A 57,671-nucleotide genomic window follows, 5' to 3' on the forward strand; every position below is an offset into this window, starting at 1 on the left:
CCTGATCGTGCATCAGTCCCTTCCACTCGCTCGTCCACCGTCCGCTCGCCGCCCGACTCCCGGATCAGGCGCCCGATGCCGCCCACGCCGGGTCCGCTGCACGCACTGCGGCGAGCGCCGGCCCGGCCTCGGAGGCGACGTCGGCCCAGGTGCACTCGATCGAGACGTGCCCGCGGTATCCGCCGCCGCGCAGCGCCTCCAAGAACTCCGCGAGCGGCCACTCCCCCTGACCGGGCGGGGTGCGGCCCGAGTCGGCGATGTGGGCATGCGCGACGCGGTCGGCCCGAGCCCGGATCACCTCGAGGGGCTCCCCCTCCCGCATGATGTGGAAGAGGTCCGCGACGACCCTGAGCTCACCCATCCCGAACTCATCGAGGAAGTCGATCGCCTCGGTCACGGTGTTGATCAGGTCGGTCTCCCCACGATGCAGGGGCTCGAGGACGATCTCGAGGCCATGCTCCGCCCCGACGTCGCGGGCGACCTCGACCGAGCGGGCGAACTGCAGGCGGGCAGCGTCCGGGTCGACCCCCTCGGGCATGCGTCGTGCTGCTCCGCTGCCCAGCACCACGGTGGCTCCCGGGCGGGCCAGATCGGCGGCCGCGCCGAGCGCGGTGCGCAGGTAGTCGCGGGTCGAGGCGAGCGGAAAATCGGGATCGGACAGACGCATCGCCCCCGGCACCAGCACGGCGAACGACGGGGAGGCCGCGCGCGTCCGCAGTGCGGTGTTCACCCGCCACCCGCCGACACCGCCGCCGTCGTCGACACCGTCGCCGTCGGGCATGATCACGTTGCCGACGATCGTGGGCTCGATGTAGTCCGCGCCCGCGGCGAGGATCGCGTCGACGTCCTGGTCAGGAGCGATGACTCCGTACTGCGGTGATCGCCCGTGCTTCGGTGACTGTCCGTGATGCGGGGACTGCCCGTTCTGCGGTGACTGCATGGATCCTCCTCGATCCGGGTCGGTGCGACGGTCGCACCGGTCCTGCCCGTGCAGCGGTTCAGAGTCCGCGCACCAGGTCCCCCATCCGGTCCATGGAGTCGCGCGCCTCCGCCAGTCCCACCCGGTTCAGATGCCCGTGGCACACGCCGCGGCGCACGACATACTCGACGTCCACCCCGGCCTCGCGCAGCTGCTCGGCGTATCGACGCCCGCTGACCCGCAGGTCGTCGTACTCATCGGTCTCGATATAGGTGCGCGGGAGCGCCGCCAGCTGGCCGGGGTCGGCGAGCCCCGGGAAGTCGTAGGGCGTCGCCTCCTGGAAGGGGCGCCCGAGGTAGTTGCTCGACATGGCCTGCATCGTCTCGAGGGGGAAGCGCACCATCGGCGGCGTCGCCGCGAGCGCCTGCGCCTCCTCGGCGTCGGGCTCGGGCCGCACCGGATGGGCGACGAGATACATCAGCAGCGAGGCGGCCGGCAGAGTGCCCTCGTCGGTCAGGCGCAGGGACGCCGCCGCGGCGAGGTTGCCGCCCGCGCTGGCGCCGCCGATCGCGACCCGGGCCGGGTCGATGCCGAGGGTGTCCGCGCTGCTCCGCGTCCAGGCCACGGCCGCGCAGACGTCGTCCAGCGGGATCGGTGCGGTCACGTGCTCGGGCCCGCCGGGGAACTCGCGGGCGGGGCTCCCGTCGAACCCGTCGCACAGCCGGTAGTCGACCGAGACCACGACGGCATCGGCGCGTCCGGCGACGCCCCGCGCCACATGGTCGCCCTCGGGCATGTCGAGGTCGCCGTGCACGAAGCCACCGCCGTGCAGCCACACCAGGCAGGGTCGTGGCCCGTCGGCCGAGGCCCGCGGGGTGTAGACGCGCACGGGGACCGGGCCGTGCGGGCCGGGGATCTCCCGGTCCTCGGCATCGACCGCCCACGTCTCCGGCGGGCCATACGGAGCGTCCCAGGCTCGATGCGCCTGTGCGTCGACGTCCTCCCAGGTGGCGGCATCGCCGAGGGCGTGCATCCGACGTTCCATCTCGAGGGGGCCGGTGGGGGTGGCCATCGCCTCCTCGGCGGGGTCACGGGGCGCGGGCCGGAGATCGGGGGAAGTCTTCTCTGTCATCGCGGGTCCTTTTCGGTGGTGCGGAGGGTGCGGGCGGGCCGGTGCAGTGGGCGGGCCCTGCGGACGGGGCTCTGCGGACGGGGCTCCTCAGCGCGGAGTGCTGCGGAGCACGACCTCGCAGTCGTAGTCCTGGGAGGAGCGCATGGTTCCGCGGAACCAGAGCAGATGAGTCGTGGACGGGTCGCCCGGGGCGACGATCGGGCGGAGGTTGTCGACCCCCGGGTTCTCGGCGGCATCGGTGAGCGCGGTCCATGCCCAGCGTCGCCCCTCGTCGGCGGTGTGTCCACGGAAGATCTCATGGTGAGCGAGGCGGGAGCCGTCGCGCGGGTCGATCGGGGTGGAGAGGTAGACGGTGTCGACGTCGTACGGGTCGATCGCCGCCAGCCCGGAATAGTCCTGCTCGTGCGGCAGCAGGCCTGGCCCGGCCTTCGCGAGCGGAGAGAGGGTCCACCGGCCGTCGGCGCCGAGCCGGGCATAGACGAAGCGCAGGTCCGGGACCGGGACGTTGCGTCCCAGATCTGCGCCGTCCGGTGCCGCCTGATGGTCGGCGCGGGCGGTCATCACCGCGGCCACCTGACCGTCCGCCTCGCGGATGTCCGTGGTCCAGGCGTGCCCCAGCCGCGCTCCCCCGACCTCCGTGCCCGCGGCGAGCACGGTGGTCAGCTCCGCCTGGTCCGGCGCGGGATCGGTGAACGGTTCGGCCTCCAGGGCGCGGCCGGTGCTGTCGCGGAGGCGGCCGCGCGCGATCGTGCCGTGGTAGATCGAGTTGTCGTGGTCGCGCGGGTGATGGTCGGTGACCAGCACGTGCAGGCTCCCGGGGCCGTCGGCGTAGCGGGCGTAGCCGTTGACGTAGCCGATCTTGGGGCGGTCGAACAGCTTACCGGCGTAGGCCCAGGTGTCCCCGTGGTCGTCGGAGACCAGGGCGCAGGGATCGTCGTTGACGGCCCGGGCGATGCAGTACAGGCGGCCGTCGATCTCGTGGAGGTTGGAGTAGGTGACGCCGCGGCCGCCGGTGTGCGCGGTCCAGTCGTAGGTGCGCTCCTCGCCCCAGCGGGTGGGGTCGCCGGGTTCGCTGATCCGCCAGTGGGTGAGGTCGTCGCTCTTGTGCCGGGCGTAGACCGCGAGCCAGCGGCCGTCCGGCCGACGCCACAGTGCGGGCACATCGTGATCGTCGGCCTCGAACCCGGGGTGCAGGGTCACCACCTGGGCGGCGCCCGACGCGAGATCCACGACCGTGAGATCGAGGTCCCCGCGACGCGCAACATCCTCAGGGGCTCCCCCGGAGGCGATGGAGCCGACGACGAGCAGCCCGGCCTCGGGGTCGACCAGCGCGCGCTCGTCCTGGAACCAGCACCAGGCGCCATCGGGGTTGATGACCTGCGGGGAAGGCGCGGACTGCGGGCTGCTCGGCCTCATCGGACTCATCGGGCTCCTTCGCTCGGGGACTGCAGTGCCAGGGGATCAGTGGATCATGCGAGGTGGAAGTACTGCGGCAGCACCTGCTTCTCGCCGCCGCCGGGCGCGAAGTACTCGGCCATCGTCGCCTCCCAGCGCGGGGAGATCGCGGCGCGACCCATGGCCTCCTGCGCGGCGTCGACGTCATCGGCCTCGAAGTAGCCGACGACCATGCCATCCTCCGGGCGCAGGAACAGGGAGTAGTTGCGCCAGCCCGCGGTGGTCAGCGCCTCGCGCATCTCCTCCCACACGTCCTGGTGGGCGGCGACGTAGTCGACCAGCCTCTCGGGGCGCACGTGCAGCAGGAAGCAGCAGCGATGCGGGCTGCGGGCGGGGGTGGTGGCGAGCAGGTGGTCAAGGTCAGCGCTGGTCAACGGGGCTCCTGCGGGGATGGCGTGAAGTCCGAGGGTTTCGTGGATACCCGGCTCATGCGCGCGAGTCTCGGGACTGGCCTCGGCGTGCACCCGCTGCCGCCCATCCTGAGTTCATCGACCGGCAATGTCAACCGCTTTCCCGCGCCACCCGCGAGCGGAACGCGGCGCGCCCAGCGCGCCCCCTCGGGCGTCGCCAGTGCCGCCTGGCACTTCCACCCAATGGCGTGATAACGTGGGTTGAGTCGTTTCAACTAGTGCGTGACACCCGCTGCGGCATGACATCGCACCACCCCGCCCGTCACCGTCGACCGGGTTCCGGCTCCGACGGAATCCTCGAGGAGCACCCATGACCACTCCCACCACCCTTCCCGCCGACGTCGCCCGGGATCTCGAAGAGTTCTCGATCGAGGTCCCCAGCTGGGGCTACGGCAACTCCGGCACCCGCTTCAAGGTGTTCGGCACCCCCGGCACCCCGCGCGACCCCTTCGAGAAGATCGCCGACGCCGCGCAGACCCACGCCTTCACCGGCTCGGCGCCGCGCGTCTCCCTGCACTACCCCTGGGACAAGGTCGAGGACTTCGGTGCCCTGCGCGAGTTCGCCGAGGAGCAGGGCATGACGCTCGGGATGATCAACTCCAACACCTTCCAGGACGACGAGTACAAGTTCGGCTCGCTCACGCACGGCGACAAGACCGTGCGGCGCCGCGCGATCGACCATCACCTCGAGTGCCTGGACGTCATGCGCGCCACCGGCTCGCACGAGCTGAAGATCTGGCTGGCCGACGGCACGAACTACGCCGGGCAGGATTCGATCCGCGCCCGTCAGGACCATCTCGCGGAGTCCCTCGCGGAGATCTACCAGGGACTCGGCGAGGGCGAGCGGATCGTGCTCGAGTACAAGTTCTTCGAGCCGGCGTTCTACCACACGGACGTCCCGGACTGGGGCACCAGCCTGCTGCACTGCCTGGCCCTCGGCGAGCAGGCGCAGGTCGTGCTCGACACCGGTCACCACGCGCCCGGCACCAACATCGAGTTCATCGTCGCCCAGCTGCTGCGCCAGAACCGCCTCGGCGCCTTCGACTTCAACTCGCGCAACTACGCCGATGACGATCTGATCGTCGGGGCGGCGGACCCGTTCCAGCTGTTCCGGATCCTGTTCGAGATCGTCCAGCAGGACGCGCACCGCCCTGCCGCGGGTGTGAACTTCATGCTCGACCAGTGCCACAACCTGGAGTCCAAGATCCAGGGCCAGATCCGCTCGGTGCTGAACGTCCAGGAGACCCTCGCCAAGACGCTGCTGGTGGATCGCGAAGCCCTCGCCGATGCCCAGGAGCGCCACGACGTGCTCGAGGCGAACACGATCCTCATGGACGCGTTCTGGACCGACGTGCGCCCGGCCCTGGCCGCCTTCCGCGAGGAGCGGGGCCTCCCGGCCGATCCGTTCGAGGCGTTCCGGGCGAGCGGCTACGAGGACAAGGTCGCCGCGGAGCGCGTGGGCGGCAACCAGATGGGATGGGGAGCCTGAGCATGACGACGCATCGCACCACGAACGCACGCGAGACGATCGACGCCCTGCTCCGCCGCTCGCACGAGCTGGGCGACGATCCGAGGAACACCAACTACGCGGGCGGGAACACGTCCGCCAAGGGCACGGACACCGATCCGGTCACCGGCGAGGAGACCGAGCTGCTGTGGGTCAAGGGCTCCGGCGGAGACCTCGGCACGCTGCAGGAGAAGGGCCTGGCGGTGCTGCGCCTGGATCGTGTGCGCGCCCTGCAGGACGTGTACCCGGGCGTGGACCGGGAGGACGAGATGGTCGCGGCCTTCGACTACTGCCTGCACGGCAAGGGCGGCGCCGCGCCGTCGATCGACACTGCCATGCACGCGCTCGTCGATGCCGCCCACGTGGACCACCTGCACCCCGACGCCGGGATCGCGCTCGCGACCGCGGCCGACGGCGAGCGCCTGACGACGGAGTGCTTCGGCGACGCCGTGGTGTGGGTGCCGTGGCGCCGCCCGGGATTCCAGCTGGGCCTGGACATCGCGGCGATCAAGGCGGAGCACCCCGCTGCGATCGGCTGCATCCTCGGCGGGCACGGCATCACCGCCTGGGGCGAGACCTCCCAGGAGGCGCAGGAGAACTCCCTGCGGATCATCGCCGAGGCGACCGAGTTCCTCGAGCGCACCGGCTCCGCGGAGCCGTTCGGCGCGCACGACGCCGCCCGGGAAGCACTTCCGGAGGCCGAGCGCCATGCGAAGGCGTCGGCCCTGTTCCCGGTGATCCGCGGCCTCGCCTCGACCGATGCCCCGATGATCGGGCACTGGACGGACACCGAGATCGTGCACGAGTTCCTCGCCAGCGAGAAGCTCGCGCCCCTGGCCGAGCTCGGCACCTCCTGCCCCGACCATTTCCTGCGCACCAAGGTGAAGCCCCTGGTCCTGGACCTCCCGGCCGACGCGTCGGTCGAGGACTCCGTGGCCCGCCTGACGGAGCTGCACGAGGCGTACCGCGAGGACTACTCCGCCTACTACGAGCGCCATGCTGAGCCGGACTCCCCCGCCCTGCGCGGTGCGGACCCCGCGATCGTGCTGGTCCCGGGCGTGGGCATGTTCAGCTTCGGTGCCGATAAGCAGACCGCGCGCGTGGCCGGCGAGTTCTATGTCAACGCCATCCACGTCATGCGGGGCGCGGAGTCGATCTCGACCTATGCGCCGATCGAGGAGTCGGAGAAGTTCCGCATCGAATACTGGGCCCTCGAGGAGGCGAAGCTGCAGCGCAAGCCCGCGCCCAAGCCGCTCGCCACTCGAGTGGCGCTGGTGACCGGGGGCGGCTCCGGGATCGGCAAGGCCACCGCGGCCCGACTGGTCGCCGACGGGGCCTGCGTGGTCATCGCCGATCTGAACCTCGAGAACGCACAGGCCGTCGCCGAGGAGCTGGGCGGACCGGACAAGGCCGTGGCCCTGCGGGCCGACGTCTCCGATGAGGCCGCGGTCGTGGAGGCGGTCGCCGAGGCTGTGCTCGCCTTCGGCGGCCTCGACCTGATCGTCAACAATGCCGGGCTGTCGCTGTCCAAGCCGCTGCTGGAGACCACCGCGAAGGACTGGGACCTCCAGCACGACGTCATGGCGCGCGGCTCGTTCCTGGTCTCCCGGGAGACGGCGCGAGTGATGATCGACCAGGCCATGGGCGGGGACATCATCTACATCTCCTCGAAGAACTCCGTGTTCGCCGGGCCCAACAACATCGCCTACTCGGCGACCAAGGCCGATCAGGCCCATCAGGTGCGGCTGCTCGCGGCGGAGCTCGGCAGCCATCAGATCCGGGTCAACGGCATCAACCCCGACGGGGTGGTGCGCGGCTCCGGCATCTTCGCCGGCGGCTGGGGCGCCAGCCGCGCGAAGGTCTATGGCGTCCAGGAGGAGGACCTCGGCAAGTTCTACGCCCAGCGCACGCTGCTCGGACACGAGGTGCTGCCGGAGAACGTCGCGAACGCCGTGTTCGCCCTGACCTCCGGGGACCTCTCGCACACCACCGGCCTGCACGTCCCGGTCGACGCCGGGGTCGCGGCCGCGTTCCTGCGATGAGCGGCGCCGTCCCGGCCCCCGGCCCACGACCTGACTACGGCACCAGCACCAGCACCGGCACCAGCAGCCCGTTCGCAGTCGCGGCGATCGATCTCGGTGCCACCTCGGGCCGGGTCATGCTCGGCGTGGTCGACCACGGTCGCCTCGAGCTGGTCCCGGCGCACCGCTTCGAGAACCGTCTGGTCCGGCGCGGCGGTCACCTGTGCTGGGATCTCGATGCCCTGTGGGCCGAGATCAGGCAGGGGCTGGCCGACGCCCATGATCTCGCCGTCGTGCGTGGACTGGGCCGCCTGTCCTCCATCGGCGTCGACTCCTGGGCCGTGGACTACGGCCTGGTCGGGCCGGACGCGGTCGGGGCCGACGGCACCCCTGTGCCGGGCTCCGGCGAGCGCCTCGGCGAGGTGATCGCCTATCGGGATTCCCGCACCGACGGGGTCGCCGACGAGTTCGCGCGGAAGGTCTCCCGGGAGCGACAGTTCGCGCTCACCGGGATCGCCCAGCAGCCCTTCAACACGATCTACCAGCTGCTGGCCGACGACCGCCTCGCGGAGCTGCCCGCGGGCAGCGCGCTGCTGATGGTGCCCGACCTCATCGGCTACCTGCTCACCGGCGAGCGCCGCACGGAGCTCACCAACGCCTCGACCACCGGGATGCTGTCGGTGACCGCCCGGGAGTGGGTCCCCGAGCTCCTGGAGGCAGCCGGCGTGGACCGCGCGCTGTTGGCGCCCCTGATCGCACCGGGCGAGCAGCTGGGCACGGTCCGCCCGGAGCTCGCCTCCGTGCTCGGCATCGGTGAGGCCCCGGTGATCGCCGTCGGCTCCCATGACACCGCGTCGGCGGTGCTGGCGGCCCCGGCCTCGCCGGCGGCCGCCCTCGAGAACGCCCCCGTCGCCTACATCTCCTCGGGCACCTGGTCCCTCATCGGGCTCGAGCTGGCCGGCGCGGTCCCCTCGGGGCCGGCCCTCGCGGCCGGCTTCACGAATGAGCGCGGCATCGACGGCACATTCCGCGTCCTCAAGAACGTGGCCGGGATGTGGCTGGTCAGCGAATCGATCCGGCAATGGGAGGACGAGGGCGCGCAGGTCGACCTCGGTGATCTGCTGGAGGCCGCCGCGTCGGTCCCGGGCGGCCGCTTCCGGATCGACCCCACCGATCCGGCCTTCCTCCCGCCCGGCCAGATGGCGGATCGGGTCATGGCCGCCGCCCGCCCGGTCACCGGCGAGCAGCACGGGGACCACGAGGACGGACCGGAGCGGCGCAGCGCCCACCCTCGCTCCCCCGCCGAGCTGGTGCGCTGCATCCTCGAATCGCTCGCCGAGACCTACCGCGACGGGCTGCACACCGCCTGCCGACTCGCCGAACTCCCCCTGCCGTCGCGTCTGCACGTCGTCGGCGGAGGCAGCCGCAACGCCCTGCTGAACCAGCTCACCGCCGACGCCCTGGGCATCGAGGTGGTCGCCGGCCCCATGGAGGCGACCGCGCTGGGGAACATCGCGGTGCAGGCCCGAGCTCTCAGTGCCGTTCCGTCCCCCGACGGCGCGATCCGGGAGCTCATCCGCGCGAGCGTGGACCTGGAGACGTTCAGCCCGTCGTCGACTCGCGCTCCACGAGCGTCGGCGTGAAGCTCACGTGCCGGGGCGAGGCGTCGGGATCGGCGATCTCCTCCTCGAGCAGGGCGAGCGCGGTGCGGCCCATGAGGTCGGCCGGCTGCGCCACCGAGGTCAGCGGCACCACGGTCGAGCTCGCGAAGGCGATGTCGTCGTAGCCCACCAGCGCGATCTCCTCGGGCACCGAGATCTGGTGACGGAAGGCGAACGCCTGCAGGACGCCGACGGCGATCAGGTCGTTCACGCAGAACACGGCGTCGGGACGCTCGGCCGCAGGGCGTTCGACGATGCTCATGCCGGCGGCGCGGCCCGCGAGCACGGTGAGGTCCTCCGCGTCGAGCACCTCGAGCTCGATCCCGGCGTCGGCCGCGGCGCGGCGTGCCCCGTGCAGACGATCCGCGACCTGCCGCAGATCCTGCCGGGCGGCGACCACGCCGATCCGGCGCCGCCCCAGCTCGGCGAGGTGCCGCACGGCGATCTCGCCACCGGCGATGTCGTCCACGCTCACCGAGGACCCACCGGTGGCGTCCCGGCTGCTCTCGACCAGCACCACGGGCGTCCCGCGTCGGCGGATCCCGTCGATGAGCTCCTTGGTGCCGCCGGTCGAGGCGAGCAGGATGCCCCGCACACGCTGCTCCTCGAACAGCGAGAGGTACAGCCGCTCGCGCTGCTCCCGGTTGCCCGTGCTGCCGGCGATCACTGCGAGGGAGGAGGACTCCGCGGCGGATTCGATGCCGCCGACGATCTGGCCGTAGAACGGGTTCGCGGAGTCCAGCACGATCGCGCCGACGGTGCGGGAGTGGCCGAGCTTCAGCTGGCGAGCGGCATCGTTGCGCACGTAGCCGAGTTCGGCGATCGCCGCCTCGACCCGTTCGCGACGGTCCTGGGAGACGATGTCCGGCCGGTTCAGGACGTTGGAGACGGTACCGACGGAGACCTCCGCGCGGCGCGCGACATCCTTCATGCTCACCAGGCGGTTCCCGGCCACTCCCCCACGCTCCTCGGCTCGACCTGACCGGCCCCGGGGCCGTGGGCTCCGGGACCGTGATCCGGTGACTGTATCGCGATCGCCTCAGCCCAGCAGACCCGATGCTTCGTCGATCACGGCGGCGCTCGCCTCCGCGGGCTTCTCCCGCCCGAACAGCACGTCCTCGACGTGCCGGGCGAGGGCGTCGTCGACGGCTCCGCCGCCGGGCGGGGTGAGCGGCGGCGCCTCGCCGAGCTCGTCCGCGATCGCCTCGATGAAGTCGACCGCCTTGAGATCGGAGTCGGTGAGCTCGGGGACGATCGCCTCGCGCACCTCGAGGTTCGCGGGCACTCCGCGCTCGGCGAGCAGGATCTTCCCGGCGTCGACGCTGTTGAGCAGCCAGTCGACGAGGGCCACGGCGTCATCCTGCTTCTGGGAGGTCGCGGCGACCGAGAAGTACATCGACGCCTTGTACCAGAGCTGGGCGTCGGCCGCGCTGCCGGTCATCGAGGGCATCCGCAGGATCACGACCTTCCCGTCGAGCGCGGCATCCAAGGTGACGACCTGGTTCGACCACTGCGCCTGGATCGCGCACTTCCCGACGGCGAACAGCGCCTGGTCGACGGACTGGCCCGCCTCCTCGACGGCCACGGACGCAGGCGGCGCCGCACCGCTGTCCTGCAGCTCGAGTGCGAAGTCCATCCACTTCTCGAGCTGATCGGCGGTGTACCCGACGCCGTCCGGGCCGAACCGGTCGGCCCCGAGCTGACGCAGGAACACGCTCAGCGGCGGCCCGCCCGCCGCACCGAACTGCTGCACCCCGTAGGTGCCCTCCGGGGTGTTCTCCGAGATCTTCGTGGCGATCTCCAGGAGGTCCTCCCAGGTCCAGGTGGTGTCGTCCGGCATGTCGACGCCCGCCGCCTCGAACAGATCGGGGTTCGCCAGCAGCACCGGGGCGTTGATCCCGGCGTTGACGGCGAACAGCCCTTCGTCGACCATGCCGGCGTCCAGGGCATCGGGGTCGATGCCGTCGGTGTCGAAGTCCGTGGTGGACAGATCCAGCAGGATCTTCCGGCTCGAGTACTCGGCGAGGTAGCCCTCGTCCATCTGGATGATGTCCGGTGCGTCCCCGCCGGCGACCTGCGTGGCGAGCTTGTCCCAGTAGCCGCTCCAGTCACCCGGCTCGGCGGAGACCGTGAGGTCGGGCTCGATGTCCTGATAGGCCTCCAGGGCAGTGCGGGTGAGCTCGTCGCGCGTCGTGTTGCCCCACCACGCGAAGCGGAGATCCCCCGACTCGGCATCCCCGGAGTCGCCGCTGCCCGCAGCGTTAGGGCCGCAGGCGGACAGCGAGGCGACGGAGACGAGCGAGGTCAGAGCGAGGGGCGCAGCAAGGGCGGCACGACGGGTGGGCAGGCGGACGAGCAGGCGGGAGGACGTCATGTGATCTCCTTCGATCGGCGAGGGCAGGGAGACCCGACCGGAGATTCCGCTGCGGGACTCTCGGGACTCTGCAGCGGGAGGTCGTCGGGGTGCACGGCTCGGACCAGGTCGGGCGCGAGTGCATCGTGACCGGAGTGCAGACACGCCGCTTGAAACGTGTAAAGCCCTTTCCGACCCCATGAATGCGGACCTGGCGCCTCGCATCTGCCGTACGGGTTGTGGGCCGGTCGAGCCGTTGCTAGTCTCGCCGGACACGATGTTGAGTCGTTTCAACAGATTTGGGTATCGCCGCAGGCCATAGAGACAGGACCGAGAAGCTGCGGCTCACGCCCTGCACCCGTTCGAAGGAGAACACGAGTGCGACCAGACCATTCGAGCCCGTCGACCGCCCATCCCTGGTGGGTGGCCCTGATCTGCGGAATGGCGTCGTACATCGACTCCGCCGCCATCGTCAGCTCCGGCACCGCGCTGGTGCTCTACCAGCACTCCATCGGGATCACCGAGGGCCAGATCGGCGCCCTCTCCGCGACCCTCACCCTGAGCATCGCCGTCGGCGCACTCACCGGAGGGCGGCTCGGCGATCGCTACGGGCGCCGTCGAGTCTTCCTCACCACGATGGCGATGATCGTCATCGGCTCGGCCCTGCTGGTGCTCGCGCCCGGGTTCGCGATGCTGATGGTGGGCATGATGCTCGTCGGTCTCGGCTCCGGCGCCGATCTCCCGGTCTCCCTCGCCTCGATCTCCGAGGCGGCATCGGACCACAACCGCGGTCGGCTCGTCGGCTTCTCGCAGATCCTCTGGTTCGGTGGGATCATCGGCGCGAACGTCTTCGGCATCATCGCTGGCGGCCTGGGCCAGCTCGGCGGCCAGATCATGTTCTGCCACGTCGGGATCGTCGCCCTGATCGTCCTCGCCGCGCGACTGAGCATCCCCGAGTCGACCACCTGGGCTAACGCCGACCGCGAGCGCCTCGCCGGCTCGGACACGATCCGCGCCTCGAGCACAGGCCTCAAGGACGTGCTCAGCCAGAAGATCTTCCTCATGCCGTTCCTCGCCCTGATCGGCTTCTACACGCTCACGAACATCGGCGCGAACACCGGCGGTCAGTTCGGCACCTACATCGGCGTGAACGTCGTGGGGATCACCGTGCAGCAACAGTCGCTGCTGGGCATCGTGATGCTCGGCGTCGGCATGCTCGGCGCCATGGTGTTCATGCGGATCGTCGACACCCCGCTGCGGATGAAGGTCTACGCCGTCGGCGCCGTCCTCCTGGCCGGCTCCTACCTGATCCCCGTGGTCTTCGGCTTCAGCCTGATCCCTTGGGTCGCCCTGAGCTTCTTCAACGCCATCGGCGGCGCGTTCGCTTTCGAGGCGATCATGAAGGTCTGGTCCCAGGAGTCCTTCCCGACCCTGCTGCGCTCGACGGTGCAGGGCTCCGTGATCGGCATCGCCCGGGTTCTCGCCGCCGGGGTCGCCCTTATTACGCCGGCCCTCATGAACACGCCGACGATGGCCTACCTGCTGCTCACGATCATCGTGACGGTCGGCCTCGTCTGCGGGTGGGTCGGGTTCCGACGCACCGGGTTCGACGCCTTTGCCGAGGAGACCCTCGACGCCTCCACGCTATCCGCCCCCGCAGCCGCCTCCGTCGGCGACACGAACCCCGGCGCGCATTCCGGTGCCGGCACCAGGACACGCACCGACCGTCGACGCCCTCCCCGCCCCGCTGCGCCGCATGCCGTTCGGCACGCACAGCTCTCCCCCACCACCCCATACGCCCCGACCGAGAGGTGACCCATGACCACGACTGACAGCACTACCGCTGACGCCCCCGCCGCCGCACCGTTCGAGAGCGCCACGGCGATCACCGCCGATCCCACGGATGGCCGCGCCCCCGTACTGTCCACGCGCGCCGCGCTCCAGGGCCCTGCCTCGGCGATCGCCGGCGCGGAGCTCCTCGCCACCGCCCACGGCATCTACGAGGCATCGCTCAACGGCGCACGCGCCACCGACTCCGTGCTGAACCCGGGCTGGACCGTCTACGAGTCCCGCCTGCAGGTGCAGCGCTTCGACGTCACCGAGCAGGCACGCTCCGGCGGCGAGGAGATCGAGCTGTCGGTGCTCCTGGGCCGCGGCTGGTGGAACGGCGACTTCGGCTTCGGCGACGCCGCCTCCAACTACGGGGACGAGAACGCTCTCCTCGCCGCCCTGGTCATCACCTACGCGGACGGCTCCACCCAGACCGTCGCCACCGACGAGACCTGGACCGCGACCGATTCGCCGATCACCTTCGCGACGATCTACGACGGCCAGCACGAAGACCGCACGCTCGCTGCCGGCGACCCCCGCCCCGTGCGCGTCACCGAGATCGACCGGTCCACGCTGATCGAACAGGCCTCCCCGCTGATCACTCGGCACGAGACCCGTCGGCCCGAGAAGATCTGGACCTCTCCCTCCGGGAAGACGCTGCTCGACTTCGGGCAGAACCTCGTGGGCTGGCTGCGCTTCACAGTCACCGGCCCTGCGGGCACGGAGATCACCCTGCGCCACGCCGAGGTGCTCGAGCACGAGGAGCTCGGCACCCGGCCGCTGCGCGCCGCGAAGGCCACCGATCAGCTGGTGCTCTCCGGTGACGTCGACGGCGACTACTTCGAGCCGACGTTCACGTTCCACGGTTTCCGCTATGCGGAGGTGACCGGCTGGCCCGGGGAGCTCACCGCCGAGGACATCGAGGCGGTCGTCGTCCACTCCGACATTCCCCGGACCGGCTGGTTCGAGTCCTCCCATGAGGGCGTGAACCAGCTGATCAGCAACTCGATCTGGTCCCAGCGCGGCAACTTCCTCGCCGTGCCCACGGACTGCCCCCAGCGCGACGAGCGCCTGGGCTGGACGGGCGACATCGCCGCCTACGCCGCCACCGCCGCCTACCAGTTCGACGTCTCCGACTTCCTCCATAGCTGGCTCCTCGACGTACAGGCCGAGGCGAGCCTGCCGCCGCTGAGCTTCGTCCCCTTCGTCGTGCCGGACATCCTCAAGCTCCGCGTCGGCGGTGCCGACCCCTTCTCCGACGGTGACCCGAAGGAAATACCCACCGCGATCTGGGGCGATGCAGCCGTCTGGGTCGCCGAGGCCCTGTGGAACGCCTACGGGGACCTCGACCGGCTGCGCGCCGAGTACCCGGGGATGGTGCTCCACCTCGAGTCGGTCGAGCGCGCGCTGTCCCCCACGGGTCTCTGGGACCAGGGGTTCCAGTTCGCGGACTGGCTCGACCCCGACGCGCCGGCGGACTCACCCGCCGATGCGAAGGCGGACAAGGGCGTCGTGGCCACCGCCTGCCTGATCCGTTCGGCGCGTTTCGCCGCCGAGACGGCCCGTCTGCTCGGCGAGGAGGCCGACGCCACCCGCTGGCAGGACCTCGCCGATCGCACGCTCGCCGCCTTCACCGAGGCCTACGTGAGCGCCGACGGCCACATCGTCTCCGATTGCGCGACCGTGTACGCCCTCGCGATCGCCTTCGACCTGCTCGACGAGGGCACCCGACCGCGCTCCGCCGAGCGCCTCGCCGAACTCGTCCGCGAGGCGAACTACCAGGTCTCCACCGGCTTCGCCGGCACTCCCTTCGTGACCTGGGCCCTCTCCGAGACCGGCCACGTCGAGGACGCCTACCGGCTGCTCCTGGAGGACTCGAACCCCTCCTGGCTGTACCCGGTCTCGATGGGCGCCACCACTATCTGGGAGCGCTGGGACTCGATGCTGCCGGACGGCTCCATCAACCCCGGCGAGATGACAAGCTTCAACCACTACGCCCTCGGCGCCGTGGCCGACTGGATCTACCAGGTCATCCTCGGCATCCGCGCCGCCGAGCCCGGCTACCGCCGGATCCTGATCCAGCCCACCCCGGGCCCGGGCATCGACTGGGCCAAGGGCGCCTACGACTCGGTCGTCGGCCGCATCGAGGTGTCGTGGGAGTCGGCGGCCGACGGGAGCTTCGCCCTGACGGCCACGATCCCCGACGGCATCGAGGCCGACGTGGTGCTCCCCGACGGCGCCCGTCACACCGTCACTGGTGGTCGGCACAGCTTCTGAGAGGAGACGGCGGACCCTCGCCGACGGAGCCCACGGCCGCCTGCCCGACAGCACGGCACAGCAGCACGCCGCTGCACGGCAAGGCACGGCACAGCACGGCACGGCGCTCCACGGCACAGCACGCCCCGTCCCGCACCGCGGTAAGCGCTTGACCGTGGCAGTGCGTCGGGTCGAGACTGGCTCATGTCCGCCCCGGTCGGGCCCAGCCGGAAGAGCCTGAATTTCCCACGTGAGCAGAGAAGCTCTCCCCCTCGACCGTCACCGCAGTCCCACCGTCTCGCCGCCCCTGCACAGGAGATTCCGATGCTCTCTCGCCGTCACGCCCTCGCCCTCATGGCCGCCGCCGGCGCCGCTCCTGCCCTGGCCGCCTGCGGCCCGAACTCCGCCTCCAGCTCCGACAGCGGAAAGCTGCGGATCTACTGGTGGGGAGCAGATCTTCGGGCGGGGCTCACCCAAGAGGTGCTGGACATGTACTCCGAGGACCACGCGGACATCACGATCGAACCGGAGTACAGCGACTGGTCGGGATACTGGGACAAGCTCGCCACCCAGACCGCCGGCGGCAGCGCCCCGGACATCATCCAGATGGACGAGGCCTACATCGACTCCTACGGCAGCAAGGGGTCGCTGCTGGATCTGGAGAGCGTCTCGGACACGCTGGACCTCTCCGCGATGGACGACGCGATCCTCGAGACCGGACGCCTGGCCGACGGCACGCTCGTGGGAGCGCCGAACGGGTTCAACCTCTTCGCCACCGGCATGAACCCCACGCTGCTCGAGAAGGCCGACATCGCCCTGCCCGATGACACCACCTGGACCTGGGACGACTTCCTGGAGCTCTGCCAGGAGATCTCCGAGTGGGGGAAGTCCTCGGGCGAGAACCTGGTGGGAACCAGCGGGTTCGGTCTAGGTTCCGGCGATCTCGCCGCGTGGGCACGACAGTCCGACGACGAGCAGCTGTTCCCCCGCGAGGACGAGAAGATGGTCTCCAAGGACACGATCGTCTCGCTGCTGGAGTACAGCCTCAGCCTCGCCACCTCCGGCGCGGCGCTCGAGCCCGGGGCGCAGATCGAGAACAACTCGGCGAGCCTGGAGCAGGGACTGTTCGCGACGGCGGGCTGCGCCTTCCAACAGGTGCCGAGCTCGCAGATCCTTACCTTCCAGGACTCCACCGGCGACCCGCTGCAGCTGCTGCGCACCCCCGCCCGCACCAGCGGCAAGGCGAAGATGGTGAACAAGGCGTCCATGTACTGGTCCCTCAGCGCGAAGTCGGCGGTTTCCGCCGCCGCCGCAGAGCTCACGAACTTCCTGCTGAACGACAAGGGCGCCGCCGAGGTGCTGAAGATCGAGCGCGGCATCCCCGCCTTCCCCGAGCTGCAGGAGGCGGTGCGCCCGCTACTCACCGAGAACGAGCTGGTCTCCCTCGACTTCGCGCAGACCATGCAGGAGGAGGTCGTGAAGCCACCTGCGGTGACGCCCGCCAGCGGAGTCGGCTTCGGGGACGAGTACACCCGTCTGGCCGAAGAGTCGCTGTTCGGCAAGCGCACCCCTTCGGACGTGGCCGACGAGATCCTCGAGATCCTCACCGACATGCAGCCCGAGAGCCGATCCGTTCTCTTCCCTGGGCCCCGCCCTTAGGCAGGGTCACGCCTGGCCTGGCCAGGTCAGGTCAGGTCGGGCCACGCCACGCCCACGCCCACGCCCACGCCCACGCCCACGCCCACGCCCACGCCCAAGCCCAAGCCCAAGCCCTACCGGACAGTTATGAGCGTCTCACTTCCATCAGTGGAAGTGAGACGCTCATAACCGGGCAGTAGCGGCTCGCCGGGCGGTAGCGGCTACCTGGGCAGTGGTGGCTACCTGGGCAGTGGCAGCTACCCGGGCAGTAGCGGCCACCCGGGCAGTAGCGGCTCACTGGGCAGTAGCGGCCACCTGGGCAGTAGCGGCTACCTGGGCAGTGGCGGCCGGCCGGGGGGACCGACCCGGGATCGGCCCGTCCGCGATCAGCCCTCGACCGGGGTGATCTCACCGCGGAACATCTTCAGCACGACGAAGTTGTCCGCATACGGGGCGTTCTCCAGGATCGGATCGTCCTCCGCCGGGAAGCCCTGCACCCGCACGCCCTCGAGCGCGGGATTGTTCCCGTAGCGCTCGAAGATCGGGATGATCGGGAGCAGCTCGTTGAAGGCCAGCGCCGCGACGGAGACGTTCTTCTTCTGGTCCTCCACGTCCAGGCCCTCGCCCGACTTCGTCACGACCTCCTCGAGATCCACCGTCCCGGCGGAGGTCTCCACGTCCTGCAGCGGGAAGGCGTAGCCCTTGCCGCCCTGGTTCTTCGCGATCGGGATGTTGTGCACGAAGAGGTCCTGCACGAAGGAGAAGTACGGGTGGGGGTGGGCCGACGAGCCCCATGCCTCGATCGCCATCTCGAAGTCGCCCTTGTCGAGGTCGATCGGAGCCTGCTTGTCGTCCAGACCACGGGCGGTGACCGAGATGCCGAAGGCCGCGAACTCCTCGGCGACCTCCTTGCCCGCCGCCGACCAGTCGGCATAGGTCTGCGGGAACTGGATCTCGTAGGAGGCGGACTTCCCCTCCGGGGTCTTCCAGGCGTCGCCGTCCTTGGTCCAGCCCGCCTCCTCGAGCAGCGAGGTCGCCTTGTCGACGTCCTGCTCGTACTTGTCGATCTTGCCCTTGACGTCATCGGTCAGCCACTCATCGACGAAGTTGTCGGAGAAGCCGACCATGTTGGTCACGGCCACGCCGGATTCCGCCAGCGAGACCTGGCCGATGGTCGCGCGGTCGAGCAGGTGCGCGAACGCCTTGCGGGTGCGCACGTCGGCGAACTCCGGGAACCGTTCCTGATTGAGGTACAGGGCCGGCCCCGAGTACACCGGCGGGCGGAGGATGGTGTAGCCGGCCGCTTCGAAAGGCTTTTCCGAGGCCGGCGCGAAGCCGTGGGTCGCGTAGTCGATGTCCGCGGACTGCACCAGCGAGGTGATCTCGGTGGTCTCGCCGTTGTAGATGACCACGTTGTCGAAGGTGACCTTGTCGGCCCCGTAGCCGGTCTTGTTCCGCACCAGGGTGAGCTGGGTGTTGGTGATCGTGTCGTAGTCGAAGTCGTACGGACCGGAGACCACGACTTTCTCGGGCTTGAACGTCTGGAAGTCGGTGCCGAGCGCCTCGCCGTCGCCCTCGTCCATCGACCCGCCGGCATCCACGATCGCCTTGGCCCGATCCGCCCACTCGCCGTACTGGGCGGTGGGGACGATGTTGCTCTTGAGGATGAAGCGCTCGAGCACCGCGGGCGGGTCCTCGAAGCTCACCACCACGGTGGTGTCGTCCGGTGCCTCGAGCCCCGTGATGAAGTCCCAGGCCGGGGAGCGCTGGATGAACTGCACGTAGAACGTGGTCAGGTAGTCCTGGGAGGTGAGGGCCGAGCCGTCGCTCCAGGTCAGGTCCGGCTTGAGGGTCACGGTGAGCGTGCCCGCATCGGCGTCGAGCTCATGGGACTCCGCGATGAGGTACTCCCACTCCTTGTCCGCCCACAGCCACAGGGCCGACGGCGGGAGCAGCAGGTCGCGGTACGGGCCGTCGCCGAGGATGACTGTCGGCACACCGGCGTAGGGCAGGGCGGCGAAGTTGAAGTGGCCCTCCGGGGAGGGCATGTACGGCCAGGCGCCGTGGAAGTCTCCGCCGCTCCCCTCGCCGCCGCTGCCGCCGCCGCCCTCGGGCTCGGCCGGGGCGCAGGCCGCCACACCCGCTCCGGCGACGGTGGTCAGTCCCACTGCCTTGAGGACGTCTCGTCGGGTCCAGTTGCTGATCATGGGTTCTCCTTGGTCGTGACGATCGGGTCGTCGATGAGATCCGCCATCGCGTCGTTGCGCTGGCGTCGTCGGGAGCTGAGGAGTCGCGCGGCCACCGAGCCGGCGACGATGCCGATGCCGAGCACGAGCGCCAGGATGCTGACGACCCGCTCCCCGGTGCCGGCCTGGGTGAAGGGGATCATGAGCGCGGCGCCCACCCCCACGAAGCAGCCCAGGGAGAGCAGGGCCCGGGTGGCCATGTCGATCACGGGGGTCCACCTCCTCCGGGTGCGGTTCCGGCCGACGCCGCAGGCTGCGGATCGGTGACGACCATGCAGGCGACCTCCTGCGCGGAGGCCTCGGGCGCTGTGCGCAGCACGGGGATGATCTCGCGGCAGCGGTCCTCCGCGAGCGGACAGCGGGGATGGAAGGTGCAGCCGCTGGGCAGGTCGGAGAGGCTCGGGATCTCGGCGCTGAGCAGTCCGCCCGCAGCCTTCTTCTGCGCGGCCAGCTCCGGATCGGGTTCGGGGACGGCCTCCAGCAGGGCTCTGGTGTAGGGGTGCTGAGGGGAGTTGATCACCTGCGGGGTGGGCCCCACCTCGACGATCTTGCCGAGGTACATGACCGCCGTGCGCCCCTCCCAGGCGAAGTACTTCGCGAGCGCGAGGTCGTGGGTGATGTAGATGAAGCCGACGCCCTCCTCCGTGCGCAGCCTGGTGAGCATGTTCAGCAGGCTCACCCGGATCGAGACGTCGAGCATCGAGGTGGATTCGTCGGCGATCAGCAGGCGCGGGGAGAGCGTGAGACCACGGGCGACGGCCACGCGCTGGCGCTGGCCGCCGGACATCTGGTGCGGGAATTTTGCGCTGTAGCTCTCCGGCGGCGTGAGGTCCACCGTGGTGAGCAGCTCGTCGACCCGTCGGTCCACGTCGGCCGCGGTGCGAGCGAGCCCATGGCGCTTCAGCGGGATCGCGAGCGTGCTGCGCACCGAGCGGATCGGATTCAGCGAGGCGTAGGGGTCCTGGTGGATGTACTGCACGGCGCGCCGGTACTCGCGGCGCTCCGCCCGGGTCATCTCCGAGAGGTCCTTGCCCTCGAAGCGCACGGCACCGGAGGTCGGGGCGGCGAGACCCGCCGCGAGGCGCGCCGTCGTGGTCTTCCCGCTGCCGGATTCGCCCACCAGGCACAGCACCTCGCCCTCGCCGACGCTCAGGGAGACGTCCGAGACGGCGGGCAGGTCCTTGCCCTTGACGTGGAAGACCTGCGAGGCGCCGTCCAGCTCGATGAGCGGGGCCGGTGCCGGCACGGAGCCCGGTGCCGGGCGGGATGCCGAGGGCTCAGCGGGCTCAGCGGACCCAGCGGACCCAGCGGGCTCAGCGGTGGATTCACGCACGCGCGATCACCTTCCGTTCGTGATGGACCTGGTCGTGATGGATGCAGGCCGCAGCGTGCGTCATGTCCGCCGGGCGCTGCGCGAGGGTGATCAGCTCGGGCTCGCTCTGCACGCACTCCTCGGTCGCGAGCTCGCAGCGCGGGGCGAAGGCGCAGCCGGGTGGGAGGGTCGCGAGCGACGGCGGAGCGCCGGGGATCGAGGCCAGCTCCGGCAGATCGCCCGTCACCGGGGGCACGGCGTTGATGAGCTTCGAGGTGTACGGGTGCTTGGGCGCGGTGAAGATGTCCTGCGTCGATCCGGTCTCGATGACCTTGCCCGCGTACATCGTGATCACCCGATCGGCGAGCTCCGCGGCGAGCGCGAGGTCGTGCGAGATGAAGATCATCGCGAAGCCGTACTCGGCCCGCAGCTCTGCGAGCAGGTCGATCACGGTGCGCTGCGTGAGGATGTCCAGCGCCGTGGTCGGCTCGTCGAGCACCAGCAGTCGGGGGTGCAGGAGCAGGCCGGTGGCGATGAGGGCACGCTGCTTCATGCCGCCGGAGAGCTCGTGCGGGTAGCTGCCCAGCACGCGCCGCGGCTCGAGCCGCACCGAGCGCAGCGCCTCGGCCGAGCGCTCGAGGATCTCCCGTCGGCCGATCCCTCCGCGCGCGTGGTCCTTGAGGGTCTCCGCCATCTGCTGGCCGATGGTGAGCACCGGGTTGAACGCATTCTGGGCGCCCTGGAACACCATCGCGGCCTCCGACCAGCGCCACCTGCGCAGCTGCGAGGCGCTCATCGCGGTCACGTCCCGGGAGCGGCCGTCGCCGCCGGTGTAGGTCACCTCGCCGCCGGTGATCTCGCCGAGGGTGGGCAGCAGTCGCAGCAGTGCGAGGCCGAGGGTGGTCTTGCCGCAGCCGGACTCCCCGACCAGGGCGAGGGAGCTCTCCGGGTACAGGTCGAAGCTGACCCCGCGCAGGGCCCGCACGCGGGACTGCTTGCCGGTGCGGTAGGCGACCTCGAGGTCCCTCACCGAGAGGACGGGAGCCTCCTGCGGGCCGGTGTCGTCATGGCCGGGGCCGTCGGGGCCGAGGCTCTCGTGACCGAGGCCCTGCGGACCGGTCGGAGTGGACAGCGGGGGCGTGGAATCGTTCATCAGCGGTCCCTCAGTCGGGGGTTGAGGATCTCTTCGAGGGTGCGGGTCAGGAGGATCAGGCCCAGCTGGAGCAGCACGATCATCGTGACCGGGGCGATGATGTACGCCATCGCATCAGGGTTGAACATCGCCCCCTTGGTCCACGCGTCGTTGATCATGATTCCCCAGTTGCTGCCCTTCTGAGGGGCCAGGCCCAGCAGGTAGAGGCCCACCATCGCGTAGATGGCGTTGGTGACCGCGATGATGAAGTTGATGAGGATGTAGCTGGCCATGTTGGGGACGATCTCCCCGAACACGATGCGCACCCAGCCCACGTCGAGCAGCTGGGCCGCTTCGACGAACTCGCGCTCCTTGAGCGAGAGCACCTGGGCGCGGATGGAGCGCATGAGCACCGGCCAGCTGAGGATCCCGATGATCACGCCGAGCAGCATCGGGGAGTCCAGCTTGTAGAAAGCACCCACCACGGCCAGCAGCACGATCTGCGGGACGGTCATGACCACGTCGGTCAGCTGCAGCATGAGGGCGTCGAAGCGGCCGCCGAAGTAGCCGGCCAGCGACCCGATCGCCACCGCGATCACGGTGGTGATCGTCGCGGCGAGGAAGCCGACCATGAGCACGGTGGTGCCTCCGGTGACCAGGAGGTGCAGGATATCCTTGCCGCCGCCCTCCAGGCCCAGCCAGTGCGACCCGCTCGGAGCCTCCCAGGCGCGCATCGGGTCGCCGACCACCTGGGACCCGAGGACCAGCGGTCCCAGCAGGGAGACCAGCAGGATGGCGACCACCAGGCACAGGCCCACGAAGCCGGAACGGCTGCGGGTGAGCTCGCTGAGCAGACGACGCAGCGGACTGACGGCGGCCGCTCTCTCGGGGGCGGGCGCTCCAGGAGCGGAGGTGACGGGAGGGGGCGCGCCGGTCATGCCGCACCTCCCTCGCCGAGACGGATCCGTGGGTCGAGCGCGGCGTTGACGAGATCCGCGGCGAGGTTCGCGAGCACCACCGTGATCGTCACCACCAGCAGCACGCCCTGGATCGTCGGATAGTCGCGGGTGTTGATCGACTCGAACAGCAGCAGCCCGATGCCGCGATACGAGAACGTCTGCTCGACGAAGATCGCGCCGCCGACGATGAACCCTGCCTGGGTGGCGATCTGGGCGATGAGCGGGAGCAGCGCGTTGCGGCCGACGTAGTTGGTCTGGATGCGGGACTCCTTGAGCCCGCGCGCCTTGGCGACGGTCACGTAGTCCTCGCCGAGCACCTGCGTGGTCGAGGCCTTCATGATCAGCGCCCATGTGCCCACGGTGGTGAGGATGTACGTGATCATGGGCAGCGTCGCGTGATACCCGATGTCGGAGAGGAACCGCAGGGACAGCTCCGGGGTGACGCCGGGCGAGACGTTGCCGCGCATCCGGGTGTAGTCGATGACGCCCAGCTGCACGGCGCCGACCACCACGATGAGGATCGCCAGCAGGTAGTTGGGGATCGCGTGGAAACCGCTGCCGACGATGGAGACGACGTGGTCGATGATGCCGCCGCGACGGTAGGCCATGATCATGCCGAGGATCAGGCCGATCGTGATGGAGATCAGCAGGGCGAGGCCCACGCTGTAGAGCGTCCACGGGAGGTACTGGGCGATCTTGCCGGTCACCGTCACGCCGGGGGTCGCGATCGAGGTGCCCATGTCGCCGTGGAGGAGCCCGGCGAGGTAGTCGAGGTACTGCCGCCAGATCGGGGTGGCGGGGTCGAAGCGGAAGTAGTTCTGCGCCTCGGCCGCCGCCTGCTCGTAGCTCTTCCCGTACAGGGCGATCTGCTGGTTGATGTAGACGTCCACGGGGTTGCCCGGCAGCAGGCGCACCATGAGGAACACGCCGGAGGCGACCACCCAGATCACGAAGGCCGACCGCACCAGGCGCCGCAGCACGAAGGAGTGGTAGATCCTGCGCCCGAGCGGGGCTTTCGGGCGGGTGCCGGGGCGGACCCCGGGCAGGGCCTCTCCGGATGAGACATCAGCGGTCATGGCTCTCCTCGGTCGAGCGTCGGTGCTCGATCCGAAACTCTAGCCCGGACGTGACCTCCAACACAGCAGAAAACGGTCACAGTTCGATGTGTTCTGCTGATGTCGGCGCATTTCGCTCAGGATCGCTCTCCCGTGCCGGGCAGCCGAACGCGTCAGAAGGGTTCCCCCGGCAGCGGAGGAGGAGGCCTGTGCCGGCCTCTCGGAGAGCCGTCCGTCAGAGGATCCGCAGCTGCGGCACGACACCCAGGCCCGTGTCCGCCCCGTCGAGCATCCGCTCCAGCTGCTGCTGCTGGAACCGCTCGCCGTAGGCGGCGTGCGCAGCGGCGACCGTCCGCTCCGTCTCGGGATCGGCGGCCGCGGCGGGCGCGGTGGTGCCGTGCACCTGGATCCGCAGCCGGTTCTCCCCCGGCCTCAGCGCCGCGGTGAGGTCGAGGCGATAGGGCGGGCGCCAGATCACGCCGCACCGCTGGCCGTTCGCCTCGACCACGGCGATCTCCCGCACCGGCGGCTCGAGCATCGTCCGATACCCCTGGGCGCCCGGCGTCGCCGGGCGAGGAGTGCCCTCTCCCAGGTCCAGCTCCACCCGGCCGCGCAGCTGCTCCTCGGTGAGGTGCACACTCGCCTCGAACACCAGCGGGCTCAGGTCGGCGTCCGGCACGGGGCCCAGCAGATGCGGCAGCTCGACCTCCTGCGGGGCGGCGCTCCCGCGCGAGACCGTCCAGCCGCTGATCTCCACCGCCGGGGCCGCCGGGGCCGCCGACGGGACCGTGCCTGCTCGCTGTGCGTCCGTGGGGACGCCAGCCTGTCCGGCCTGCTCCGTCCTGTCGGGAACGGCCTGACCGCTCGCGACCAGCAGCAGCGCCTGGTACGGGTGCAACCTCACGGCTCCCCCGTCGGGCCCACCCTCGGCTCCGCCGTCGGATCCGCCGTCGATCGTGAGCACCATCCGTTCCTCGGTGGCGGGGTCCCACACCTCCAGGTGCTCACGGGGCTCGCGCAGACGCACCGTGAGCTCGCGGGTCGTCGGCCCGGTGTTCACCAGCAGATACAGGTCGCCGTCCTCGAGGCGTCGCCGCACCACGCCGATCTCGCCACCTGCCCCCTCGAGGGACACGGGCGGTGCGAGTGCGGCCTGCACGGCCGCCGCCAGCGGGGCCGTGCCCTCGTCGCCCTCGTCGCCCTCCGCGCCCTCGTCGGTGCCCCGCCCGGCCTGCTGGGCCGCAGCAGCCAGCAGCGAGTGGTCCACGAGCGCTGCCGCGTCGACCACATCCGCCGGGGCGGTCACGGCCACGCCTGCGGGATAGGCCGGGGAGCCGACGGACAGCACGGTGCCCCCGGCCTCCCGCGCCCGGTCCAGCCAGCCCTCCGCCGCAGCGGGCAGGCGATGCACCCGCGGCAGCACCACCAGCGGATAGGCGGCAGGATCGAGGGCGGTGAGCGCGTCGTCGTCGATCAGGTCGATGTCGTAGCCGGCGCGTCGGAGGAGCGCCGGGATCTCCTCCCCGACGTGGGCGCGGCAGGCGCGCCACAGGTCGTGGCCGCCTCGGCTCGCCGCGCGCACGTCCGCATAGGGCAGGTAGAGGGCCACGTCGGCGCCGGTCCTGCCCTCGCTCATCACCCCGGAGAGGCGTGTCAGATACGCGGTGAGCTCGGGCATCGCGGGCCACCAGGCATTGCGATCGTCCAGTGCGCCGGCGGCGTAGAAGGTCCAACCGAGTCCCGCGGCGTCGGGTGCGCTGTAGGGCCAGCCGTGGCCGACGAAGCGGGTGATGCCGAGAAGCAGGTGCTCATGGGCCTCCCCGAGCAGGTCGAGCGGGGTGGCGCGGAAGGACGGGGAGTGCACCCAGGTCCAGATCTCGCTGGAGGCCGACGCCCGATCGTCGAGATGCGCCGCCGAGGACGCCCATCGGGACTGGGTGAGCGAGGTCCACCCGGCACCTTCGCCCTCGATCAGATGGGCGCCGCGCTGCGCGCTCATCGTGATCGGCGGCTCGCCGTAGCCCTGCAGGCGGAAGCGCACCCCGTGCTCCTCGGCCCAGTCCCGGCAGACGGCCACGAAGTTCTCCTGGACGAGCTCGGACAGGGTGCGGCCGAAGTCCTCCCGGAACGTCGCGGAGCCCGGGGAGCCAGGAGAGCCAGGTGTGTCCCCAGCTGCCGGCACGTCCACCTCGAGCAGGTGCAGCAGCGGCAGCGGATCGTAGCCGCGACGGGCGCGGAAGTGCTCGGGCAGCCCGGCCGTCCAGCCGGCGTCGTACACCTCGAGGCTGTCGCTGAACACGGAGCCGAGCAGCTCGGCCGGTACGGCGCGGACGATCCGTTCGCCGACCACCGCGAGGTGGTGGCGGGCGGCGTCGGCGCTGAGATGGTCCAGCACCGGCCCCTCGGCGCCAGCGGCGGCGCGCTTGACCTGCTGGCCGGTGGTCGTGGACCACGCGATCAGCACGGTCCGCGGCCCCCGCCCCGCGGGGATCTCGAGCCGGGCCGCCTGCGAGGACGGATCGCGGTCGAGCTCCAGTGCGCGCCAGGCCGACGGCGGGACTCCGTCGCCGAGGTACGCGCCGACGATCTCGTCCCCCGGCCAGGACGGCACCAGCTCCACGGCGAGCGGAGCCGGGCCGAGGCCACGGTGCTCCCAGCGCAGGCGCCGCGACGCGTGCTCGGGCCCGATGTGGGAACCCCCGTAGCTCCAGCCGCTGCCGAGCGTCACATCGAGTCGCAGCCCCAGGTCACGGGCGGTCTCGGCGGCATGACGCAGGTGCGCCATGGCCCGGTCGGAGAGGTATTCGGGGGAATCCTGCCGCAGCGGGTAGACGAAGGAGACCTCGGCTCCGCCGAGCCCGGCGTCCGCCATCGCTCGCAGCTCGCGGTCGATCTCTGCCGCGTCGACGTCCGGCCCGAACCACCACCAGCGCATCATCGGGCGCGCCGCCGGATCCGGGGCGGTGAACAGGGTCCTTGCCTCGTCGACAGTTGAGCGGGGCATACGGGGTCTCCTCGGAGGGTGCTGGTCGATGGTCGGCGCCGCGTGCCTCAGGGCGCCGGCGGGGTCCAGACCTGGACGGCCTCCTCGTCCGCCCAGCTCACCCCGAGCTCGCTGAAGGGTCGCCCCTCGGCGAGGGACCGCCGCAGCGTCTCCTCGATGTCCTCGACCACGGGGTGCGCGGCGTCGCCCTCCCCCTGCCAGTCGACGGCCTCGGCGGGGATCGGTGCCGGATCCGGGGCGGACTGGATCGCTTCGAGCACGGCGCTGAACGCCCCGGTCGACTCGAGCGAGGAGAGCAGCCCGACGGAGCGGTCGCGCACGTGGGCGATGAGGTTCTCGAGCAGGTCGAGCCGCTGGTGGGTGAGCTCGACGGCCGCGCCGGCCGCGGCGCTCTGCGTGCGTCGGGAGACGTCGTCCGTGTAGAACAGCCGGTGGGTGCCGCTGGTCCCGACGGCCTCGATCCACGGCGGGCTCTGCGTGGGCGCCGCCGTGGTCAGTGCGCAGACCACCGCGGGCCCGTCGCCCACCGGGTCGATCCGCAGGAAGGTGGTGTCGTCGGCCTCGATGTCATGGGCCCGGCGCAGCTCCGTGGTGACCGACCTGATGTCGGAGACCTCGTGGATCCCCGCGATGACCAGGCCTGCGTGCACCGAGTGGGCGAGCGGATTGGTGGCCACGCCGTCGGCCACCCGTCGGCCGTTCAGCCGGCGCCTGCCGGCCCAGGCGGAGCGGCGGTAGTAGGCGCGATCCCGCTGCCAGGCACCGTAGACCTGCACGGTGTCGACCTGTCCGAGCGCGCCGTTCGCGACCTCGTCGGCCAGCAGATCCACACCGGCCCCGCCGCGCGCCTGGAAGCCGACCTGCACCGAGCATCCGGCAGCGCGGGCCGCGTCCTCCAGCTGCTGCAGCTCCTCCAGCGCCGGCACCGGAGGCTTCTCGAGGTACACGTCGAGCCCGGCGGCGAGCGCCTCGGTCGCGAGCGGCACGTGCGTGTCGATCGGAGTGGCGATGATGACGATCTCGGGCCGGTCCCCGGCGCTCACCGCGTCCAGCAGCTCGCCGAGCGATCGGTGGTGGATCGCCTGCAGCTCCGCCGGCGGCTCGGTGACGTCCACGACGCCGACCAGACGCGCGACGCCCTCCTTCTCGAGCCGGGCGAGGTTGCGCAGGTGCGAGGCGCCGAAGCCGTGCGTGCCGATCAGCGCGATACGGGCGGGATCGGTTGATCCGGAGGGCGCGGTGGTCATCGGGCGACCTCCACCTGCGCGTCCCGCGCGAGATCCAGGCCGAGGAACTCGGCGACGTCGACGGGGCCGCCGGTGGCGAGCGACTCGTTGCCGCAGATGCCCACGGAGATCGCACGCAGACCGTCGCGGTGGTCGGAGGGGCGGCCCAGCTCGTCCTCGGCGGGGCCCACGAACACGTCGCGCAGCAGCAGGGCGTCGCCGCCGCCGTGCCCGCCCACGCCCTCGGGGATCTCGACCTCCCGGGCCGGGGCGAAGTGGTTCTGCACCACCAGGTGCTCACCGCGCTCGCGGACCCCGGCATCGGCCGTGGAGACGGCGACGGCGCTGGGGTCCACGTGCGAGGACGACTGCCCGTCCTCCCCCTTCGCGATCACCTCGGCTAGCTCCACCACCTCGAGCTCGGCGCGACCCTTGGTGCCGTTGACCGCGACCCGGTAGCCCTCCCAGGGGCTGTGCGCGTTCAGGGCGTAGGTGAGGACCGGCCCGCCCGCGTAGTCGACGATCGCGGTGAGGTTGTCCTCGGCAGTGATGCCGGCATCGAACACCGAGCGGTCGCGCTGGTAGCCGTCGTGCTGCTCGGCCTTGAGGTAGAGCGCCTCGAGCCGTTCGTCGGAGCGCAGATCCAGCTCGAAGGGGTCGTGGGTGCCGTCGTGGGTGCCGCGCTCGGGCAGGGGTGCCTGGCCGCGGGCGTTCGCGTTCTCCTGGCCGTAGAAGCGCAGGCCGCCGCGGGCATAGACCCGGGCGGGGGTGTCGGCGATCCACCAGTTCACGAGATCGAAGTGGTGGGCGGCCTTGTGGATGAACAGGCCGCCGCTGTGGGTCTTGTCGCGGTGCCAGCGACGGAAGTAGTCCGCGCCGTGCTGGGTGTCCAGCACCCATTCGAAGTTCACGGAGACCACGTCGCCGATCTCTCCCGAGGCGATGACCTGCTTCAGCGCACTGTTGCGGGGGCTGTAGCGATAGTTGAAGGTGACCACCACGCTGCGGCCGGTGCGGTCGATCGCGTCCTGGATGGCGCGGGCCGACGGCGCATCGATGGTCAGCGGCTTCTCGACGATCACGTCGGCCCCGGCCTCGAGCGAGCGCACCACGTGCTCGGCGTGCAGACGGTCGATGCTGGTGACGATCACCCGGTCCACCTGCTGCTTGCGGATGACGTACTCGAGCTGCTCGGGTCCGGCCAGCACCACGTCGGCGAAGGCCGGGACGCGGTCGCGGTGGAACTCGCGACGGGTCGGGTTCACGTCCAGCAGGGCCACCAGCTCGGCGACATCGGCGTGCGGCCCGGCGATCGCATCGAGGTACATCTGGGCACGGTGTCCGGAACCGATCAGGGCATAGCGGGTGGGCATGTCTCTCCTGGCGATGGGGTGGAACGAGGGCGGGAACGAGCGGGAACAGAAATGATCCGGCGGCCGACGGGGCTGCAGGCCCCGTCGGCCGCCCTGGCGGCTACTTGATGCCGGTGGTGGCGAATCCCTTGACGAGGAATCGCTGACCGAACAGGAACACCAGGAACAGCGGGATCAGGGAGACGACCGACATGGCGAACATGGCTCCCCAGTCGGAGGAGCCCTGGGTGTCCAGGAACGACTTCAGGGCCAGCGGCACCGTGAAGTTCTCCGGGGTGGTCAGGTAGATGAGGGAGCCGAAGAAGTCGTTCCACATCCACATGAACGTGAAGATCGTGGTGGTCGCGAGCGCCGGGAGCATGAGCGGCAGGATCACCTGGAAGAAGATGCGGAAATGACCGCAGCCGTCGATGCGTGCCGCTTCGTCGAGCTCCCGGGGGATGCCGCGGATGAACTGGACCATGAGGAACACGAAGAAGGCATCCGTGGCCAGGAACTTCGGCAGGATCAGGGGGAGCATGGTGTTCACCCAGCCGGTCTGGCTGAAGATGATGTACTGCGGCACGATCACCACGTGGATCGGGAGCATCAGCGTCATGAGCATGATCGCGAAGGCGATGTTCCGGCCCCAGAACTTCAGCCGCGCGAAGGCATAGGCCGTCAGCGAGCACGCGATGAGGTTGCCGATCACGCAGCCCAGCACCAGCAGCGTGGAGTTCATCAGGTAGTGCGAGAACGGCTGCGCGAGGGATTCCCAGCCGCGCGCATAGTTCGAGAAGTCCAGGCTGATCGGGAACAGGCTCGGGTTGCGGAAGATCTCCTCATTGGGTCGCAGCGAGGAGACCACCATCCACAGCAGCGGATAGATCATCACGACCGACGCGATGATCATGATCGCGTGCCGCACTCCGCGGCGCACGAGACGCCGGGGGCGAGGCTTCGGGGTTGCGGGCGAGGCGCCCTGGCCTCCGGTGCCGGCACCGGAGGCATCGGCGGGGATCGGCCGGCTCTGAAGATCAGTCATCGTAGAACACCCAGAACTTGGAGACGAAGAAGTTGATGGCGGTGAAGATCGCCACGATGATCAGCAGCAGCCAGGCCATCGCGGACGCGTAACCCATGTCGAACTGGGTGAAGCCCTTCTGGTACAGGTACAGCGTGTAGAACATCGTCGAATCCGACGGTCCGCCGGTGCCGCCCGAGACCACGAAGGCCTGGGTGAACGACTGGAACGCATTGATGACCTGCAGCACCACGTTGAAGAAGATGATCGGCGTGAGCAGCGGGATCGTGATCCGGAAGAACTGCGCGACCTTCGAGGCACCGTCCACGGACGCGGCCTCGTAGTACATTTCGGGGATCTGCCGCAGGCCCGCCAGGAAGATGATCATCGGGGACCCGAAGGTCCACACGTGCAGCAGGATGATCGTGCTGAGCGCGGTATCCGGGTTGGAGACCCAGCCCGGCAGGTTCTCGAAGCCGATCATCCCGGCGACCTGGTTGATCAGACCGTTCGCGCCGAACATCTGGCGCCACAGGATCGCGATGGCCACCGAACCGCCCAGCAGCGAGGGCAGGTAGAAGATCGAGCGGTAGAAGGCCAGGCCCTTGATGCCCTGGTTCAGCACCACCGCGAGCAGCAGCGCCATGACCAGCTGCAGCGGGGTCCCCACGAACACGTAGATGAAGGTGACGACCAGCGAGTTGTGCAGGCGGGTATCGGAGATCATCTCCTTGATGTTCGCCAGGCCCACGAACTCCGGCGGAGCCAGCAGGCTGTAGTCGGTGAACGCGAGCACGAACGACGCGACCATCGGGATCAGCGTGATGCCCAGCAGCCCCACCAGCCAGGGCAGCATGAACACCAGCGCCGGTTTGTTGTCGGGATGCTTCTCCTTCGCACCGCCCTTCTTGCGGTTGGACACCATCTGTGTCAGTTCGCCGACAGCGCTCATCGGTCACTTCCCTTCATCGATCCGCCGGAGGTCCCTGCCGGGAGGGGACTGCTCCCCTCCCGGCAGGGCACTGCGGCACGGGTTGTCTCAGCCAAGTGCGGAGGTGAGGTCGTCGAGCAGACGCTGCCCGGCCTCCTCCGGCGTCAGGGTGCCGAAGAGCATGTCCTCGCCGGCGCGGGTGAGGATGTCCTCGAACTGCCCGCCGCCCTGCGGGGTGATCTCGGGCGGATCGCCGAGCTCGCTCTCGATGGACTCCAGGAAGTCCACGGCCTTCTTGTTGGGTTCGTCGAGGTCCGGCACGATCGCCTCGCGCACCGTCATGTTGCCCGGCACGCCGCGCTCGACGGAGAGGATCTTGCCGGCGTCCGGCGAGTTCACGAGGAAGTCCACGAACGCGACCGCGGCCTCGGGGTCCGACGCCTTCGCGGAGACCGCCCAGTACATGGACGCCTTGTACCAGAGCTGGGCCGCGGCGGCGGAGCCCTCCATGGACGGCGGGCGCAGCACGACGACGCCCTCGGGGACGAGTCCGTCATGCGCGACGACCTGGTTGGACCACGCGACCGTCATGGCGACCTTGCCGGTGGCGAACAGCGACTGGTCCATCGCCTGCGCGGCATCCTCGACCGAGACGCTGGCGTCGGGCCCGGCGCCGCTGTCCTGGATCTTCTTGGACCACTCGAACCAGCTCGTGGCGGTCTTCGCGTCGAAGCCGGCGGCGCCGTCCTTGTACTGGTCCTGGCCGGCCTGGCGCACGTACACCTGGAACAGGCCCTGGATGGAGCCCATCTGGGTCATGCCGTAGGTGCCCTTGTCGGTGTTCTCGGAGATCTTCACCGCGGTGTCGATGAGGTCGTCCCAGGTCCAGGTGGTGTCGTCGGGGATGCCGACCCCCGCGTCCTCGAAGACGACCGGGTTGATCAGGAACGCGAAGGCGTTCAGCCCGGCGTTGATCGCGGCGAGGCCGACGTCGGGCAGCTCGCCCACCTCGACCGAGCCGGGCACGAAGTCGTCGGTGGTCAGACCGGCCCCGGCGAGGTCCAGCAGCGCGCCGCGGCCGCCGTACTCGGCCAGGTACTTCTCGTCCATCTGGACGATGTCGGGGAAGTCGCCGCCGGCGGTCTGGGTGGCGAGCTTGTCCCAGTAGCCGCTCCACTCGCCGGGCTCGAGGTTGATGGTGACGGCGTCGTCGACCTCCTTGTAGGCCTCGACCACCTTCTTCGTGTTCTCGTCACGGGTGGGGTTGCCCCACCAGGCGAGGCGGAGCGTCGCGGCGCCGTCCTCGCCGCCGCCTCCCCCGGAGCCGCCGGAGGCATTGGGACCGCAGGCCGCGAGGCCGGCGAGACCGGGGACGGCGAGGCCGAGGGCGAGGGCTCTACGTCGAGTGAACATCAGATCTCCTGTGATCGTCGCGGCGCCGACAGGCGGGGCGAGATGGTCTCCGGGTGACCACCGTGGTCGCCCCGGTCGGGGTGATGCTCGGGCGGGAACTCCGTCGTCCCACCCGATATGGCGCGGACCGCGCAGCAGCACGATCCGGAGGACTATGACGAGTGAAAGGTTTCAATCCTCTCCTCGGGCCATCCGACGTTCAAGCGCTCGCGGCTGCGGCGATTCATCCGGGGACGACTCACCCCAGGAAAGCGCTTGACGAGCCTCTTGTCAACCCGGCATCGTCACGCACGGATCACGATCGACCGAGCCCCGGTCCGCCTGTCGCCCCTTCTGTCGATCTCCTGCTGCTCCTTCCGCCCGACGCGCACCCGAACCCCTTGTCCAGACGTCGAGCTCCGATTAGTGTGCGTCCATAACTTAGTGGGAGTCCTCCCGTCCGTCACGAGCGTCGTCGCTCGTGACCAGGACGAACACCGAACACCTGACACCGGACCCGCAATGGCGCGCCCCGTCGCCACGCCTGCCTGGACGCACCTCCCTGCACAGCGCTCCATGCTCCCCACCCACACCGACGCCCCTGCCCGACCATCGCGTCGGACGGCCCTGGAAGGATCGATGATGATCACCCGTCGCAGCACCCTCACCCTGCTCGCCGCCGCCGGCTCCCTGCCCGCCCTGGCCGCGTGCGGGCCCAACGCCTCACCCGGCGGTGAGGACGGGGACGGCAGCACCGTCCGGATCTACTGGTGGGGCGGGGACCTGCGCAATACGCTCACCCGCGATGCGCTGGACCTGTTCGCGCAGTCGCACGAGGACATCACCGTCACCCCCGAGTACAGCGAATGGACCGGGTACTGGGACAAGCTCGCCACCCAGTTCGCCGGCGGCGACGCGCCCCAGGTGCTGCAGATGGACGAGGCCTACATCGACTCCTACGGGACCCGCTCCTCCCTGCTCGACCTCGAGACCGTCTCCGACGTGCTCGATCTCGGAGCGATGGACGAAGCCGTGCTCGACACCGGGCGTCTGGCCGACGGCACGCTCGTGGGGGCGCCGCTCGGGGTCGGGATCTTCTCCGTCGGCGTGAATCCCACCCTCCTCGAGCAGGCCGGGCTCGACATGCCTGACGACACCGGTTGGACCTGGGACGACTTCGCCGAGATCACCGGTGCGGTGAGCGCCTGGGCGAAGGAGGAGGGCGAGGACGTCGTCGGGCTCGACTTCTTCGGCACCAGCGCAGCCGAGCTCGGCGCCTGGGCGCGTCAGAGCGGTGAACAGCTGTTCCCGCGCGAGGACGAGACCCTGATCAGCGCCGACACGATCACCGCCTACCTCGAGTACGCGCTCGCACTGGTCGACTCCGGTGCGGCCGTGGGCCCCTCCGAGCAGATCGAGGACTTCGCCGCCGGCGTCGAGCAGGGCCGCTTCGGCAACAACCGCGCAGCCTTCCACTTCCAGTTCCACACCCAGGTGCAGACCTTCCAGGAGGCCTCCGGCTCGCCCCTGAAGCTCCTGCGGCTGCCGGCCCTCACCAGCGGAGACCCGCAGATGGTCAACAAGGCGTCGATGTACTGGTCGATCGCGGCGAACGCTCCGGACCCCGAGGCCGCGGCGACGCTCGTCGACTTCCTGCTGCGCGATCCCGAGGCGGCGAAGGTGCTGAAGATCGAGCGCGGGGTGACAGCCTTCCCCGAACTGCAGTCCGAGATCGAGACGGTGCTCGACGAGAACGAGATGGTCTCCCTCGACTTCGCCCGGGACATGCAGGCCGAGGTGGTGCGTCCGCCGCTGGTCACCCCTGCCTCCGGGGTCGGGTTCGGCGACGAGCTCTCCCGCCTCAGCGAGGAGTCGCTGTTCGGCACGCGTCCCCCGGCGGACGTCGCCGAGGAGATCCTCACCGTCCTGACCGGAATGCAGCCCGAGATCTGAGCCTGACCAGACCCGACCAGACCAGACCAGACGCAGCCCGCCCCCGCACTGCCCCGCCCCGAGGAGACCCCATGACCTTGTCCCGACGCACGGCCCTCACCGCGGTGCCGCTCAGCGCGCTCGCCGCAGGCACGCTCGCGTCCTGCGGGCCCAACGCCTCCGGCGGCGGGTCCGACGAGGGCCAGGACACGCTGCGGTTCTCCTGGTGGGGGAACCCCGAACGAGCCGCGACCACTCAGGAAGTGATCGATCTGTTCGTCCAGAAGCATGAGGGCCTCGAGATCAGCGCCGAGCCCGGCGACATCTCCGGATACTTCGACAAGCTCGCCACGTCCGTCGCCGCCGGGGACGAACCCGACGTGATCACCATGGGCGGCGCCTACCCCGCCGAGTACGCGGCGCGCGACGTCCTGCTGGATCTGAGCACCGTGGAGGACGTTCTCGATCTCTCCGCGATGGACGATGCGGCGCTGTCCAGCGGCCAGGTCGGAGGCACCCAGGTCGCCGTCACCACCGGCATCAACGCTCCCGGCATGGTCGTGAACCGCGCGGTGCTGGAGGCCGCGGGCATCGAGCTGCCGGACACCGAGACCTGGGACTGGGACGACTTCGCCGAGGCCGCACAGGCGGTCAGCGAGAACACGCCCGACGGCACCTTCGGCTCCGGGACGGTCTTCTCCCACGACTCCATCGACCTCTGGGCCCGCCAGCACGGTCAGATCCTCTACACCGAGGACGGCGAGATCGGGGTGGACGTCGCGACCGTGCAGGCGTTCTTCGAATACTCGAAGCTCCTGGTGGACACCAACGCCTCCCCGGGAGCGGATCAGCTGGTCGAGCTCACCGACGTCGGCCCCGAGCAGACCCTGATCGGGCGCGGGCTCGCCGCGTTCATGCTCACCTGGTCCAGCTCTCTGACCGCACTGTCCGAGGCCTCCGGAGAAGAGCTCGAGATCGTGAAGGTCCCCGGCGAGTCCACCGAGACCGGGGTGTGGCTCCAGCCCTCGCAGCTCTACACGATCTCCGCCCGCACCGGCTCCCCCGAGAATGCGGCGACCTTCGTGAACTTCCTGATCAACGACCCCGAGGCGGCGAAGCTGATCCTCACCGATCGTGGGGTGCCGGCGGTCGAGTCGGTGCGCCAGGCGATCCTTCCCGAGCTCGGCGAGACGGCTCGGCGAGAGGTCGAGTACATCTCCGATCTCGGCGAGATGGACCTCAAGCCCACGTGGGTCGGCCCGGCGGGCTCCACGGCCGTCGAGGAGATCACGCCCCGGCACCAGAACGACGTGCTGTTCGGCTCCGCCTCGTCGAAGGAGGCGGCGCAGGCCTGGCACACCGAGGCCGTCGCGGCCGTCGCCGGATGAGCGCGCGGATCGACCGGCGCGCGGTCGTCTCGCGTCATGATCCGCGCCTGACGTGGGCCGACGATGCGATCCTGTCCGTCGGCAATGGGCGCTTCGCCGTCGGCGTGGACCGTACCGGGACGCAGACCTTCGCCGGTCCCGGCAGCGACGAGGAGCGGCTCAACACACTGGCCGAATGGGGCTGGCACACGATGCCCGGCGAGCCGCCAGCACCGTGGGAGAGCCTGCTGCGCTCCTACTCCTCACCGCGCGGGCCGGTGCCGTACCTCGATCTGCCCGGGGGCACCGAGAGCCCCTCGCCCGGTGCCGCCTGGTTCCGGGAGAACCCGCACAAGGTCTCCTTGATGCGCTTCGCGCTCGTGGACCGGGACGGCGGAGCCCGTCCGTCGGCCGCGGAGATCACCGGGGCGACGCAGCACCTGGACCTGTGGAGCGGGACGATCCGTTCGTCCTTCCGGTACCGCGGGCGGGCCTGCACGGTGATCACGTCGGCCGATCCCGAGCGTGACGCAATCGCGCTCCGCGTCGAGGCGCCGGGTCTCGATCTGGCCCTGAGCTTTCCGTATGGGTCGACCGGCTGGGAGCGCGCCGCGAGCTGGGAGGAGCCCGATGCGCACAGCACGCGCTGCGAGGGCGGGCGGATCCGTCGGCGGCTCGATGACCTGGCCTATGACGTCCTCGTCCACGGTGCGACGGCGGAGCAGACCGACGCGCACGAGGTGCGACTGCGGGCCAGCGGCACGGGCGACGCGGCTGGCACCGGGCACGGAGCGTCCGCACCGCTCAGGATCGGGGAGTCCGCACCGCGCGACGGCGTGCTCGACGTGGTGCTCGAGCTGGTGCCCCGCGAGGTGCCCGCCCTCCCCCTGCCCGGCCGCGCCGAGGGCGCCGAGGGCGCCGTGAGCGCCGAGAGCGGCGCGGGCATCCGGGCGCGGTCAGCCCGCTTCTGGGCAGAGCACTGGGAGTCCACCGGTGTGCTCGACCTGGGCCAGGCCACGGATCCGCGGGCTCACGAGCTGGAGCGTCGGGCCGTTCTCTCGCGCTACATCCAGCGGGTGCATGCGGCCGGGACCCTCCCTCCGGCGGAGACCGGTCTGCTCGCGAATTCGTGGCGCGGGAAGTTCCACCTGGAGATGCATTGGTGGCACGCCGCGCATTTCGCCCTGTGGGGTGATGCGGCGTCCCTGCGACGCAGTCTGGACTTCTATGTCTCGGCGCTGCCATCGGCCCGGGAGACGGCCCGGCGCCAGGGCTGCCGGGGCGCACGCTGGCCCAAGCAGATCGGCCCTGACCTCCACGACTCCCCGAGCGACATCGGGCCGTTCCTGCTGTGGCAGCAGCCCCATCCGATCCACCTGGCGGAGCTGCTGCGCCGTGCAGATCCCGCAGCTGCGTTGGATCCGACCCTGGTCGAGGTCGTCGAGCAGAGCGCTCTGTGCCTGGTGGACCTGCTGCGGCCCGACGGCGAGCGCCTCGGTCTCGGCGCTCCGCTCATCGGAGCCCAGGAGCGGCACGTCGAGGACCGTTCGCGCCTGCAGGACCCCGCCTTCGAACTCGCCTACGTGGCCTGGGCGCTGCGCGTGGCCGACCGCTGGCGCAGCCGTCGTGATGCCCGGGACGCCGGGGAGCTGACGACGATCGCCCGGAGGATCTATTCGCCGCTGCGGGCCGATGGGGTGCTCTCGACGTTCCGAGCGGACCCCGCGATGGAACGCTCCGATCATCCGTCCCACCTGCTCGCCTACGGAATGGTGCCGCCCACCGGGACGATCCCTGCCGCCGCGGCGAGCGCCGCGCTGGACGACGCTCTGGCCGAGTGGGACTGGGATTCGACCTGGGGATGGGACTATCCCGCGCTCGCGATGACAGCCGCTCGGCTGCGTCGGCCGGAGACCGCGGTCGACGCCCTGCTGATGCCCACCGTGAAGAACCGCTGCGATGGTGCCGGGCACTTCCCTCAGCGCCCTGGCCTGCCCGCCTATCTGCCGGCGAACGGGGGCACGCTCATCGCGCTCGCCCTGATGGCCGCCGGGGAGGACGACGGCCCGGTCTCTCCTGGTCTGCCTCGCACGTGGGGCGCGCGGCACGAGGGCATTCTGCCGCTGCCCGGGCCGTTGACGGAGCTCTGAGCCCCGAGCTCCCGACCTCCCGAGCTCGCCGAGCCTCCGAGCCCCGAGCCCCGAGCCCCGAGCCCCGAGCCCCGAGCCCGACCCTTCCTCCACAGAGGGTGGTTATCCCCGATCCCGGATCCGCGGTGTCCGGAGCGCTGCGGCCCGCGAATCATGGAGTGCATGAACCACTTCGCGCAGGGCACCGAGGCAGCGGCGGGCGATGACCCCGCCCGGCAGCTGCTCGACGCCGTGCGCACGAGCGGCCCGACGGCGCTGGCGGAGCTCTTGGGCGATCAGGGGTTCCTCCTGGTCGAACTGGCTACGCAGCCTTCCGGCCTCTTCTCCCCGGCTCCCGGCTCCTCGAGCCAGTACTCCGACGTGCTCCGGCGCCTGCACGAGCAGCGGGCCGCGATGGATGCCTTGGAGATGCGCTGCATCGTCGCTCTCGCAGACGCATTCCGGGAGGAGGACCGAGCCACGGCCGATGCCGATGCGGCGCAGGAGCCCGATGCGGTCGAAGCGCTCGAGGAGACGGAGCGTCGCGCCGAGCGCGCCGCGATTCGGGACGTCTCGATGAGAACGCGGCGATCGCCGGCGCTCGCCGGCCGCACTCTCTCGTCCGCCCGCCGCCTGGTCGAGTCGATGCCTGTGATGCTGCGCGCCGTGGCGAAGGGCCAGCTCAGCGAGGGCGCCGCCCGGTCCACCGCCGCCTCGGTCGCCGCCCTCACCCCTGCTCGTCGCGAGCAGGTCGATGCCCTCCTCGGAGATCGCCTCGCGCCGCTGGACGGCTGCGGCACCGAGCAGTGGCGCGGCGAGGTCGCAGCGGCCATCGCCGAGTCCGACCCCGAGGGCGAGGCCCGACGGCACGCGCATGCACGGCAGGGACGCAGCGTGAGCGTCCGCCGAGGTGAGCACGGGATGGCCGTGGTCTCCGCGCGGCTTCCCGCGATGGATGCGATGAAGATCCGCAAGCGCCTCTCGCTGGAGGCCGAGCGTCTCCGTGCGAGCGGGGACCGGCGCGGCCATCAGCAGATTCAAGCGGATTCCTTCGTCGCGTCGCTGCTCGGCCTGGAGGACGGCATCGACCGTACCGACCTTGACCTCGGCGTGATCATCACCGATCGGGCACTGCTGAACCCCGGGTGCGGGGACCTCGCGCAGATCGAGGGGTACGGGCCGATCACGGCTGAGGCGGTGCGCGCAGAGGTCGAAGACGGATTGCGCGCCCTCACGCACGGCGCCGAGGAGTCCTTGGGGACGGACACTGCTGCGGCCAAGCTCGCCCTGCGCCGGCTCTACACGCACCCCACCACCGGTGAGCTGGTCGCGGTGGAGTCCATCGGCCGAGTCTTCCCGAAGGCCCTGGCCCGTTTCATCCGCTGGCGGGACATGACCTGCCGCGGGCCGTTCTGCAATGCCCCGATCAGGCACGCCGACCACATCAAGCCCCACGCGGCCGGGGGCCACACCTGCCTCGACAACGGACAGGGGCTGTGCGCCTTCTGCAATGACAAGGAAGAGCAGACAGCGGCTGTCGAGCGCGAGCCCGACAGCTCCGGACATCGCGTGACCTGGACCAGTCGCACCGGCGCCACCCGGGAGACCGGGCCTGTCGCCCTCACCTCCCCACAGGTCGAGGCCGCGACAGTGGACCGGACGGCCGGTCCCGCCGCCGAACCCGCCACTTCACCCGCCGCCGAGCGGGCTCACGGCCACGCTGCTGATCAAGGCCACGATCAAGCGGACGACGGCGATCCGCCGCACGTCACTGATCCACCCGGCCAGCACGATGTGCCGCACGGAGACGACCCACACGGCGTCGACGAGCAGCTGCCCCGCGACAGCACGTGATGAGCAGGCAGCCAGTCAGGCAGCCAAGCAAGAAGACAGGCACCGGCTCGTCCGGCTGCCTTCAGCCAGCCCTGACGACGATCGCCCCCCTGCGTCATCGTGGCTCCTGACGCCCATTTCGCGGGGAGCCGAGTCGCAGCCCGCCACCACGCACCGCTGACCGCCTACGCTCGACCGATGAGCAGCAGCACGGAACGCGAGGCGGCCCGGGCCGGTCCGGCAGCGGACGTCGGCCGATGGTTCTCCTCCGCCACCAGCGCGCCCCTGGACGGCCCCGGCCCCACGCGCGGCGGCCCTCGCTCCCCCGCCTGGGGCCCGATGGCCGGCGCCGAGTACGGGCGTCAGAGCTCCGCGGATCAGCTCGCCGCCGGCGCTGACATCCTGCGTGATCGAGCCGTCGCCGTGCTGACCGGTGCGGGCATGTCCACCGCGTCCGGGCTGCCCGACTATCGCGGCCGGGACGCCGTTCCGCGCTCACCCATGACCTACCAGGAGTTCATGGGGCATGACCTGGCCAGGCGGCGCTACTGGGCCCGCTCGACCGTCGGCTGGGAGCAGTTCAACCGGGCCCGTCCCGGTCACGCCCACCTCGCGCTCGCCGCGCTCGGCGAGGAGCTGTTCACCCCGACCGCCGTGATCACCCAGAACGTCGACGGTCTGCACCAGGCGGCCGGGTCCGATCCCGTGCTGGACCTGCACGGTCGCCTGGACCGGGTGCGCTGCCAGCAGTGCGATGCGCTCTCCTCCCGATCGACGCTGCACGCGCGGATGCTGGCGATGAATCCTGGGCTCGCGGCGCGCCTCCCTGCGCTCGCGGCCGACGCCGCCCAGGCCCCCGACGGGGACGCCGAGGTGGATCGCACCAGCTCCTTCCGGTACCCGCCCTGCCCGCTGTGCGGCGGGATCCTCAAGCCCGACGTCGTGTTCTTCGGCGAATCCGCACGGCCCGAGATCGTCGCCGCCGCCTTCGACGCGCTGGAGCGGGCAGAGGTCCTGCTGGTGCTCGGGTCGAGCCTGACCGTGCAATCCGGGCTGCGTTTCGTGCGCGCGGCGGGGCGCCAGCACACACCGGTCGTGATCCTCAACGACGGTCCCACTCGCGCCGATCCGGATGCCACGCTGCGCTTGCACGGTCGCCTCGAGGTCGTGCTGGAGCGCTGGCGACAGACGACCGGACTCGGCTAGTCTGTCGGGCCCGACGACGTTCCCGGCCGGGCGGCCTGCCAGGCCGCGTACCCGCCGTCGAGATGACGGAGGTGGCCCTCTCGGCCGCTCCAGGCAGGGCGCAGGCGCTCGAGAGCCTGCGCTGAGCGCACCCCGCCCTGGCAGTACAGGACCACCTCGCCGCCGCCCACGCCGCCCGGCAGCACGTCCGCGCCACGGTCGAGCACCTCGCCGAGCGGAACCGTGAGCGCCCCGTCGATCGTGCCGGCAGCCGTCTCCCAGGGCTCGCGCACGTCGATCAGCGTGACGCCGGTGGACAGCAGGTGGTGCAGCGCCGGCACATCGAGGGTCTCGTCGGCCGTCGGACCACCCACCTGACAGGACGGATCCAGCGCTGCGGGCACCTCCACCCGCGTCGCCGGTCGCCGGGCGGGATCACGCTCGATGCGCAGCGTGCGCGTGGAGCTGGTGGCCTCGTCCCACAGCGCGAGCCGCCCCACGAGCGGTTCTCCCGTGCCCGTGACCAGCTGGATCACCTGGGAGGCCATGATCGTGCCGATCAGACCGGGCAGGGTGCCGAGCACCCCGGCCTCGGCGCACGAAGGGGCCTCCCCGGGGGCCGGCGGTTCGGGGAAGACGTCCCGGTAGTGGGCTCCCCGGCCTGGCCAGAACACGCTGACCTGGCCGTGGTGGCGCAGGATCGCTCCCCACACCACGGGCACGCCGGTGATCTCGCTGGCGTCGGCCACGAGGTAGCGGGTGAGGAAGTTGTCGGCCCCGTCGAGCACGAGGTCGTAGCCGCGCACGAGCTCGACGACGTTCTCGGCGCTCAGCCGCACCGGGTGGGTCTCGACATTGACCTCGGGATTGATCCGTTCCACGGCGGCGGCGGCCGAGTCGACCTTGGGGCGGCCGAGCACGTCGGTGCCGTGAATGACCTGGCGGTGCAGGTTGGACAGGTCCACGACGTCGTCGTCGACCACGCCGAGGGTGCCGATGCCGGCGCCGGCCAGGTACTGCAGCGCCGGGGTGCCGAGACCGCCCGCGCCGATCACGAGCACCCGAGCGGCGCCCAGGCGGCGCTGACCCAGCGTGCCGATCGCCGCAAGGGTGATCTGGCGGCGGTAACGGTCGATCTGCGCGGCAGTCAGCTCCGGCCCGGGCTCGACCAGCGGCGGGAGGGTCGGGCCGGCCTGGTGGGTCTGCGGGGTCACCACGATTCGGCCTCCCGCCCGCTGCCCTCGCTCTGCTGGACCGGGTCGATGAGGCCGTCGAAGGCGGAGGAGGCCAGGGCCAGGCGGCGGCGCGGGATGCGTCCGGCTCCGGCGGCGGCGCGGCCCGCCCGCACTGCGAGATCCATGGCGCGGGCCATGGCCTCGGGGTCCTGCGCGCGGGTGACGGCGCTGGCCACGAGCACGGCGGAGCAGCCGAGCTCCATCGCGAGCGCGGCGTCGGAGGCGGTGCCGATCCCGGCGTCGAGCACGACCGGGACGTTCGCGCGCTCGCAGATCAGCTCGATGTTGTGGGGGTTCAGGATCCCCAGCCCGGTGCCGATCGGGCTGCCCAGCGGCATCACGGCGGCGGCGCCCGCGTCCTCGAGGCGCCGGGCGAGGGCGGGGTCATCGCTCGTGTACGGCAGCACGGTGAAGCCGCGGTGCACGAGCTCCTCGGTCGCCTCGAGCAGCTCGACCCCGTCGGGAAGGAGTGTCTCGTCATCGGCGATGACCTCGAGCTTCACCCAGTCGGTCTCGAGCGCCTCGCGAGCGAGCTCTGCGGTGAGCAGGGCATCGCGCACGCTGTAGCAGCCGGCGGTGTTGGGCAGCACGCGGATCCCGAGGCGGCGCACCATCTCGAACACGGAGCCACGGGTCTGTGTGGAGAAGCGCCGCATGGCCACGGTGGTCAGCGCGGTGCCAGACGCGACGAGGGCGCGCTCCAGTGCGGCGAGGTCCGTCGCGCCGCCGGTGCCCATGATCAGGCGCGAGGAGAGGGACTCCCCGGCGATGACCAGTGGATCGTCTGCGGGCGCCGCAGCGCCCATCCCGGCGCGATCGGCAGTGGTGCCGGCAGTCGTGCCGGCGGTGGTGCCGGTGCGGTTGTCAGTGGTGGTGTCGGTCTTGGTCATGGTCAGCCTCCCTGAACAGCGGTGACGATCTCGCAGCGCGCGCCGTCGGCGAGCGCAGTCGCCGACCATCGGCTGCGAGGGATGACGGCGTCGTCGAGAGCGACGGCCACTCCGAGCGGGCTGCCGTCGGCCGCACGACCGTCCTCGCCGACGCTCTGCCCCAGACGCGCGGCGACGAGGTCGCGCACGGTCCATCCGGAGGGCACCGACTGGTCCTCGGCATTGACGGTGAGGGGAATGATGCTGGTCATCGGGCTTCTTCCAGAGCAGGGACGGAGAACTCGGTGGTGGATGTGGTGCTGGAGGGGGCGGATGTGGTGCTGGAGGGGGCAGAGGCAGCGGCGGGGTCGTCGACGGCTCCGCGGGTGAAGCGGTGCGGGCGCACAGCATGCAGCAGCGCCGCCGTCGAGGGATCAGGCGGGATCTCGTCGATCAGGTCGGCGGTGCGCCGGGCGGCCCACGCCGACAGCAGGATCCCGTGCCGGTGGTAGCCGGTGGAGACGATCACGCGCTCGTCCCCCGGCACCGCGCCCAGCAGCGGGAGGTCGTCGGGCGTGCCGGGGCGGTCGCGCGTGGTGACCTCGATCAGCTCGGTCTCGCGCACGGCAGGAAGGATCTCCGCAGCATCCTGGAGCAGCTGGAGCACCCCGCCCGCGGAGGTGCCCGCCAGATCGTCCTCGCGGCTGGTCGCGCCGAGGACGAGCGTGCGGTCGGCGCGCGGCACGAGGTAGACGGGGCGTCCGCGGACGATCGCACGGACCGTGTGCGCCACCAGGTTCTCCTCCCCGGGCAGCAGCAGGGACGGCGGGACCCGCAGGCGCAGGATGTCGCCCCGCACCGGTCGCAGGTTCAGGTCCAGCGCACGATGCGGTCCGTCGATCGCAGGGACGCCGAGGCCCGCGGCGAGGACGATGCGGTCGGCGGACAGGTCGTCACAGCAGGTCACGGTCTCACAGCAGACCTCCACGGGCGGGCCGACGTGCTCCGCGGTCTCCGCCGTCAGCGCCGCGCGGACCGCAGCGGCGAGCAGCCTCGGGTCGACCTGATGGTCACGGGCGAGCAGCGTGCCTCCGGCGAGACCGCGTCGCAGCGCGCTCTCCTCGCGGTGCAGGGCCGCACCGGTCAGCTCGCGCACCTCGGCGCCGGTCGAGCGCTGCACGGCGGCGAGGTCCCGGAGGGCGGCGAAGTCCGCGGCGTCTCGGCCGACGACGAGCGTGGAGTCGTCGCGGTAGCCCGCGTCCGGGAGACGACGGGCCAGGTCACGATGCAGATCTCCCGCCTCGCGCATGATGTCCCACAAGGGGCCCTGGCCGTATTGGATCTCGGCGGCGGGGGCGAGCATCCCGGCGGCGGCGAAGCTCGCGCCCTCGGCGATCCCCTCGGACAGCAGCCGCACACGGTGGCCGCGACGGCGCAGCTCGAGAGCGGTGAGCAGGCCGACGATGCCCGCTCCGATGACGGTGACACGCTGCATGAGCGCATTCCTCCTGACGGCGGCATGATCCGCATCCAGTGCTGGTGGTCGGCGCGGCGCGCCCTCTCAGCCCGTCGTCTCGGGCTCCCACGGAACGCCCCGAGTCTACGCCGTGGGCGGACCGGAGCGCGGGACCCCGCAGCCATCGGGCCCAGCTCCTGTGGGACGCTTCTGCCATGAACCCCGATCTTCCCCCGGATACGTCGACCGACGCTCCGTCCGCGTCAGGCACTCCCCAGCCGGTCCAGCCGATTCCGCCGGCCCAGCCTGTCCCGCCGGTCCAACCAGTGCGCCGCCGCGTCGTGAGGGACGAGGCGGGAGATCGGCGTCGCAGCGCTCTCGCCGACGCGCGCCTGTACGTGTGCGTGGACCTCTCGCGGGGCCTGCCCGAGCTGCTCGACTTCGCCGAGGCGGCCTTCCGCGGGGGCGTCGACATCCTCCAGGTGCGGGACAAGCACGCCGAAGCACGCGCCGAGGTCGAAGCGCTGCGGGCGCTGCGTCCCGTCGCCGAGGCCCACGGCGCCCTGCTCGCCGCGAACGATCGGGCCGACGTCGCCGTGCTCGCCGGGGTCGACGTGCTCCATCTCGGTCAGGGCGATCTGACCACGGAGGATGCGCGCGCACTGGTGGGCCCGGAGGTCCTGGTGGGGCGCTCCACGCGCACGATCGAGCAGATGCGCGAGGCGGAGGCCGATCCCGGGATCGACTACTTCTGCACCGGCCCGGTGTGGGAGACGCCGACGAAGCCGGACCGGGCCGCCATCGGACTCGAGCTGCCGCGTGCCGCCGCCGAGCTGGCCTCGACCAGCCAGGCGCCGACGCCGTTCTTCGCGATCGGCGGGATCGACGTCGGCCGCGTCCCCGAGGTGCGCGAGGCAGGTGCCGAGCGGATCGTGGTGGTGCGCGCCGTGACCGCGGCGAGGGACCCCGAAGCCGCCGCGCGGGCTCTGCGGGACGCCCTGGTCCGGGAGGTCTGAGGCCCTGGGGCCGACGAGTCCTTCTCAGCCGGCCCCGCCGCCGCTGACCAGTACGGTCGCCAGGGCGCGCAGGTCAGCGGGGCCGACCGCACGGAACTCGAGCTGCGGATCCTCGGACCCCGGGTCCAGCGCCTCCATCGTGAGCACTGCGTCCGCCGTGGCATAGCTGCTGGCCTGCTGCACCGAGCCGTCCGCCGTGCGCACGACGGTGAGCACGGTCAGGGCACGGGTCGCGGCGAGCTGCTGACCGATCGCGCTGGTGGCGAGCTCGGAGGAGCGCACTCGCTGTGGCTGCCCCTCGCCCGCGGCGACCCCGGAGGGGTCGATCAGGACGACCAGCCGGGCGATGGCCTGCTCGAGGCGCAGCGGGGTGAAGCGATGGATGCCGAGCGCGGTCACCTCCTCCTCGAGCACCCCGTCGTCGTGCACGCAGTAGTGCAGGCGCTGGACCTCCGGGCCCTGCGGGGTCTGCACGGTGCGCTCAGCCGTGAGGAACAGCGTCGCGGTGCGGCGCAGCACCAGGCAGCCGGCGATCTCCGGATCCGCCCGCCACCTCGGCTCGCCGCCTCCCGGATCCGCGAGGGCGCTGACGCGTCCGGCGGCGATCAGCGCGCGCAGGCCCACGGCCGCGGCGAGGCGCCGATGCTCCCCCTGCTCCTCGAGCCACGGGGTCGCGGTGAACTGACGTCGCTCATAGCCGTCCAGGGCCGCGATCTGCTCGTCGGTCAGCGACACCAGCAGCTCCGCCTGGCCCTCCTCGCCGCGACGCAGCACATCGGCGGCCGCCGCGGCATCCTCTGCCGTGTAGCGGATCGGCGAGGCAGGATCGTTCGAGGTCAGGCCGCCCGGAAGGTCAGGCACCGCGCCCGGGGTCGATGACCCGTGGCCCGACGACGCAGTGGCCGACGGAGCGGGGCCGGCGGGGTGCGGTCTGTCGGAGCTCTGACTCATGCCTCGACAGTATCGGTCGCCCGTTGCCCGTCAGCCCTCGCCCCTCGACAGGCCTCCGCGGCCGTCCGACGACATCCGGGCCGCCGAGGGCCGATAATGGATGAGCACCGCTGCACCGATCGAAGGAGACGCTCGCCGATGACCGCCCTGCCCGCGCCGCTCGATCTCAACGCCGACCTCGGGGAGGGCTACGGCGACTGGTCGATGGGCGACGACGCCGCGATGCTCGACGTCGTGACCACGGCGAACGTCGCCTGCGGGGGGCACGCCGGGGGCCCCGGCACGATGCGCGCGGCGACCCGCGCCGCCGCGGACAGGTCCGTCGTGATCACCGCGCACGTCGCCTATCCGGACCTGCAGGGCTTCGGCCGACGCTTCCTCGACATCGCTCCGGCCGATCTCGTCGACCAGGTGGTCGTCCAAGTGGGAGGTCTGCAGGCGATGGCCCGGGCTGCGGGCACGACGGTGCGCGGGGTGAAGCCGCACGGCGCCCTGTACTCCGCGATCGCCCACCACGAGGGCCAGGCGGGGGCGGTCGTCCAGGCGCTCACGGAGCTCGGCGGGGACCTCCCGCTGGTGGCCGCACCGGGCGCCGTCGTCGTCGACCTCGCGCAGAAGGCAGGCATCGACGTGGTCCTGGAGGGCTTCGCCGATCGCGCCTATCTCCGCGACGGCACGCTCATGCCGCGCAGCCGGGTCGGCGCCGTGCTCACCGATCCCGAGGCCGTGGCCGCACAGGCCCTGCAGATCGCGACCGAGCAGCGGGTGCGCGCCGACGACGGCTCCTGGATCGCTCTGCCGGCACGCTCGCTGTGCCTGCACGGGGACACCCCCGGTGCCGTCGAGCTCGCCCGCGCGGTCCGCTCGACGCTCGAGGGCGCCGGCGTGCTGCTCGAGGCGGCCCTGTGACCAGCCCGTCCGCGCCCTCCGAGGGGACCCGTCTCGCTGCGCCCCGCGCGGTGCACCGCGCGGGGGAGTCCGCGCTGCTCGCGGAGTATCCGGACACCGCCTCGGTGCTCGCCGCGGCGGCGGCCGTCCAGGCCCTGGATCCGCCGCACCTGGTGGATCTGGTGCCTGCGGAGACCACCCTGCTGCTGTCCGGCACCGCAGCCCGGGACCTCGACTCGCTGCGCGCGCTGCTCGACCATCTCCCGGCACCGGGCGAGGAGCAGAGCGCGGGCACCGAGCGCAGCATCGGTGTCGTCTACGACGGCGAGGACCTCACCGAGGTAGCCGAGCTGCTCGGTCTCAGCCCCGACGCCCTGATCGCCGCCCACACCGGTGCGACCTGGACGGCGGCGTTCGGCGGCTTCGCCCCGGGCTTCGCGTATCTCGTGCCCGGAGACGTCCCCGACGCCTCCGATGTCGTCTCCGCGCAGACGGACGGGTCGGGCTCGCCCGGGCCCCCGTGGGACGTGCCCCGTCGTGCGGAACCGCGCACCGCCGTCCCGGCCGGCGCCGTGGGACTCGCCGCCCGCTATTGCGGCATCTATCCCCGCTCCTCCCCCGGCGGATGGCAGCTGATCGGCCGCACCGAGGCCGAGCTGTTCGACACCGCGCGCACGCCGCCGGCGCTGCTCACCCCCGGGACGCGCGTGCGATTCACCGCCCAGCGGGCCGTCTCGCGCCTCTCGGCGACGACCTCGGCGCTGGCCCGAGCGCGCTCGGAGGCCGCTGCCGTGCCATCGAGGCTGGCCCGTCGGCGGGGTGCCCGGGCCGTGCCCCTGGAGGATGCTCGGCCCGCACTCGAAGTGCTCGCCCCCGGGCAGCTCCTGCTCCTGCAGGATGGCGGGCGTGCGGGTCAGGGGGCGATCGGCGTGAGCGCGTCGGGGGCCTTCGATCGTGGCGCGCTGGTGCGGGCCGATGTCGCGGTCGGCAACTCCCCGCGCGCGGCCGTGCTCGAATCGCTGTGGGGCCCGGTGCGGCTGCGGGCGCTGGTCCCGACGGTCGTCGCCGTCTCCGGTGCGCCCGGCACGCTCACCGTGCACCGCACCGATCCCGAGGTCGGAGAGCTCGAGCTCGAGCCGGCCGAGGCCCAGGACCATGCGATCGCCCTGGATCCCCAGGACGTGCTGGTCATCGGTCCCCCCGCCGAGGGTCTGCGCCGTCTCCTCGCGATCCGCGGCGGGGTCCGGGGAGTGCGGCGGACGACCGCCGATCCCGGCCCAGGAGCCAGCGCAGGAGCCAGCCCAGGAGCCAGCACAGAATCCGGCGCCGTCCTCGGTTCCCTGTCCCGCGACACGCTCTCCGGGCTGGGCCCCGCCCCGCTGGAGGCAGGGGATGTGCTGTTGATCGGCCCCGTGCACGGCCTCGATGCGGTGCCCGACCGTGCGCCGGGTCCGACGGGAGCGGAGCGCGAATCGGAGCAGGAGCACGCCTCCGGGGCCGACGAGCGCTCCCCGTCGGCCGAAGCCCCGTCCCTTCGCATCCGCGTGCACGCCGGGCCCCGCGACGAGCTGCTCGGCAGCGAGGCGCTCGATGCGCTGACCAGCACGCAGTGGACGGTCCGCGGCGATTCCGACCGCATCGGGGTGCGCCTGGACGGCCCGGCCCTGCCGGTGCCGGAGGGGGCGGGCTCCCTGCCGAGCGAGGCGACGGTGCCCGGCGCGATCCAGGTGCCGCCGTCGGGGCTGCCGGTGGTGTTCGGGCCGGATCATCCGAGCACCGGCGGCTATCCGGTGCTCGCCGTCGTCACCCGGGCGGGACTGGACCTGCTGGCCCAAGCGGCCCCGGGCAGCACTGTGCGGTTCGTCCCCGCGGACTGAGGCGCCCGCTCGCGGACTGCCCCTGCCCCGCAGCGCCCGACGGTGCCACGATAGGGGCATGCCTCGTCTGCTCCCGGATCCTGCCTACTTCGCCTCCCTGCCCAAGGTGATCAGCTCCGGCGCCGTCATCCTGCGCGATGAGGACGGCCGTTTCGTCGTCGAGAAGCCGAACTACCGCGACCACTGGCTGCTGCCCGGCGGCGGCGTCGATCCCGGGGAGGACCCTCGGCGCTGCGCCCGGCGGGAGGTCCTCGAGGAGCTCGGACTGGACCTGGAGGTGGGGCGTCTGCTCGCGATCGACTGGATGCCCTCGAGTGCTGCCCGCAGCGCCCCGATGGGCGTGCACTTCGTCTTCGACGCGGGCGTGATCCCCCGCGCTCAGCTCGAGGCGACCGTGGTGCCTCAGGTCGAGGAGCTCGATGACTGGGCGCTGATCGACGAGGCGGACGCCGAGATCCTCTCCCCCTGGGGCGGTGCTCGCGCTCGGCGCGCTCTCGCGGTGCTGCGCGGCGAGGCCGAGCTGGACCTCGCCGCCCACGCCCAGCGCTGACCCCGCCCCTTTCGGAGAACACGATGACACCCAGCACCTCCTCGTCAGTGCCGGCCGCACCGCAGGCCGAGCACTCGCTGACCAGGTCCCAGCGGCTGGACCGCCTGCCCTTCACCCGCAAGCACGGCAAGCTTCTGGGCGCCTCCGGGATCGGCTGGGCGCTGGATGCGATGGACGTGGGACTGATCTCCTTCGTGATCGCCGCTCTGAGCGTGCACTGGGGGATCTCCAAGGGCGACGGCTCCCTCATCGCCTCCGCCGGGTTCGCCGGCATGGCGATCGGCGCGAGCGTGGGCGGGCTGCTCGCCGACCGGATCGGCCGACGGTCCGTCTTCGCCCTCACACTGCTGGTCTACGGCCTCGCCACCGGTGGTTCGGCGCTCGCGATGGGCGTGGGCACCCTGATCGTGCTGCGCTTCGTGGTCGGGCTGGGCCTCGGCGCGGAGCTGCCCGTGGCCTCGACGCTCATGAGCGAGTTCGCCCCGGCCCGGATCCGTGGGCGCGTGATCGTCTGGCTCGAGGCGTTCTGGGCGCTGGGCTGGATCCTCGCCGCGGTGATCGGCACCTTCGTCGCGGCGTCGGGGCCGACGGGCTGGCGGTGGGCGCTCGCAGTGGGCCTCGTGCCGGCCGCGTATTCGCTGGTCGTGCGGTGGGGCATGCCCGAGTCGGTGCGATTCCTGGAGCAGAAGGGCCGGCACGACGAGGCCGAGACCATCGTGCGCAGCTTCGAGGAGGCCGCGGAGCAGAGCGCCCGCGGGCAGACGGCCGACGGGCCGAGCGGCACCGTCGGCGCCGAGCCCGCGCCCGGCGCCGCGCGTGAGGCGAGTGAGGCGAGTGAGGCGAGTGAGGCGACGGTTCGGGTCGCGGCTCCCGACGCCGTGGGCGAGATCCCTCAGGCCGACACCGTCGAGAGCACCGGCGGCATCTGGTCGCGTGCGCTGCGCCGGCGCACCGCCGGCCTGTGGGCCGTATGGTTCTGCATCAATCTGGCCTACTACGGCGCCTTCATCTGGATCCCGACGCTGCTGGTGGAGCGGGGATTCACGCTCACCCAGTCCTTCACCTTCACGCTGATCATCACGCTCGCCCAGATCCCGGGCTATGCGATGGCCGCCTGGCTGATCGAAGTGCTCGGCCGGCGCTGGACGCTGACCGTGTTCCTCACCGGATCCGCGCTCTCCGCGATCGGGTACGGGCTCGCGGATTCCGAGGCGACGATCATCGCCGCCGGCTGCGCGCTGAGCTTCTTCAACCTCGGTGCGTGGGGCGCGCTGTACGCGATCGGACCCGAGCTGTACCCGACGGCAGTGCGCGGCACAGGGACGGGCGCCGCGGCGGCGTTCGGCCGGATCGCCTCCATGCTGGCCCCGTTCCTGGTGCCGGTGCTGGTGGTAGCCGGCGGGCAGACCCTCGCCTTCGTCTGCTTCGCGATCGCCTTCGCCCTCGCAGCGGCAGCAGCCTTCACCCTGCCGGAACAACGAGGGCGCGCGCTGGCGCAGTGAGCGCGGGGAGGCCTCAGGCCTGCCTCAGGCCTGCTCGAGCGACCCGTCGTAGGCGCAGATCGCGTCGACCTTGGCGGCCGAGGAGGACTCGGGATCGAACTCGAGGTCCAGCCAGACCTTCACGAGCTCCTTGGCGAGCTCGAGGCCCACCACGCGCTCGCCCATGCACAGGACCTGCGCATTGTTCGAGAGCACCGAGCGCTGCACCGAGTACAGGTCGTGCGCGGTGACGGCACGGATGCCGGAGACCTTGTTCGCCGCGATCGCGACGCCGAGGCCCGTGCCGCAGACCAGCAGCGCACGGTCGGCCTCACCGGCAGCGATCTTCTCCGCCGCCTCGACGGCGACGTTCGGGTAGTAGGTGCCGTCCTCGCGCCCGGTGACGCCGACGTCGATGACCTCGTCGACCCGCGGATCGGACTCCAGCAGCTCCTTCAGCGCGCTCTTGTGGCCGTAGCCCGCGTTGTCGGATCCGGTGACGATCTTCCAGCCCATGACTGCTCCTTCGTAGTGGTTCGTGGTGGTTCGTAGCGGTTCGTAGTGATTCGAGGTCGGCGCTCTCCCCCGAGCCCCGGGAACCTCTCCCCAGTGCAACGCGGACGAGCGGCGGAGTGTTCCCTGACCGAGGACGTCCGACCGATCGGTGGTCTCCCCGCGGGGCGGACGGCCGCCCGCCCCGCGGGGACGCCGGCTCAGGCGGACAGCTGCTCGCCCAGCAGGGTCACGATCTTCGAGAAGGAGATCGCGCCCGGGTCCGGGGTGCCCACCGACTTGTCGCCGTGGTTGCGGGCGCGCCCCATGGTGGCGGCGATGTCGGCGGTGTCCTCGGCGGCGGAGGTGGCCTTCGCCGCGGCCGCGGCCACGGCGTCGGCCGCAGACGAGCCAGAGCCCTGCGCCTCGGCGAGGGACTCGCGGAAGGGCACGGCGGCGTCGACCATCGTCTTGTCGCCGGGCTTCGCGCGTCCCAGCCGCTCGACGGCCTCGACGGCCTGCACGAGCCCGGTCAGGAGCTGTTCGTCGTCCACCGCCGTATCGTCCGCGAACGCGCTGCCGAGGCTGGTCAGCGCCGCGCCCCAGAGCGCACCGGAGGTGCCGCCGGCGTCGGCGGACCACGACGCCCCGGCCTGCACGAGCACAGTACGGGCGCCGGCCCCGTTCTCGGCGGCCCGCTGCGCCGTGGCGTGCGCGGCGCGGATGCCGAGCACCATGCCCTGGCCGTGATCGCCGTCCCCGGCGACCGCGTCCATCCGGCCCAGCTCCGGCTCGAGCTCGACCAGCAGGGACTCGACCTCGCCGAGGATCGAGGTGATCGTGCGGGCGCTATCACGCGACTCCTCCGTGGCCTCGGGGATCGGATCCTCTCCAGGGCTGTACAGCTCCCCGCGCTCCTCGCCCCGGTCCCCGCCCACGGTGCCGCCGCGACGGAAGGCCGGGGTGTCGGCCGGGGCGAGCCAGAGCTGCTCGAGCTCGTCGTCCAGGCGCATCACCGTCAGGGAGAGCCCGGCCATGTCGAGGCTGGTCACGTGCTCGCCCACCTCGGGGCGCACCACGGTGAGGCCGGCGTCGGCGAGGAGCTGTGCGGCGTGCTTCCACACCACGAACATCTCCTCGTACTTCACGGTGCCCAGGCCGTTGAGGACCACGGCGACGCGCTCGGAGTCGAGCTCCGGGGTCTCCTTCAGCACGCCGTCCACCAGCACCTCGGCGAGCTCCGCGGCCGACGGCATCGGGGTCTCGTCGATGCCGGGCTCGCCGTGGATGCCCAGCCCGATCGCCATCTTCCCCTCGGGGACATGGAACAGCGCGTCGTCGGCTCCGGGCAGCGTGCAGCCGTCGAAGGCGACGCCGAGGGACCGGGTGGCGTCGTTCGCCTTCCAGGCCAGGCGCTCGGCCTCCTCGAGATCCGCACCGGCCTGGATCGCGGCGCCGGCGATCTTGAACACGGGCAGGTCACCGGCGATGCCGCGGCGATCGCGGTGCTCGCCCGTCTGGCCCGAGGCGACGTCATCGCTGACGGCCACGATGCGCACGTCGATGCCCTCGGCGCGCAGCTTCTCGGCGGCGACACCGAAGTGCAGGACGTCGCCGGCGTAGTGGCCGAAGCCGAGGATCACGCCGCCGCCGTTCTCGGCATTGCGAGCCACCGAGTACACCTGGTCGGAGGACGGCGAGGAGAAGATGTTCCCGCAGGGGGCGCCGTGGGCGAAGCCCGGGCCCACCCATCCGGCGAAGGCCGGGTAGTGGCCGGAGCCGCCGCCCACCACGAGCGCCGGCTGGCCCGCAGGGGTCGCGTTCTTGCGCACGACGCCGCCGTGCACCTGGAGCAGCTCCTCCGGGTGGGCGGCCACGAGGCCTTCCACGGCGTCGGCGGGGAAGGACTTGGGATCATCGAAGAGGTAGGTCATCACACGTCTCTCTCAGGTGGGAACTGCAGGGCGAGGGGCGTCCGACGGTCAGGCGACGGTCGGCGCGTCGGCCTCGGCGTCGTCGTCCACGGCCGGTCCGTGCAGGCGCGGCTGGTGGACGTTGAAGAAGAAGGTCATCGTGAAGGCGCAGGCGTACAGCAGGATGAAGGCCCAGACCACGCCGACGTTGCCGCCGAAGGGACGCACGATCGCGACCACGGCGGACCCCAGGAAGGTCGCACCGCCGGCGGCGGTGGTGTACATCGCCATCGCCGCACCGGTGTGCCGGGGAGCGATCGCGGGCATGATCGCGCCCAGCGGCACGAAGCCGGCCAGCATGATGCCGAAGACGGTGCCGGCGATGACGGAGACCACGAAGCCCCAGTCGGAGCCGGCGGGGACCAGGTGCGGCACGTACCACCAGGCCAGCAGCCCGATCGCGGAGCCGAGGATGCCGAACCAGCGCACCGTCTTCGTCCAGCCCCACTTGTCGCCGAGCGTGCCGAAGGCGGCGTTGAACAGGATGTTCCCGGCGTAGACGATCGCGGTCATCACGAGCCACTGGGACTGGCTCCAGCCCAGTCCGCCGTCGTCGATCGAACCGGCGATGACGTTGGGCAGGATGATGAACATGCCGAACTCGGGCGCAGTGTTGATCAGGCGGGTCAGGAAGCCCATCGCGATGCGCTTGTTCGTGAACGTGAGCCGCAGACCGGAGAGGATCACGCCGGACGACGACTCGCCCTCGGGGGCCAGCCGCATCGAGCCGTGCTTCTCGCGCACGCCGAACCAGGCGATGAGGAAGCCGATCACCACGATCGCCGTGGACGCCAGCATCGCGCCCGTCTCACCGACGAAGCCGCTGCCGAAGGCGGGGATCAGGGCCACGGCGACGATCGAGCCCAGGGTGGGGAAGCCGCCGGTGAACATCACGTAGAACCAGCCGACGCCGGCTCCGTTGCGCTCCTTGTCGATCACGGCGTTGATCCACACCAGGAATGCGAAGGCGAACAAGGGGAACCCGAAGCCGCGCAGGAAGTACGAGATCGCGATCAGCGGGATCGATTCGAGCTGCAGCGAGCCGAGGAAGGCGAGCTGGAAGACCACCCACACGGCCAGGCCCAGGGCCATCACGCGGCGCGGGCCGATGAGGTCCGAGAGGGCGCCGGCCAGGTACGAGCCGACCAGCACCGCGGCGCTGTACGCGGCGATGATCTTGGCGGCGAGATCGATCTTGTCGTCGCCGCCGCCGAAGGTCGTGGCGATGTGCGTGGAGACGAAGTTGGACTCGATGCCGTTGCCGGTCATGAAGACCAGCACGCCGAGGAAGCCCCAGCGCAGGACATGCGGGATGCCGAGACGATCCAGGAACGTCTCCCGTCCGTCCGGCGCGTCGACCTGACCGGATGCTTCGGTCGTCGAACTCATACAGGACACTCCTTCGTGTGGGCGCGACCGGTCGCCCGGCCCTCGTGCACGACTCGCGCACGGCTCGGCCGGCGCGGGACGGGATGACCATAGGCCTCGTCCGAACATACGTCAAGCACAAATGTTCCGACGAGAACCGACGTGTGTTCCCGAGGAGTGCTCGCGGCCTGCGGCCCCGGCATCTGCTCCCGATACGTGGTCGGGGTACGCGTACCCGGTGGGCGTCCCGGCGTGTGTTCCGCCACGACGGCAGCGGGTCCGATGTCGGGCGCCGACGGGGGCCGACGCCACCCGCAGGCGTCGGCCCCCGCCCTCCGCACCCGCGCGGTCGATCCCTCGCGCGAGTGCTGCGGCTCACTCCGTGTAGGTGAACGGCGCCGTCATCTTGTCGACGTTCTCCTCAGTGATGAGGATGCAGTCCAGGGCCTGCTTCTCCTCCTCCGGCTCGGTGCCGTTGCGCAGGAAGTCGTCGGCCATCTCGATCACCAGCTCCGCGAACTGTGCGACGGGCTGCAGCACCGTGTAGGCCAGCTCGCCGTTCTTGATCGCCTCGACGGCGTCCGGCGAGCCGTCGAACCCGCCCACGACGATGCCGTCCAGCGCCCCGGCCTCCTTGAGAGCCGCGATCGCGCCCAGCGCCATCTCGTCGTTACCCGAGATCAGCCCCGTGATGTCCGGGTTCGCCTGCAGCAGCGACTGCGCCTTGTCGTGCCCCTTGGTGCGGTCCCAGTCCGCGACCTCCTCGCCGACCTTCTCGAGATCGGGGTACTGGGCGATCGTGGTGGTGAAGCCGTTGGACCGGGTCTGGGCGTTGTTGTCCGAGGGCAGGCCGAACAGCTCGACGTAGGTGCCCTCCTCCCCCATGCGCTCGACCCATTCCTGGGCGCCGAGCGCCGCGCCCTGGGCGTTGTTGGAGACCAGCTGCGCCTTGACCAGCCCGGCCTCGTTGATCTCCGCGTTGATGAGGAAGACGGGGATGTCCGCCTGGAGGACCTTCTTGATGGTGCCGATCGAGCCGTCGGCGTTGGCGGGATCCATGATCAGAGCCACCGACTGGTTCGAGATCGCCGTGTCCACCAGCGTGTTCTCGGTGTTGGTGTCGCCCTTGTGGGCACCGATCGTGGTCGTGTAGCCGAGCTCCTCGGCCTTCGCGGCGGCGACGTCGCCCTCCGTCTTCCAGTAGGGGTTCGAGGGGTCGTTGACGATGATCGTGATGAGGCCGCCGTCGGCCCCGCCGCCACCGGAGTCGGAGGAACCGCCGCCGGAACCACCCGAGTCACCGGAGTCGTCGGAGCCGCCGGAGCACGCTGCGAGGCCGGCCGTCGCGGCGCCGATGCCGAGAGCGGAGAGGAAATGCCTGCGTTCCATGATGTCTTCCTTTCGGAGGGATGCCGCCGGTGGGGAGGCATCGGAGCTCGTGCGCGAGATGCGGTGAGCGGGGTGGATGAAAACGGGTCGGATCGGGGGTCGGTCAGTCGGAGGACGGGGAGCGGGGGCCAGCGGACCCAGCGGGCCCAGCAGGCGCAGCGGGCTCAGCGCTCTCGCTCGAGCCGCCGGGATCGCTCGGTGCCCGAGGACCGCTGGGCCCACCGGCTTCACCGGGCCCACCGGGCTCGCCGGGTGTGCCGGCCCCGCCGGTCTTCCGCCCGGCCCTGCTCGCCTTGCCGGGGCGGCCGTACTGCAGGGTGTTGAGCAGGACGGCGACGACGATGACGGCGCCCACGAAGACCGTCTGCCAGTAGGCGGAGACGCCGATCAGCACCAGGCCGTCGGAGAGGAAGCCGATGACGAAGGCGCCCAGCAGGGTGCCGCGCACGGTGCCGCGACCGCCGGAGAGGGCCGCGCCGCCGATCACCACGCCGGCGATGGCGGTGAGCTCGTAGGTGTTCCCGGCGGTGGGGCTCGCGCTGGTCAGGGTCGAGGCGAGGATGATGCCGGCGACGGCCGAGCACAGGCCCGAGACCACGTAGACCCAGATCGTCACGCTCCGCACGGGCACGCCGGACAGCTGCGCCGCCCGCTCGTTGCCACCGGTCGCGTACAGCCAGCGGCCGAAGGTCGTCCGTCCCAGCACCACGGCGATGACCAGGGCGATCACGGCCATGATGAGCACTCCGGCGGGGATGCCCAGAACACGGTTGAAGCCGAGCCATTCGAAGCCCGTGTTGCCCAGCGCCTCGTCCCCCGAGAGGTCGTTGAGGGTGCGGCCGTTGGTCATCAGCAGCGCGAAGCC

Annotated in this window: 44 protein-coding genes and 1 riboswitch (1 of these 45 running past the window's edge); of the genes, 16 read left to right on the plus strand and 28 right to left on the minus strand. The window is 71.1% G+C overall.

Going from position 1 to position 57,671, the window contains the following annotated elements:
- Positions 1-64 precede the first annotated feature (64 nt).
- The 4 genes from CIK71_RS07480 to CIK71_RS07495 form a co-directional block, all read right to left on the minus strand.
- A complete protein-coding gene (locus CIK71_RS07480) occupies positions 65-940 on the minus strand; it encodes a sugar phosphate isomerase/epimerase family protein (RefSeq protein ID WP_096164576.1) in 876 nt (291 codons plus the stop codon).
- A gap of 58 nt (positions 941-998) precedes the next feature.
- Positions 999-2,051: an alpha/beta hydrolase gene (locus CIK71_RS07485; RefSeq protein ID WP_241963935.1), complete on the minus strand. Its 1,053-nt coding sequence runs from the start codon at positions 2,049-2,051 to the stop codon at positions 999-1,001.
- Between the two features lie 87 nt (positions 2,052-2,138).
- On the minus strand, positions 2,139-3,467 hold the full coding sequence (locus tag CIK71_RS07490) for a BNR-4 repeat-containing protein (protein WP_096164862.1): 1,329 nt from the start codon (positions 3,465-3,467) through the stop codon (positions 2,139-2,141).
- Between the two features lie 53 nt (positions 3,468-3,520).
- On the minus strand, positions 3,521-3,880 hold the full coding sequence (locus CIK71_RS07495) for an L-rhamnose mutarotase (protein WP_096164577.1): 360 nt from the start codon (positions 3,878-3,880) through the stop codon (positions 3,521-3,523).
- Between the two features lie 346 nt (positions 3,881-4,226).
- On the opposite strand from CIK71_RS07495, the gene rhaI reads away from it, so the two are divergent.
- The 3 genes from rhaI to CIK71_RS07510 are packed head-to-tail and all read left to right on the plus strand — an operon-like array spanning position 4,227 to position 9,087.
- Entirely contained in the window at positions 4,227-5,405 is a 1,179-nt protein-coding gene (rhaI, locus tag CIK71_RS07500) for an L-rhamnose isomerase (protein WP_096164578.1), read from the plus strand.
- Positions 5,406-5,407: 2 nt separating this feature from the next.
- Positions 5,408-7,465, plus strand: a complete 2,058-nt coding sequence (locus tag CIK71_RS07505) for a bifunctional aldolase/short-chain dehydrogenase (RefSeq protein ID WP_096164579.1) — start codon at positions 5,408-5,410, stop codon at positions 7,463-7,465.
- On the plus strand, positions 7,462-9,087 hold the full coding sequence (locus tag CIK71_RS07510) for a rhamnulokinase (protein WP_096164580.1): 1,626 nt from the start codon (positions 7,462-7,464) through the stop codon (positions 9,085-9,087). Before CIK71_RS07505 ends, CIK71_RS07510 begins: the two co-directional genes overlap by 4 nt.
- Here CIK71_RS07510 and CIK71_RS07515 read toward each other — a convergent pair.
- Together CIK71_RS07515 and CIK71_RS07520 are read right to left on the minus strand one after the other, a co-directional pair.
- Complete coding sequence (locus tag CIK71_RS07515; RefSeq protein WP_158541911.1) at positions 9,047-10,036, minus strand: LacI family DNA-binding transcriptional regulator; 990 nt, start codon at positions 10,034-10,036, stop codon at positions 9,047-9,049. The genes CIK71_RS07510 and CIK71_RS07515 overlap by 41 nt on opposite strands.
- A 108-nt stretch (positions 10,037-10,144) precedes the next feature.
- Entirely contained in the window at positions 10,145-11,479 is a 1,335-nt protein-coding gene (locus CIK71_RS07520) for an ABC transporter substrate-binding protein (RefSeq protein WP_245857387.1), read from the minus strand.
- A gap of 357 nt (positions 11,480-11,836) precedes the next feature.
- Here CIK71_RS07520 and CIK71_RS07525 point away from each other — a divergent pair, with 357 nt between their 5' ends.
- The 3 genes from CIK71_RS07525 to CIK71_RS07535 all read left to right on the plus strand — a co-directional run bounded on the left by CIK71_RS07525 (position 11,837) and on the right by CIK71_RS07535 (position 17,203).
- The gene (locus tag CIK71_RS07525; RefSeq protein ID WP_241963928.1) at positions 11,837-13,273 is read left to right on the plus strand and encodes an MFS transporter; all 1,437 of its coding nucleotides are present in this window, start codon (positions 11,837-11,839) and stop codon (positions 13,271-13,273) included.
- Between the two features lie 3 nt (positions 13,274-13,276).
- Entirely contained in the window at positions 13,277-15,565 is a 2,289-nt protein-coding gene (locus CIK71_RS07530) for a family 78 glycoside hydrolase catalytic domain (protein WP_096164583.1), read from the plus strand.
- A gap of 303 nt (positions 15,566-15,868) precedes the next feature.
- Positions 15,869-17,203: an ABC transporter substrate-binding protein gene (locus CIK71_RS07535; protein ID WP_096164584.1), complete on the plus strand. Its 1,335-nt coding sequence runs from the start codon at positions 15,869-15,871 to the stop codon at positions 17,201-17,203.
- 365 nt (positions 17,204-17,568) lie between these two features.
- On the opposite strand, the gene CIK71_RS07540 is transcribed toward CIK71_RS07535, so the two are convergent.
- The 12 genes from CIK71_RS07540 to CIK71_RS07595 all read right to left on the minus strand — a co-directional run bounded on the left by CIK71_RS07540 (position 17,569) and on the right by CIK71_RS07595 (position 32,836).
- Positions 17,569-19,389, minus strand: coding sequence for an ABC transporter substrate-binding protein (locus CIK71_RS07540; protein WP_096164585.1), 1,821 nt, complete (start codon positions 19,387-19,389; stop codon positions 17,569-17,571).
- Positions 19,386-19,637 (minus strand): hypothetical protein, encoded by a 252-nt coding sequence (locus CIK71_RS07545; RefSeq protein ID WP_096164586.1) that lies wholly within the window; start codon positions 19,635-19,637, stop codon positions 19,386-19,388. Before CIK71_RS07545 ends, CIK71_RS07540 begins: the two co-directional genes overlap by 4 nt.
- Positions 19,634-20,761 (minus strand): ABC transporter ATP-binding protein, encoded by a 1,128-nt coding sequence (locus tag CIK71_RS07550; protein WP_096164587.1) that lies wholly within the window; start codon positions 20,759-20,761, stop codon positions 19,634-19,636. The genes CIK71_RS07545 and CIK71_RS07550 overlap by 4 nt, the downstream gene beginning before the upstream one ends.
- Positions 20,754-21,893, minus strand: coding sequence for an ABC transporter ATP-binding protein (locus CIK71_RS07555; protein WP_096164588.1), 1,140 nt, complete (start codon positions 21,891-21,893; stop codon positions 20,754-20,756). Before CIK71_RS07555 ends, CIK71_RS07550 begins: the two co-directional genes overlap by 8 nt.
- Complete coding sequence (locus CIK71_RS07560; RefSeq protein WP_096164589.1) at positions 21,893-22,810, minus strand: ABC transporter permease; 918 nt, start codon at positions 22,808-22,810, stop codon at positions 21,893-21,895. Before CIK71_RS07560 ends, CIK71_RS07555 begins: the two co-directional genes overlap by 1 nt.
- Positions 22,807-23,907, minus strand: a complete 1,101-nt coding sequence (locus CIK71_RS07565; RefSeq protein ID WP_096164590.1) for an ABC transporter permease — start codon at positions 23,905-23,907, stop codon at positions 22,807-22,809. The genes CIK71_RS07560 and CIK71_RS07565 overlap by 4 nt, the downstream gene beginning before the upstream one ends.
- A 214-nt stretch (positions 23,908-24,121) precedes the next feature.
- Positions 24,122-26,890 carry a glycosyl hydrolase gene (locus tag CIK71_RS07570; RefSeq protein ID WP_096164591.1) on the minus strand — a complete coding sequence of 923 codons (2,769 nt, stop codon included), beginning with the start codon at positions 26,888-26,890 and terminating at the stop codon, positions 24,122-24,124.
- A gap of 47 nt (positions 26,891-26,937) precedes the next feature.
- On the minus strand, positions 26,938-28,137 hold the full coding sequence (locus tag CIK71_RS07575) for a Gfo/Idh/MocA family protein (protein WP_096164592.1): 1,200 nt from the start codon (positions 28,135-28,137) through the stop codon (positions 26,938-26,940).
- Positions 28,134-29,489: a Gfo/Idh/MocA family protein gene (locus CIK71_RS07580; protein WP_096164593.1), complete on the minus strand. Its 1,356-nt coding sequence runs from the start codon at positions 29,487-29,489 to the stop codon at positions 28,134-28,136. The genes CIK71_RS07575 and CIK71_RS07580 overlap by 4 nt, the downstream gene beginning before the upstream one ends.
- 100 nt (positions 29,490-29,589) lie before the next feature.
- Positions 29,590-30,513, minus strand: coding sequence for a carbohydrate ABC transporter permease (locus tag CIK71_RS07585; RefSeq protein ID WP_096164594.1), 924 nt, complete (start codon positions 30,511-30,513; stop codon positions 29,590-29,592).
- Entirely contained in the window at positions 30,506-31,444 is a 939-nt protein-coding gene (locus CIK71_RS07590; RefSeq protein WP_096164595.1) for a carbohydrate ABC transporter permease, read from the minus strand. Before CIK71_RS07590 ends, CIK71_RS07585 begins: the two co-directional genes overlap by 8 nt.
- An 87-nt stretch (positions 31,445-31,531) precedes the next feature.
- A complete protein-coding gene (locus CIK71_RS07595; protein ID WP_096164596.1) occupies positions 31,532-32,836 on the minus strand; it encodes an ABC transporter substrate-binding protein in 1,305 nt (434 codons plus the stop codon).
- A gap of 618 nt (positions 32,837-33,454) precedes the next feature.
- Here CIK71_RS07595 and CIK71_RS07600 point away from each other — a divergent pair.
- The 5 genes from CIK71_RS07600 (at position 33,455) to CIK71_RS07620 (ending at position 41,282) form a co-directional block, all read left to right on the plus strand.
- A complete protein-coding gene (locus CIK71_RS07600; RefSeq protein WP_241963926.1) occupies positions 33,455-34,768 on the plus strand; it encodes an ABC transporter substrate-binding protein in 1,314 nt (437 codons plus the stop codon).
- 71 nt (positions 34,769-34,839) lie between these two features.
- A complete protein-coding gene (locus tag CIK71_RS07605) occupies positions 34,840-36,135 on the plus strand; it encodes an ABC transporter substrate-binding protein (RefSeq protein WP_096164598.1) in 1,296 nt (431 codons plus the stop codon).
- Complete coding sequence (locus CIK71_RS07610) at positions 36,132-38,264, plus strand: hypothetical protein (RefSeq protein ID WP_096164599.1); 2,133 nt, start codon at positions 36,132-36,134, stop codon at positions 38,262-38,264. Before CIK71_RS07605 ends, CIK71_RS07610 begins: the two co-directional genes overlap by 4 nt.
- Positions 38,265-38,426: 162 nt before the next feature.
- Complete coding sequence (locus tag CIK71_RS07615; RefSeq protein ID WP_141393701.1) at positions 38,427-40,097, plus strand: HNH endonuclease; 1,671 nt, start codon at positions 38,427-38,429, stop codon at positions 40,095-40,097.
- Positions 40,098-40,274: 177 nt separating this feature from the next.
- The gene (locus tag CIK71_RS07620) at positions 40,275-41,282 is read left to right on the plus strand and encodes an NAD-dependent protein deacetylase (RefSeq protein WP_096164601.1); all 1,008 of its coding nucleotides are present in this window, start codon (positions 40,275-40,277) and stop codon (positions 41,280-41,282) included.
- On the opposite strand, the gene moeB is transcribed toward CIK71_RS07620, so the two are convergent.
- The 4 genes from moeB to thiO all read right to left on the minus strand — a co-directional run bounded on the left by moeB (position 41,279) and on the right by thiO (position 44,860).
- Complete coding sequence (moeB, locus tag CIK71_RS07625) at positions 41,279-42,478, minus strand: molybdopterin-synthase adenylyltransferase MoeB (RefSeq protein WP_245857389.1); 1,200 nt, start codon at positions 42,476-42,478, stop codon at positions 41,279-41,281. The two genes, CIK71_RS07620 and moeB, sit on opposite strands and share 4 nt — an antisense overlap.
- Positions 42,472-43,302: a thiazole synthase gene (locus CIK71_RS07630; protein ID WP_096164867.1), complete on the minus strand. Its 831-nt coding sequence runs from the start codon at positions 43,300-43,302 to the stop codon at positions 42,472-42,474. The genes moeB and CIK71_RS07630 overlap by 7 nt, the downstream gene beginning before the upstream one ends.
- 86 nt (positions 43,303-43,388) lie before the next feature.
- Positions 43,389-43,637, minus strand: coding sequence for a sulfur carrier protein ThiS (gene thiS, locus CIK71_RS07635; RefSeq protein ID WP_096164602.1), 249 nt, complete (start codon positions 43,635-43,637; stop codon positions 43,389-43,391).
- The gene (gene thiO, locus CIK71_RS07640; protein ID WP_096164868.1) at positions 43,634-44,860 is read right to left on the minus strand and encodes a glycine oxidase ThiO; all 1,227 of its coding nucleotides are present in this window, start codon (positions 44,858-44,860) and stop codon (positions 43,634-43,636) included. The genes thiS and thiO overlap by 4 nt, the downstream gene beginning before the upstream one ends.
- A riboswitch (TPP riboswitch) is annotated at positions 44,855-44,961 on the minus strand. It overlaps the preceding gene by 6 nt.
- A 75-nt stretch (positions 44,962-45,036) precedes the next feature.
- On the opposite strand from thiO, the gene thiE reads away from it, so the two are divergent.
- The gene (gene thiE / locus CIK71_RS07645) at positions 45,037-45,837 is read left to right on the plus strand and encodes a thiamine phosphate synthase (protein WP_096164603.1); all 801 of its coding nucleotides are present in this window, start codon (positions 45,037-45,039) and stop codon (positions 45,835-45,837) included.
- A 24-nt stretch (positions 45,838-45,861) separates the two neighbouring features.
- Here thiE and CIK71_RS07650 read toward each other — a convergent pair whose 3' ends face one another.
- Entirely contained in the window at positions 45,862-46,788 is a 927-nt protein-coding gene (locus CIK71_RS07650; protein ID WP_141393702.1) for a hypothetical protein, read from the minus strand.
- 138 nt (positions 46,789-46,926) lie between these two features.
- On the opposite strand from CIK71_RS07650, the gene CIK71_RS07655 reads away from it, so the two are divergent.
- Genes CIK71_RS07655 through CIK71_RS07670 form a run of 4 tightly spaced genes read left to right on the plus strand, consistent with a single transcriptional unit; the run spans position 46,927 to position 51,605 of the window.
- A complete protein-coding gene (locus tag CIK71_RS07655; protein WP_096164605.1) occupies positions 46,927-47,697 on the plus strand; it encodes a LamB/YcsF family protein in 771 nt (256 codons plus the stop codon).
- Positions 47,694-49,553: a 5-oxoprolinase subunit B/C family protein gene (locus tag CIK71_RS07660; RefSeq protein ID WP_096164606.1), complete on the plus strand. Its 1,860-nt coding sequence runs from the start codon at positions 47,694-47,696 to the stop codon at positions 49,551-49,553. The genes CIK71_RS07655 and CIK71_RS07660 overlap by 4 nt, the downstream gene beginning before the upstream one ends.
- 58 nt (positions 49,554-49,611) lie before the next feature.
- Positions 49,612-50,103, plus strand: a complete 492-nt coding sequence (locus CIK71_RS07665; protein ID WP_096164607.1) for an NUDIX domain-containing protein — start codon at positions 49,612-49,614, stop codon at positions 50,101-50,103.
- 23 nt (positions 50,104-50,126) lie between these two features.
- Positions 50,127-51,605 (plus strand): MFS transporter, encoded by a 1,479-nt coding sequence (locus CIK71_RS07670; protein WP_096164608.1) that lies wholly within the window; start codon positions 50,127-50,129, stop codon positions 51,603-51,605.
- Positions 51,606-51,629: 24 nt separating this feature from the next.
- Here CIK71_RS07670 and CIK71_RS07675 read toward each other — a convergent pair whose 3' ends face one another.
- The 5 genes from CIK71_RS07675 to CIK71_RS07695 form a co-directional block, all read right to left on the minus strand.
- Positions 51,630-52,100 (minus strand): ribose-5-phosphate isomerase, encoded by a 471-nt coding sequence (locus CIK71_RS07675; RefSeq protein ID WP_096164609.1) that lies wholly within the window; start codon positions 52,098-52,100, stop codon positions 51,630-51,632.
- 197 nt (positions 52,101-52,297) lie between these two features.
- On the minus strand, positions 52,298-54,010 hold the full coding sequence (locus CIK71_RS07680) for a dihydroxyacetone kinase family protein (protein ID WP_096164610.1): 1,713 nt from the start codon (positions 54,008-54,010) through the stop codon (positions 52,298-52,300).
- Between the two features lie 48 nt (positions 54,011-54,058).
- Positions 54,059-55,438 (minus strand): RbtT/DalT/CsbX family MFS transporter, encoded by a 1,380-nt coding sequence (locus CIK71_RS07685; protein WP_096164611.1) that lies wholly within the window; start codon positions 55,436-55,438, stop codon positions 54,059-54,061.
- 354 nt (positions 55,439-55,792) lie between these two features.
- Positions 55,793-56,806 carry a D-ribose ABC transporter substrate-binding protein gene (locus CIK71_RS07690; protein ID WP_096164612.1) on the minus strand — a complete coding sequence of 338 codons (1,014 nt, stop codon included), beginning with the start codon at positions 56,804-56,806 and terminating at the stop codon, positions 55,793-55,795.
- Between the two features lie 103 nt (positions 56,807-56,909).
- On the minus strand, positions 56,910-57,671 hold the 3' portion of the coding sequence (locus tag CIK71_RS07695; RefSeq protein ID WP_096164613.1) for an ABC transporter permease. Its footprint extends 450 nt past the window's final position; only the last 762 of its 1,212 coding nucleotides appear in the window; the start codon falls outside the window, past its right edge — the gene reads right to left on this strand; the stop codon is at positions 56,910-56,912.

The sequence above is a fragment of the Brachybacterium alimentarium genome (assembly GCF_002332425.1).
GTDB lineage: Bacteria > Actinomycetota > Actinomycetes > Actinomycetales > Dermabacteraceae > Brachybacterium > Brachybacterium alimentarium.

Coding starts and splice junctions, on each gene's coding strand:
- CIK71_RS07670 (WP_096164608.1), top strand. CDS start 50,127: ATGACACCCAGCACCTCCTCGTCAGTGCCGGCCGCACCGCAGGCCGAG.
- CIK71_RS07565 (WP_096164590.1), bottom strand. CDS start 23,907: ATGACCGCTGATGTCTCATCCGGAGAGGCCCTGCCCGGGGTCCGCCCC.
- CIK71_RS07505 (WP_096164579.1), top strand. CDS start 5,408: ATGACGACGCATCGCACCACGAACGCACGCGAGACGATCGACGCCCTG.
- CIK71_RS07480 (WP_096164576.1), bottom strand. CDS start 940: ATGCAGTCACCGCAGAACGGGCAGTCCCCGCATCACGGACAGTCACCG.
- CIK71_RS07605 (WP_096164598.1), top strand. CDS start 34,840: ATGACCTTGTCCCGACGCACGGCCCTCACCGCGGTGCCGCTCAGCGCG.
- CIK71_RS07490 (WP_096164862.1), bottom strand. CDS start 3,467: ATGAGGCCGAGCAGCCCGCAGTCCGCGCCTTCCCCGCAGGTCATCAAC.
- CIK71_RS07675 (WP_096164609.1), bottom strand. CDS start 52,100: ATGGGCTGGAAGATCGTCACCGGATCCGACAACGCGGGCTACGGCCAC.
- CIK71_RS07630 (WP_096164867.1), bottom strand. CDS start 43,302: ATGGGCGCTGCGGCGCCCGCAGACGATCCACTGGTCATCGCCGGGGAG.
- CIK71_RS07680 (WP_096164610.1), bottom strand. CDS start 54,010: ATGACCTACCTCTTCGATGATCCCAAGTCCTTCCCCGCCGACGCCGTG.
- CIK71_RS07555 (WP_096164588.1), bottom strand. CDS start 21,893: ATGAACGATTCCACGCCCCCGCTGTCCACTCCGACCGGTCCGCAGGGC.
- rhaI (WP_096164578.1), top strand. CDS start 4,227: ATGACCACTCCCACCACCCTTCCCGCCGACGTCGCCCGGGATCTCGAA.
- CIK71_RS07650 (WP_141393702.1), bottom strand. CDS start 46,788: ATGAGTCAGAGCTCCGACAGACCGCACCCCGCCGGCCCCGCTCCGTCG.
- CIK71_RS07510 (WP_096164580.1), top strand. CDS start 7,462: ATGAGCGGCGCCGTCCCGGCCCCCGGCCCACGACCTGACTACGGCACC.
- CIK71_RS07515 (WP_158541911.1), bottom strand. CDS start 10,036: ATGAAGGATGTCGCGCGCCGCGCGGAGGTCTCCGTCGGTACCGTCTCC.
- CIK71_RS07610 (WP_096164599.1), top strand. CDS start 36,132: ATGAGCGCGCGGATCGACCGGCGCGCGGTCGTCTCGCGTCATGATCCG.
- CIK71_RS07590 (WP_096164595.1), bottom strand. CDS start 31,444: ATGAGCGCTGTCGGCGAACTGACACAGATGGTGTCCAACCGCAAGAAG.
- CIK71_RS07570 (WP_096164591.1), bottom strand. CDS start 26,890: ATGCCCCGCTCAACTGTCGACGAGGCAAGGACCCTGTTCACCGCCCCG.
- thiE (WP_096164603.1), top strand. CDS start 45,037: ATGAACCCCGATCTTCCCCCGGATACGTCGACCGACGCTCCGTCCGCG.
- CIK71_RS07595 (WP_096164596.1), bottom strand. CDS start 32,836: ATGTTCACTCGACGTAGAGCCCTCGCCCTCGGCCTCGCCGTCCCCGGT.
- CIK71_RS07585 (WP_096164594.1), bottom strand. CDS start 30,513: ATGACTGATCTTCAGAGCCGGCCGATCCCCGCCGATGCCTCCGGTGCC.
- CIK71_RS07685 (WP_096164611.1), bottom strand. CDS start 55,438: ATGAGTTCGACGACCGAAGCATCCGGTCAGGTCGACGCGCCGGACGGA.
- CIK71_RS07690 (WP_096164612.1), bottom strand. CDS start 56,806: ATGGAACGCAGGCATTTCCTCTCCGCTCTCGGCATCGGCGCCGCGACG.
- CIK71_RS07600 (WP_241963926.1), top strand. CDS start 33,455: ATGATGATCACCCGTCGCAGCACCCTCACCCTGCTCGCCGCCGCCGGC.
- CIK71_RS07580 (WP_096164593.1), bottom strand. CDS start 29,489: ATGCCCACCCGCTATGCCCTGATCGGTTCCGGACACCGTGCCCAGATG.
- thiO (WP_096164868.1), bottom strand. CDS start 44,860: ATGCAGCGTGTCACCGTCATCGGAGCGGGCATCGTCGGCCTGCTCACC.
- CIK71_RS07665 (WP_096164607.1), top strand. CDS start 49,612: ATGCCTCGTCTGCTCCCGGATCCTGCCTACTTCGCCTCCCTGCCCAAG.
- CIK71_RS07485 (WP_241963935.1), bottom strand. CDS start 2,051: ATGACAGAGAAGACTTCCCCCGATCTCCGGCCCGCGCCCCGTGACCCC.
- CIK71_RS07540 (WP_096164585.1), bottom strand. CDS start 19,389: ATGATCAGCAACTGGACCCGACGAGACGTCCTCAAGGCAGTGGGACTG.
- thiS (WP_096164602.1), bottom strand. CDS start 43,637: ATGACCAGCATCATTCCCCTCACCGTCAATGCCGAGGACCAGTCGGTG.
- CIK71_RS07655 (WP_096164605.1), top strand. CDS start 46,927: ATGACCGCCCTGCCCGCGCCGCTCGATCTCAACGCCGACCTCGGGGAG.
- CIK71_RS07575 (WP_096164592.1), bottom strand. CDS start 28,137: ATGACCACCGCGCCCTCCGGATCAACCGATCCCGCCCGTATCGCGCTG.
- CIK71_RS07560 (WP_096164589.1), bottom strand. CDS start 22,810: ATGACCGGCGCGCCCCCTCCCGTCACCTCCGCTCCTGGAGCGCCCGCC.
- CIK71_RS07530 (WP_096164583.1), top strand. CDS start 13,277: ATGACCACGACTGACAGCACTACCGCTGACGCCCCCGCCGCCGCACCG.
- CIK71_RS07615 (WP_141393701.1), top strand. CDS start 38,427: ATGAACCACTTCGCGCAGGGCACCGAGGCAGCGGCGGGCGATGACCCC.
- CIK71_RS07620 (WP_096164601.1), top strand. CDS start 40,275: ATGAGCAGCAGCACGGAACGCGAGGCGGCCCGGGCCGGTCCGGCAGCG.
- CIK71_RS07535 (WP_096164584.1), top strand. CDS start 15,869: ATGCTCTCTCGCCGTCACGCCCTCGCCCTCATGGCCGCCGCCGGCGCC.
- CIK71_RS07520 (WP_245857387.1), bottom strand. CDS start 11,479: ATGACGTCCTCCCGCCTGCTCGTCCGCCTGCCCACCCGTCGTGCCGCC.